A 57,671-nucleotide genomic window follows, 5' to 3' on the forward strand; every position below is an offset into this window, starting at 1 on the left:
CCGGCTGCATATTGTTGGAATGTTTTATAGACGTCGGCTTCATGGGCACGGAGGACTTCTTCCGCTGCTGCCTTCGGCAGTTTACCTTCTGTTGCTGTATCAAGGAAGCTCGAGAGATCCTGGACGAACTCTTCTGTTTCCACTTTTGACGCGTTGATGCCGTCCTGGTCGTCCGCTTTCACGGCTTTGACGAGATCCGTTGTGTATTTGTTGTGATCAACGAAGATTTTTTCGAATTGTTTTGCGCCTTCGTCGCCGTAGACAGAAGCAATCGCCGGTGTCATGTCGAGTGCGTTCTGTTTAAGTGCTGCTTCATAATACTTCGCATCTTTTGATCCGTCATATTGTTTTTTCATGTCCATGACGGCAAGCACAAAGTGCTCAGAGAGTAACTGATCGAGTGTCGCACGGAGGTCAGCGGCTTTTGTTTTGACCGTGACGTTCTTCGCGCTCTCCTCATGTTTCATGTCGTCTCCGCCACCGGAAGCGAATGCTGCCGTTCCGGGTAATACGAGTGCTGCTGCCATTGCTGTTGCTGCGAATTTTTTCGTGTTTTTCATCTTGTCTCATCCTCTCAAATTTGGGTGTTGTTTTTGTATATTTGGTAGTTGTTGTCTGCATCGTTCTGAACAGCATACGCGCCCGGATTGGAATTGGATTTAAAAAAGATTAAAAAATATGAAAAAAATTCAAAATCATTTAACTAACTTGCAAAGAAACTAAGTGTTTTCCTATTATATGTACGAAATCATTGTGTGGAATTTAACGAATCAACTACTTAATTAACACGCAGAGATATCACCGGATTGGCAAAAAATCGCCATAGTGTCAGCGGTCTGGGAATTGTGTAACCGCTTATACTTAATGAGCGTTCACAAGCTGGACATATTTTTCGCGGATGTACGGCAAACTGAAATCACTGAAGGAGTGGGGAGAGAAAAGAAAACGTAGAATAAGACAGCAGACTCATGACAACACGTGTGCCATCATAACTCATCCTACATACTGTCATGAGAACATCTACTTAACGGAGAAGCGGGGATTAAACATGAATCAACTCGAGACGAGGGGAACAGAACAAAAAACGGAAAACCGTTCCGCGTCATCATTTTACCGGACGGTTTGGCGCTGGCATTTTTATGCCGGACTGATTTTTGCACCATTTCTCGTCATGCTTGCCGTGACGGGATCGATTTACTTATTCAAACCACAAATCGAGAATGTTTTATATCAGAAGTATTATGAAGTGACACCGCAAGAAAACCGGATTTCAGCGACGGCACAAATCAATGCTGTCAAAGCAAACTATCCGGACGCAAGTATTACGAAGTACCGTCCCGGAGAAACCGATGCGCGGTCGAGTGAAGTGAAGATTGCGACGGCAGAGGCCTCGTCGACGGTCTTCATCAATCCGTATACAGGGAAAATCATCGGTGAACTGGCGGATGATGACCGGATCATGAATAAAATCGAAGAAATCCACGGCGAACTGATGGCCGGGACGATTGGGGATCGGATTGTCGAACTTGTTGCCTGTTGGGCGATTGTCTTAATCGTAACGGGGCTATTTTTGTGGTTCCCGCGTAAAAAATCAACAGGGTGGTCCGGTGTCTTGATTCCACGACTGCGCCAAGGGAAAAAAATCTTCCGGCGTGATTTGCATGCTGTACCGGCATTTTGGATTACAGCCGGGATGTTATTCCTGATTTTGACGGGATTGCCGTGGTCCGGTTTTTGGGGGACGAGTTTTCAATCTGTCGCTACAAACCAAGGGCTTGGTTATCCGCCATCCATTTGGGGAGGCGAGGCACCGGTGTCAGCTGTTCAAACAAAAGATGTCGCAGAAGTCCCATGGGCAGCCGAAACACTCGACGTGCCGAAATCAAACGTCGAAGGGCTTTTACCGGCGTCGATTGACGATATCGTGTCGATTGCGAAACAAAAAGGTATGGATCCAAGTTATGCCATCAGTATTCCAAGTGATCCGACAGGCGTCTATACGCTGTCGGCGTATCCTGCGAAAGCAGAAAAGGAAGCCACAATCCACCTTGATCAATATTCCGGAGCCGTCTTGGCAGATTATCGTTTTGATAACTATGGTCTTGTCGGTAAAGCGGTTGCGCTCGGGATTACTTTGCACAAAGGAACGGAATTTGGTCTGATCAATCAATTGATCAGTTTAGCGATTTGTCTCGGAATCATCCTCGTCGCGGTCAGCGGATTCTATTTATGGTTGAAACGGAAACCGGGCAAAGGGATGGGCGCACCAAAAGGACCGCCGGCGAAATCAATCAAGTGGTTTATTCTCGTTTTGATTGCGCTTGGCATACTGTTCCCGCTGGTCGGTCTGTCGTTAATCGTTGTCTGGCTGGCCGATTTCTTCATCATCCGACGGATTCCGGCTGTAAGGAGGTTTTTGAATGCGTAAGTCAATCAAAGGCATTTTACTAAGTGGACTGATTGTGACAAGTAGCGGTCTTGCAGGGTGTGCGGTCACATCGGACGCGGCCCAGCAATACGCTGTTGCCATCCCTTTATCGGTAAAATTTGAAATGCCGAAAGTACTGAAAGCCGATCAGGAGAAACAGTACCGATTCGGAGCGACACTTTGGCAGAATCAAAAAGCAGTTAAAGAAGCGGAGTATGTCCATTTTGAAATCTGGAAAGCAGATGGAACACTTCAGTACAGTATGGAACCGGCAGATGAAACGAAACCGGGAGTTTATTCGATTGAGAAGAAATTGCCAAAGGAAGGTCTGTATTACATCAAGGTTCATGCCAGCAGTAACGGTGCGATGATTATGCCGACACAACAATTCATTGTCGGTCAACTGTCCGCCAACGATTTAAAAATCTTACAGGGCGGTGCCAAACCTGCCGGTGGAAGCAGTGGGCATCATCATTAAAAAATAAGACAGCAAAACAGGACGATGGATAAAAATCCGTCGTCCTGTTTTCATGTGCAATGGATTAAATTAATCATCATCTCCATGAGGTCCGTGGTCATCCCCTTGATCGTCTGAATCATCCGACTCGTCGTCATCTCCAGAATCATCTGATTGTCCATCATCATCCGAGGATTCATCTTCTGATTCCATTTCGTGTCCATTCATGAATTTGACTTCGACTTGAAGACTTTTGATGGGCGTCTGAAGCTGTAAGGCTTGAGTGACCTGTACTAAAAGTTCTTCTTTTGTCATCGAGGCAGTAAGCGTTAACCGTTCGCGTAAAGTGGCACTATCTTTGATGCCGATTTCATCCTTGACGCGTAATTCGTTCCGGCGATGTTCACTGCTGTAGCGCCATTCGAATTTTTGTTTGTTCGTATCAGTCAACTTGATCATTATTCGTTTGATTTCCTGACTGTTTTGGATGCCGTCCTGATCTGCATCTTCCTGACCATCGCGAACACCGTCATGATCACTGTCGGCATGCGTCGGATCTGATCCCAGTTCGAATTCGTCCTCGTTATTCAGTTGATCTTTGTCTCGATCTTCTTCCCCGTCCTTTAGACCATCCCGATCAGAATCAGCTTGGATCGGTTGTGTGCCGACAATAAATTCTTCTTTCGTCGTCAGGCTGTCAGCATCTTGATCTTCTGCCGCATCGGAAATCCCGTCTTGATCCGTATCTTTTTTCAAGGGATTAAGCTTGGCAAGATACTCCTGTTGATTCGTCACGCGATCACGGTCCGCATCTTCTTGCCCGTCAGCCAGCCGGTCATCGTCTGTGTCTTTTTTGGTCGGATTCAACTGCAATTGATACTCTTGGAGATTGGTCAGCCGATCACGGTCACGATCAGCCGTCGCTACGGTTTTTCCATACCCTAAATGATGCTTACGCTGCCAGGAATCCGGAATCTTGTTTTGATCCCGATCGACTTGAGTCACTGCCTTTTTCTTTGGTTTTGTCTTGGCGTCGACCGATACGACCGACTGGGAGAGACAGACGGAGGCGAGTAACGCTCCAATGATGATTCGTTTCATACGTTCACTCCTGTTCCTGATGAAAAATAGTTTAAAAAGCGATCTTAAGAAGAGTTTAATCAAATTGTTCTAACATAAGGACGCACTTTCGAAAAACGAGTCAGTAAAAAACAAAATAGTTAAAGAGAGGAGCTGTCAAAACGCCTTACATTTTTCCGGGAAAAATATTTTAAATAAAAAATGTAAAAAAATAAAACTATTTGTGAACTGCTTACGTTATCTATGTGTAGTTCAAAAAAACAAAGGGGTGTTCATAAGATGAAGATGAAAAAGTCGTATCTCGCCGTCCCACTCAGTGCCGCATTATTGATTCCAGCAGCAGGCGTCAGTGCCCATGGTCATGAAGATCATAGCAAGATGTCCCACAGCTCGGGCAAAGTATCGCTAGATGTCTCGTCTCCCGCATCGGATTTGCGAGCGACGCTCGATCAACTTTTATCTGAACATGCGTATTTAGCAGTCGTCACCATGCAAAAAGGCATTGACGGCAAAAAAGATTTTGATCAAGCAGCCGCTGCGTTAAATCAAAATACAGATGATTTATCGGCAGCAGTCGGATCCGTCTACGGAGATGAAGCCGGCGAAGCGTTCAAAAAGATTTGGTCAAGTCATATCGGCTATTTCGTGGATTACGTGAAAGCAACAGGCGCCAAAGATGAGGATGCTAAACAAAAAGCATTAAAAGAACTGGATGAGTACCGCGTTGAACAGGCCGCTTTCCTTGATAAAGCAACAGAAGGACGCTTAAAAGCAGCAGATTTGGAAGCCGGATTAAAAGTCCACATTACGCAATTGTTGACCTCATTCGACAGTTACGTCGCCGGTGATTATGACGCCGCCTACAGCAACATGCGAAAAGCGATCGAGCATATGTACATGGTCGGAGAAGGATTATCGGGCGCCATCGTTACGCAGTATCCGGATAAATTCAAAAATACAAAAGTCGATACACCGGCTGCTGACCTCCGTGCCGGACTGAACCGGAACTTCTCGGAACATGCGGCACTCGCCGTCCTCGCGATGCAAAAAGGAATCGACGGTGCGAAGGACTTTGATGCGGCAGCAGGTGCATTAAATGAAAATACAGAAGATTTATCAGCTTCAATCGGCTCGGTCTATGGCAGTGAAGCCGCCCAACAATTCAAGAAAATCTGGTCGAGTCACATCGGCTACTTTGTAGATTACGTGAAAGCGACAGGTGCGAAAGATGATCAGGCACGTGACATGGCCGTAAAAGAACTGGATGAATACCGTGTCGAACAAGCTGCTTTCCTTGATGCCGCTACAGAAGGGCGTTTGAAATCAAAAGACTTGGAAGAAGGACTGAAGGTCCACATCGATCAATTGTTACTGGCCTTTAACAGCTACAATGAAAAAGACTACGACAAAACGTACCCGGCGATCCGTGAAGCCTACGGTCACATGTACGGTGTCGGTGAAGGAACAGCGACGGCAATCGTCGATCAGTTCCCGGATAAATTTAAAGGCGCACCGGCCGGTATGCCGAACACCGGTCTTGGTGGAACGGCTGAATCACAATCATCCACATCAAACGGCATCCTTTGGTCATTACTTGGAATCGCAGCCGCTTCGATCCTCGGATTCTTCGGACTTCGTGGACGTCGCTCACAACAATAATCGGACAACCGAACCCGCTGGAAACAGCGGGTCTTTTTCTACACATTTTACGCTTGAAGGAGGAGTTTACGATGAAGGTCAAATGGCTTGTACTGTTTATTCTGGTCTTATCCGTCGTTCAGCCGTTTTCGGTCTCGGCTCACACGAGTCTAAAGAATTCAAATCCTGCAGAAGGCGAAGTCATCAAAGGGGACTTAACGAAAATTCGTTTGAATTTCGATACGGCGATCGAGAAAACCAGTACGGTCGAACTGAAAACAGTTCAAGGTGACGTAGTTTTACTTGAGAAGCCCCTGATCATCGGCAATGAATGGAGTGCGGTCGTTCAACAAAAACTTGAGAACGGAACATATCTCATCCGCTGGAAATTGATTTCGGAAGACGGACATCCGGTCGAAGGCACGATTCGTTTCAACGTAAAAGCAGCCGTTGCGTCAAGCGATGCTACTGAAGGTCAAGATGCGGAAGCGGCAAAAGTGGAACCGCAACAAGCAAGCATCGTTCCGACCGAATCGGCCGAAACCGTCGAACCGGGATTGTTCCCGACCTTCTTACCCTGGATTGTGGCAGTCCTTGTACTCGCAATCGTCATCACGTTCTTCCTGCTCCGTCGTCAAAAACGATCATGAGTGGCATCATCAGTGAACTGCTCATTTATATCGGCGGGGCACTTTGGGCAGGGCGGCTGCTGCTTCTGTTTGTGGCGGAAGATAAGAAACCGACAATCGGTCAATTAGACGGTCTTGCGTGTGCCGCTCTCGTCAGCATCGTAGTCGGTTCGGTCCTTCCGTTGTGGCGTGTAGTTTCTTATTTTCAGCAGGAAATGGACTTATCATTCCGTGAAGCATTACGGGCGAGTCTGTTTGATGTCCGGATCGGTACGTATTTTTTACTCGTCTACTTTACGGCATTGTGTGCCGCAATTCTGATTCTGACGGCACGGATTCGTCCGGCGATCCGCTGGTTCCTGCTTCTGCTGACGATTCCGCTATTCCTCGGAATCGCAGGGACGAGTCATGCAGCTGCCAAACAGGGTCTATACGGATTGTTGCTACAGGGCGGTCATTTTAGTTTAATGGCATTTTGGACGGGTATCGTGGTCGTCATCGGTTGGTGTGCCCGGGATTCCAAACACTGGTTATCGTTTTTGCGCTGGTTCAGTCCGTTCGCCCAACTGACATTTTTTGGTGTCATCGTGACCGGATTTTTCCTGATGCGTCAAAGCGTTCCGTTAAGCGAGTACCGCAATGCCTGGAACGTCCCGTATGGCCAGGCCTTGCTGTGGAAACACCTGTTGTTAATTCCTTTGCTTGGTTATGCATTCATTAACGGGACACTCGTCAAACGGTGGTTACAGAAGGAACCGGCCTTTGATCCGCGGCGTGGTCTGCGTTTTGAGAGTCTGATTCTCGGTTGTATCTTTTTTGCGACAGCGACCCTGAGTAATCTGGAACCGCCGGATCTGAACACTCTTGGAGCAGTCAAGCCGATTCTTTGGTCGAACATCGTTCTTCTCTTAACAGGTGATGGAAGTATCGGACTGTTGCTGTTGGCCTATCAGAAACGCCTGCCGTTCCTGCTCGGCAGTCTGTTCAGTCTTCTTGGCGTCAGTCTCATCTATATCGGATTGTTATATACGCTTTAGCACAGTCACCTTCGGAATCCGGAAATGGTGGCTTTGTTGCGTCCGGAGAAGTGACAGAGCGATCATTTTAAAAATTAAAAGATAGTTTTTCTGAAGAAAATATCCATGCCTGATTTTCGGCGACATGCAGGAGTGGAAACTCGGTATACTGAGGAAAAGAAGGGGAGGGACACGTGATGAATACCTTACCGGAAACGGATTATTATGAAGCGCTCGTCCGTCGTGATGCCTCGTACGAGGGGACATTTTTTGTCGGGGTCAAGACGACGGGAATTTTTTGCCGGCCGACTTGTCCGGCACGGAAACCGAAGCAACAGAACTGCGAATTTTTTGAGACGGCGAAAGAGGCATTACTCGCCTCGTACCGGCCGTGTTTACGCTGTAAACCGCTCGCTTACCCGGGGGACAGTGACGTCATCACCCGGCTGATTGCAGCCGTCGAAGCCAATCCTGAGAAACGGTTCAAAGATGCCGACTTCCGGGAACTGGGACTTGATGCCTCGACCGCCCGGCGGCAGTTTAAGAAACGGTTCGGGATGACGTTCGTTGAATATGCCCGTTCCCGCCGGATGGGACTGGCGATGAAGGAAATCCGCAAAGGACAACCGGTCATCGAAGCCCAGTTGGCGAGTGGTTATGAATCAAGCAGCGGCTTCCGCGATGCCTTTGCCCGTATTCTAGGGGCAACTCCTAAACGGTGGAGCGGAGCATATCTGCAGGCAAAATGGCTCGACACGCCGCTCGGACCGATGCTGGCGATTGCCGACGAACAAGGACTGCACTTACTCGAGTTTGTCGATCGTCGCGGACTCGAACGTGAAGTGGAACGATTGCGACTGGCAGCCCGTGCTGTAATCGTTCCCGGTGAAGCGCCAATCTTCGAGCAGGTAACAGTTCAACTGGAAGCATATTTTGCCGGCGAACGTGACCGGTTCGACCTTCCGCTTGTTTTGTACGGGACGCCGTTTCAGAGACAGGTCTGGGAACAGTTGCAACAGATTCCTACGGGTGAGACGATTTCCTATCAGGAACTTGCCGTCCGCGTCGGAAATCCGGCTGCTGTCCGTGCTGTCGCCCGGGCAAACGGCGCCAATCAACTGGCGATTTTGATTCCCTGTCACCGGGTGATTCGTCTGACCGGAGATCTCGGTGGATATGCCGGCGGCTTGGCACGAAAAGCGGCCTTATTAAAATTAGAACGGACGAAGAGAGGATTGAATCACGTATGAGTTTGATTAAAGATGTGTTTACGGATGACTGGCTGAATCGATTGGGGAAAGCGGTGCAGGCACCGGACTTTAAAGACGTCGTTCAACAAGGGGACTGGGAGGAGCTGGCGTTTAAACAACGGGTCCGCCGGATTGCGACTGAGCTTAACCGTTATTTACCGGCTGACTTTGAGCAGGCGGCGACGCACCTCGAAACGATTGCCCTGGAGTTTCCGGGGTTGCCGGGCATCGTTTTTCCGGACTATATCGAAGTCTATGCGCCGGGTGACGCCTGGGACCGGGCAATGTTAGCACTGGAACGGTTGACCCGGCACTCGACATCGGAATTCGCTGTCCGCCGTTTTCTGCTGGCGGATCAAAAACGATTTTTAGAGGTCGCGACGCAATGGAGTCAATCGAATGACGAGCACATCCGGCGCTTGGCGTCAGAAGGAACCCGTCCGCGTTTACCGTGGGGGCAGATGATTCCATCGCTGATTGCGGATCCTCGACCGGTCTTGCCGATTCTCGATGCACTGCTCGAAGACGATGCGTTATATGTCCGGAAAAGTGTTGCCAATCACTTGAATGATATCGCGAAGACTCATCCGGAACTCGTCATTGAACGATTGGAGCGGCTTGGAACGCATCCGCATACGGACTGGATTTTACGCCACGCGTCACGAACTCTGTTGAAACAAGGCCACCGGGATGTCTTAAAAGCCTTTGGACTCGTTACGCGGGGAACTGTGACGGTCGACGAACTGACGGTCACACCGACACTGGCAATTGGCGGAGAACTGGCTTTTTCCTTTCACGTGACGACGACCGAACCGCAAGTGCTGCGGATTGAATATGTGATCGACTACGTCAAAAAACGGGGGACGAGTCAAAAAGTCTTCCGGATCAGCGAACGGCAGGTGACGGGACGGGAGACGTTTGCGAAACGGCAGTCGTTCCGGAACTTGACGACGCGCGTTCATTATCCGGGAACACATCAATTAACGATTTTAATTAACGGAGAAGCCTATGCGACGACGGAGTTTGATGTCACGAAGGAGGAAACAACATGAACGGTCGCCATCCGGACTTTACGACATCCCGGTTATCGATTACAGCTACGGATACTGCCGACGGATGTATCTGGGTACTGAAGAAAAGAGAGAACGAACAGGTTGCTCTGATTCAATTAACCGGTCAGCAACTCAGTTACGACGCAATTGATCCGACCGATCGAGCCGGATACATCGAAGAAGCATTGACGGTCATCCTTTCGTATCTGGCGCGGACGCTGTTGTTGCCGTTCGTGACCGGACGGGATGGAGAAGCGGAGGTATGGCTCCAAAATGAATTTTATGCGGACGGACCGGTTTTTCGGCGTGACTTGACGCATTAAACGATAAAAAAGAATCGTCTCATCAAAAAACGCGCTTCTGATGAGACGATTTTTTGTATTCAGATTAAGGTTCTGAAATCCCGTTTGCGAGTAACAGCAAAAAGGTGATGACGGATAACGACAGTAAAAAGGCAATGTTCGCTAAGATGCTAAACCATTTGACGTAGCTGTTCTCCGATCGAAGCCCAAGCACCAGTGAAACGATGTATCCGATTCCGACCAGGAGGTTGAGTCCGATCGGTACCCACAGGCTGAGATTCGGGAAAAACCGTCCACTCAGCAGGTAGGAAGTCAGAATATTGAACAGAAGCAAACCAAGCGTCAAGAAAACCGGCAAATACGTCTGCTTGGACTGGGTCATTGTTCGACCAAACGTGTCGACCAGTTGAAGTGTCGGCAAATGGCGTCGGCACTATCGGCGGCTGATCGTCCCTCGGTATCGAGCCTTAAGTAATTCGGATACGGCAACTCTCCCGGGAGTGAGTGCGTCCGGTATTGTTCAGCTGTTTCGAGCAAGTTCGCTTCCGACGCGGCAATATCCCGTTTCGTAAACTTATGTAGTAAGCGGTTTTCCGTCTGATTCCGGGCAAGACGGGTCGACAGGGCAGCTTCAAGTTCAATGATGAAGACCTCGGCACCGGCTTCTTCAAACAGTTGAACGGTCTTTTCGATGAATTCGATACCTCCGCCTTCGACGCCGAACAGGCACAAAAATGTAAAGATCACCCCTTCGAGATCACTGACGGCCATCTCTTTAAACATCTCCCGCCGGATCAAGTCCTTCAGCTTATGGTGCGCCGGCTTCGTAAAGTCAAAGTACGGATGCAACAGGTCAATCGTCTGATGGTTATGGAATAATTTCATGCTCGTTTTTTGTTCGAGTTCCTGACCAATCGTCATCTTGCCGACGGCTTGCGGACCAAGTAACATCACAAACTTCATCCCTGACACCTCTTCCTTTTTTTGTTAATACTAGCACAGAAATCCGGAGTGTTCCTATTAGAACGTTTGTTCGTAAAATGATATAATGGCAATAGGAAATGTTGCTGTTTTTTCGACCGAATGGAGGTCATTGATTATATGGAACACTGGAAGATGGTAGACGGTTATGAAGGGATGTATCAAGTTTCAACAGCGGGGAATGTCCGCTCGCTCGACCGGATCATCGAGACGAGTCGTGGTGTTAAACAACGGCGACATGGCGTTGTCTTGCGACCGCGGATCAATCAGGAAGGCTACCGGAAAGTGACGTTGTACAAACAAGGACGGGGAGAACGGTTTTATGTTGCCGAGCTTGTCGCCAAGGCGTTTCTCGATTCCGAGGCCGTGCACGACCGGATTATCCGGGCGGACGGTGATCGTCTAAACGATCAGATCGATAATCTGACCGTCAAACCGTCTGTGAGTCAAGCGTATGCGTCGCTCCTCGACGAGTTCGACTTGTTATTGACGCAACATATCGAATTGTCGCCGCGGCAGATTCGGGACATTCGCTACCGCTATCAAGCAGGACAGTCGATTCGCCGGTTAGCGATGGCGTATCAGATGACGGAAAACCGGATCCGTAACATCATCGATAAGAAGGAAGCCCAGTATATTAGTTAAACAAAAAACAGACCCTGTGCTTTTGGCACGGGGTCTGTTCGTCTTTACTGGGACGGACCGACAATCGTCCTGTTAAGAGACTCAATTTGTTCACCGATGATGTGACCGTGCTGTTTCAGTTCCTGTTGCCGGGTAATGTTGGCCTGAATATTTGCTTCGAGTGATTGGCTGTAGTGGGTCAGCTCAAGCAGAATCGTTTCAATCAGTTGGAAGTGTTGCCGAATCTGCGGCTGTACCGAATAGACGAGCGTACGGTCCGTCTCGACCTGGACGAGCGCGGCTTCAATCTGTTGGGCATGATCAAGGACGGAAGCAATCCGTCGGGTGCTCTGTTCAAGCTGTTCGTGTGTCGTCTCGATTTGGGTCGTCATCTGGACAACATCTTGTTCGATCTGCCCGATGCTGGCCGTCAAATCCCGGTTCGCCTGGTTGATGTGATCGATACTTCGTTTGATGTCGAGCGCAAGTGACTCGACTTCCTTGGCGACGATGACGAAACCGCGCCCTTCTTCGCCTGCTCGTGTTGCTTCAATCAAGGCATTCAGCGATAAGCGGCGTGTCGCTTCCGCCACCTGTTGGATGTAGCGGATCGAGGCATGCATTTGTTGATTGCGTTCGGTCGCTTCTTCCAGTGACTGTGACGTGTTGACAGACAGGGTCCGTAATAACGTTGTATCCTGTTGCAATGAGTCGAGGATTCGATGACTCGTCGTCGCTTCGTCATTAAAGGAGCTGACCCGTTGATGGCTCGTTTGGATCGACTCGTCCATCGTCGCGAGTGCTTCAATCGAGGTCGTCAACAGTTGCCCGGATTCCGTGATGATTTGTTCCATCTGCGTCGACTGGTCCGTCAACGACGTCGCCACTTGATGGACGTCAACGATAGATTCATCAATCGATGCGAGTTGGGACGAAAAACCGGGTTGAGTTGCCTCCAGTCGTTCGCTCGCAATTGCGATTTCTTGCGTCAAGTTCCCGACTTGCTGCATCAGTTGGTTGTATTGAAACGTCAATTGCTGTAATTCAAACGTCGTCGTTTTGATGCTGATCGGCTGATAGGTCCGCCGTGCATATGCCTCTTCAATCTTTAAGGACAAGACCGACAGCGGAGCCAGTTGTTTTTTGATTCGGGCACGAATCAACAGACTGACAAAAGAGAGGACGACAATTCCGAGAAGTCCGAGCTTCAAGGCCAGTGCCTTGGCAGGTGCGACCAACCGTTCCTGATCGACCGATAAGAATAGGACATCATTTACTTCCGGAATCGACATGGCGAGAACGAACCGGTCGTTGCTCGTAAACGTCGTCACCCGTGTTTGCTTCAATTGTTGCGTCACGTCTTTTTTTTGTTGTGCCGTCAACGCCAACGGTTGGATAGCTACGTTTTTAGTTGCGAGCGACTGAATGGCCGCATCGTACTCGTCCCGTGCCATATCGGCGAGCTGTTGATTTTTTAATCGTTTGATGGCGCGTGTCCGTTCCTGTTCATCTTCCGGATACGCCAAGTAGATGGAGCGGATATTGGCATCAAGCATTGTCATTTCGCGTTCAAGCCGTTCGCTGACGGACTTCGTCGATGCGCGGTAGAGTTCTTCAACGCTTAAAGCACTGATCAGTAACAGTCCCGCCGCGACGATCGGGATCAGCCAGTTGTTTAATTGTTGGGCCAAGAGTCTTTTTTTCTGTGTAGGTTGCTTCATTTGTTTTATCGCCTCCATGCTTCCTATCGGAAAGGAATGAGGCATAATTTATGAAGGCAACGTAGCATTCTTGTAAAGGTTCAGCGCACAAAAAAGGACATCCGAGGATGTCCACTGTCAGCTGGCATGCGGCAGGTAAGTCGAGACGAAACTGGTCGTCATCTGCAGGAGCTGTTGTGTTTCTTCTTTTGGTTCTGACGTGACATAAATAATCAGGGCAGCGGCGACGGCGACAAAAATGATAATGACAAGAATGACGAAGAACGGCATCTTGCTTTTCTTTTTTTCCTCTTTCATATCCATGATGCGATTACCCCCTTATGAAGTAGAAACGGTCTCTTTGAAGTGATTCCCTGATGAAAAAAATGGAAACCTGTTAAGCTACTTGAAACAGGTAAGAAACAGTCCGATAAAGAACTATAACGTATAAGGAATTTGTTTTACGTAAGGAGCGTACAGCATGTTGAGTCAGTTTAATCAGTTTCTGTTAAATTTTTCGTTATTGATCACCTCACTGTTATTTGCCTTTTTACCATTACGCCATGTCAAACGAATTTCACCGGCTTCACCGGTCAAGCTTCGTATTTTGGTCGGATTCATTGCCGGATTTATCAGTGTATTGCTTGTCCTCAACAGCATTACGTATGATGGCGCCAAAATTGATTTACGGCTTGTCGCGCTTGTCACGGCGTTTTATTACGGGGGGTGGGTCAGTGGCGGCATTACGACGCTCGCGATTATTGGCGCCCGGTTTGCCGTTACGCCGCCGGGGGCTTACGAAGGGTTGCTCCTGACCGGTTTAATTTGTATCGCTTTACTTATCACGGCAAGCATTTACCGTCGATTTGCGTCGCATACACTCAAAGATTATTTAGTCTTGATCGGTATTGGGATTGGCTACAGTTTACCTGCTCTTTATCTATTAACGGAGACGTTTAACCGGTTTCTTGAAATCGCCTTGGTCTACATCATTTTCATGTTATTGGGCGGCTACGTGACGTATCGTTTCCTGCAGGAACTACGGAAACATTTCCAGTTCGTTCAGATGCAACAGGAACTTGCTTTGACGGATGGCCTGACAAATCTTTCCAACCGGCGGAAACTGGATGAGACACTGTCTCACTATGACAAACATGGATTTGCGTTTTCCGTTCTGATTGTCGACATCGACTTTTTTAAATCGGTGAACGATACGTACGGACATGACGGGGGTGACGTCGTCTTGCGTCAACTGAGTCATCTGTTGCAACACTGTAGTCCCGACGAAGCCGTTGTGGGACGTTACGGCGGCGAAGAGTTTGTTGTCCTGTTACCGGACACACCGCTTAAAGAAGCCGTTCGGCTTGGCGAAACAATCCGTTTGGCCTGTGCCGATCAGCATTTTGTCTTCAGTACGTATCCGGCGTTTCATGTCACGTTATCGATTGGTGCAGCATCGTCGGATCAGGCGGACACATCGTTTGAAGTCGTTCAAAAAGCCGATCAGGCATTGTATCAAGCGAAACAGACGGGACGGAATAAGGTCGTCGCGCATAGCGAAGAAAACTAAACAAACAGGCGGGCTCCTCGGAGTCCGCCTGTTTGTGCTGAGCTAAGAATTATTCACCGACCATGCCGTCATGGTCATTGTCCCGCATGTACGGATAGAGCCAATGGTCATCTGTAATCGGCATAGCGAAACCGGCGTCCTTCGCCTCTTGGATTGTAACTTGTCCGTTGCCGTCGGTGTCGACGGTTGAGACGTCACCCGTTGTGTCGGAAGCTGGTTCCGGATCGGCAGGGGCTTGTGTCGGTTCTTCTTTGTCTTCAGTCAGACCGAGTTCGGCATTGACTTCATCTGGATTGACGTTGTCGAAGTCGTCGACGATTTTATTTCCTCGTAGCGTATACGTATAGTGATAATGCGACGGGATTTGTGTCGTCGTATCGGGATACGTAATGGTCGCTTCGAAGTCCGTTACGTCACCGGCTTTGCGGATATTGTTTTCCATATAGGCCTGATCCCCGTGCCGGTTGAGGGTACTGTCCTGCGGCGTGATGTTATAGGCGTTCGAGACTCCGCCAAGCGAATCGGCAATGACATGACCTTCATCAAGCTGCGGGCTCTCGACACCCGGAACCTTCGCTTCGTCCGAATAATAGCGACCGGATGACGTCGTTTCCTCGGTATCATTTTGTAAAATGATTTTTTTCGCAATCACTTTAACGAGTTGGGCATGTTCGTTCGTAAAGGCCCAATATTTCCGGTCCCCGAATCCGATATTGACGACAGCATTCGGTTCCCGGTCACCGGACAGGTCGCCCCCGTCGACGTTCAGTTTTGTATAGCCGGAAAAAACGGAGTTCTTCGAAGACTTGGCTGTTGCCTCAGCAGTGACTGTTTCAGTTTTCGCCGGTTTTTTCGTAACGGGTTTCTCAGACGTTTGGTCTGATTTGACCGATTTGGTTTCTGTTTCTGCCTGCTTCGGTGAATCCTTCTGAATGGTTGATTGTTCGGTCTTCGGTTCTTGCGAAGCTGTTTCTTCACCGGCACATCCCGTTAAGAGAAGGGTAGCCAGTGGTAACGCAAAGTAAGTAAAGGATAGTTTCATAGGTAGACTCCTTAAATGACATGACATACTTGTTCATTTTAGGAATCTTTTATCCTGAATACAAGCTGATTTTAAATATCTAACTAGATGATATAGATAGTGTCAGGTAATTTATCAAAAATAGTCTTTCAAGAGACGGTTATTTTACAACAAAAAAACACGCCACTCAAAAGTGACGTGTCCGAGCCGGTGACTCGAATTAAAATCGCGCAGTTCTATAGGAATAACTGTTTTTAAGAGGAAATCAATTGCGGGAAAATCTGATACCGTTCAAAATCAGCGAGGATATTGGGTGCAATCTGTTGGCGCAGTGTCGATTCATCTGCCCAGATGTAGGCGTCGTGCTCGTCGGACAATTCGACGGTCCGGGTCGTAGCGGTGCAGAAGTAGACCAGCAAAATGACTTGGCGGTCCGGATGTGTCATGAGACTCGAAGCATACGCAATTCGATCGACGGTGATCATTAACCCTGTCTCTTCCTGGATTTCCCGAATCAGGCTGTCTTCCGGCAGCTCACCGAAATCGATTTTTCCCCCCGGACATTCCCACGTTCCGCCACCGGAGTCGGCAGCGGCGCGTTGAACAATTAAACTGTGAGTGCCGTATTGAACGATTCCTTTGACGGCAGTTACGATGGTCGGCATGACATCTCTTCCTTTCTTTGCAGGAGGACGGGTGAAGGTCCTTCCTGTTGGACCAGTTGATTGTTCTTCAGATGAATCCCGGCTCGTTCCGGTAAGCCGTAACCGAAGGCGCTGTTTGTTGAACGGAACGCTTGCCGTAAGTTTGCCTCTTCCTGCCACGCGTCGTAATGGACGGAAACTACAGCATACGTAAGCAGTCCGAGCCCGTTCAAGACAAGTGCGTTGCCGTCCCGTTGATCAATCGCAGGAATCCGGCATTCGTCCGGTGTCAGTAAGGCACCAGCGGAAAATCCGGCAACCGGAATACCCTGTTGATAGCGTTCCTGAATGAGGGTGCCGATTGGCGTGTCGACGATGAACTGTTGGTAACGCTCCGTTTCACCGCCCGAGATGACGATACCGGCACTTGCTGCAAGCTGGGCAAGTTGTTCGTCTGTCGGACTATTCGATAACGGCAGGTGGAAAAAATCTGCCGCACCACATGCTGTTAACGCATCCGTATAAATCCGGGCATAATCTGCCCAGGACGAGCCGGCACGCGGGACATAGAGTAATACAATCGGTCCTGTCCCGTTCAAACATGAGACGAACGTTTTACAGAGTCCGGATGTAAACGGGGGACCGCCGCCAAATAAAAAAAGCTGTTGATTGATCATGAATGCTACCTCCTTGCTAAAATCATTCTTTTATCCTAAAAGAAAATTCAAAACAAAGGTACCTTAATCTTTTTTGGGATAGGTAGAAAACGGAAAATGAATTATACTGGGAATACTAGGGAGAGTTCGAAAAGGAGTGACATGAGATGGAGACCATACAACTGGAGCGAATGATGTACCGGGAATCCGGCATGGGTGAGGAACAAACATTTTTATGGACAAAAGCGACACGAGAACTACGGTTGGAAGACATGAGGAACAAAGAAAAAAGTGAACAGAGTCGTATCCTGTCGCAGTCGGAGCAAACGGAGCTGGAACAACGTTTTCGTCAGGCGGACGTCATCCACTGGGAACAGGTCTATACGACGGAATGGTTGATTCTCGACGGGACACACTGGGAAATCCGTTGGAGCGAATCAGACAGGAACAGAACGTCTCAAGGTAGTAATGCGTACCCGGACGGCTGGGAACTGCTTCGAGATTGGTTGTACCGTCAGTTTGAGATACGCGAGGAGGAAATCAGGTGAAGAAGTGGTGGATTGGACTCGTTGTCTTAGCGGGATACAGTATTCCGTTCGCCTATTTGGCATTGCTCGAAGACTTTAAAACAGGAACGTTACTTGGTTATGTCGCGTTACTCATTGGATTTACCATGCTTGCTTTCATCGGTCAGCGGTGGGGTCATCTGCTGTTTGTGATTGCCGGTAATATCGTGTCCTATTTCGTATCGATATACTTTGCAGGTCAGATGGACACTTTTGGCTGGGACGGTTACTTCAAACCGTTAACTGCCGATCAACTCATCCTGCTAGTCAGCCTCTTAATGCTCATTCCGCAGTTGATTGCTATTTTGGTCGCAATATCTAAAGAAAAACAACGGATGAAGAAGCAGATGACATAATGAAAAACACGCCACTAAAAGTGACGTGTTCCAAATCATTAAACTAACCCTAAAATCTCAACCTCAACCAAAGCACCTTTCGGCAACTCTTTGACGGCGATACAAGATCGTGCCGGGAAATGGTTGTGCGGAGCAAAGTAATCGGAGTAGATATCATTAAACGCAGCAAAATGATCCATGCTCGTTAAGTAACACGTCGTCTTGACGACACGATCCGGTGTCAGACCAGCTTCTTTTAAGATGGCATCAACGTTTTTCATGACCTGCTCCGTCTGTTCCGTAATGCCACCGACGACCATTTCACCTGTTGCGGGATTGATCGGGATTTGACCGGAAGCGTATAACGTACCGTTGGCGATGAAACCTTGCGAATAAGGACCGATTGCAGCAGGTGCGTTAGTTGTTTCGATTTTCTGGAATGAACTCATGAAAACTCCTCCTCTAATTTAAAATAAATCGTATGTAGAACGTGCTATCTGCCTTGAACTATAGGATAATTTTTAAAACACCATCACCATACTTACAAGGAGTGAATCCAATGCCTCTTTATCATAAATTAGTCCGGGATCAGATTCCAACTATCATTGCTCGGAACGGAAAAAAAGCAACGTTCCGGACACTTAACGAAGAAGAATTCCTCGTCGAAGCGAAACGGAAGTTGCACGAAGAAATAGCCGAATACGAAGAAGCAACTACAACCGAAGAAGCGGTCGAAGAATTGGCCGACTTATTGGAGCTGGTTCACGCGCTGGCCCGGACGCACGGGACGACACCGGAACAACTGGAAGCAATCCGGCTGACGAAACACGATAAGCGGGGCGGCTTTGATGACAAGCTGTATCTGATTGAGGTCGAAGATTGATTCCGGCAGCAAAACTGACGACGCACGACCTGTATGCGTCGTTGGTCGATGCCATTGACCAAGCTGATGAAGTCTATATCGTCGCCGCCTTCGCACACCGCTCGGGTGTCGAACTGTTGTTACCGGCGTTACGTCGCTCCGTCGAACGGGGCGCTGATGTTCATTTTTTGATTGGCGACTACTTACATATTACGGACCCGGAGGCGTTGGCAGAATTATTGGAACTGGACGGTCTGTCGATCCGGTTTTATCGCTCCGGCGGACGGGCGTTTCATCCGAAAGCTTATCTGTTCCGCAATGCGGAGACCGGTCTGTCGATTGTCGGCTCATCGAATATCTCCAAAAGTGCGTTCCGAACCGGTGTCGAGTGGAATCTCCATTTGCCGCAAGCCGTCGCACCGCATATCTTGGATGATGCGATTGAGGCATTCATGGATCTTTATTTAAGTGATGCAGCTCAAGACCTGAATCCGATTGTCCTCGAAGCGTACCGGCAGGAACATGACGCACGGCAATATGTCGCAGAAGCGGAAGTTGACTATGCGGAGCAACAGCTCGTCACGTCCGATGAGATTCTGCCACACCGGGTGCAGGAGGAAGCATTACGTGCACTTCAGGAAACGATGGAAGAAGGACGGAACCGTGCTTTGACCGTACTTGCAACCGGTCTTGGGAAAACGTATCTCAGTGCGTTTTTTGCGCGTGGTTTTAAGCGGATTCTGTTCCTCGCACATCAACGCGAGTTGCTGGAACAAGCGGAACGTTCGTTTCAAAAGGTCGAGCCCAATTGGCAGACGGCTTTTTATATCGGATCAGACCGCACGAACGATGAACGGACGGACGTGCTGTTTGGCTCAGTCCAGACGTTATCCCAAAACCGTCATCTTGAACGGTTCGCACAAGATTATTTTGATTTGATCATCATCGATGAGTTTCATCACGCAGCAGCTAAAAGTTATCAAAAGGTCCTGGCGCATTTCGAACCCCAATTTTTGCTGGGACTGACAGCGACGCCGGACCGGATGGACGGAGCGGACGTCTATGCACTGTGCGACAATCACGTTGCCTTTCAAATGCACTTCACGTCAGCGATCAACGAAGGATTTCTGACTCCATTCCATTATTACGGGATTCATGACCTCATCGACTATTCGCAACTACGGCGGATGGGGCGGAAATATGATGCGATGGAACTGGAACAGGCGCAGATTGATCGGGCAGTCTCAGAAAACATCTATGCCGCCTGGGCGAAGCACCGGCAGACGAAGACGATCGGCTTTTGTTCGTCGATCCGCCAAGCCGAATACTTAGCACAGACATTCCGGGAAATGGGCCACCAGGCGATTGCCTTGACCGGACAGACCTTCAATCGATGGGAGCGGATCCAAGAGTTTGAACAGGGAGCGTTAGAGATCGTCTTTACGGTCGATTTGTTTAATGAAGGAGTCGATATTCCGAAAGTCGATACGTTACTGTTTTGCCGGCCGACGGAATCGATTGCAATCTACACGCAGCAAATCGGACGAGGCTTACGTTTAGCGAATGAGAAATCACATTGTGTCATCATCGATTTGATCGGCAACTATAAAAATGTCGAAACGAAGCTGATGTTACTTGGAACAGTAAAAGACAAGCTTAAGCGGGGAGATAAGGAGCCGATTACCCCACCAAAGGGATGCATCATCGAGTTCGATACACAAGCACTGAATATCATTCATCGGATGCGTCAGCCGAATCAGCGTAAATTACGTTTGATTGAGAGTTACGAACAATTAAAGCTTGATCTTGGACGTCGTCCGACTTACGTTGAGATCGGACAACTGACAGTCGTGCCAACGGGTTACAAACAAGAGTGGGGCTCGTACGTCGGCTTTTTAAAGGAACAAGGTGAATTGACGGATGAAGAAGTAGAGACTTACGATGCTAACCGTGAACTGATTGAACAGGTTGAAAAAACGATGATGAACCGGAGCTATAAGATGGTTGTGTTGTTGGCGATGCTCGAGCGCGGAGAAGAACGTTGGATGGAGCCGATTACGGCTGAAGAAGTGGCGCCGTTTTTTTATGAGTATTTGCATGCGGAAAAGTACCGGGAAGTGAAGGATGCGCAAGGAAAGGTTTTTGAGAATGGATACAATGAATCCAAAATAGTGGCATTGCTGAAGCAACAGCCGTTTCCGAAGATGGGATATCCGTTTGAAACGACGGAAGATCAGAAAACGTTATATATCCAAAAGGACCTTAAAACCACCAATAGGATATTAATGAAATGGATAACGGACATCGTTCATTTTCGAATTGAAAGTTATTTTTCAAGCTAGGCTAATAAAGTTAGTAAAAATGATAACATAGTAATATATATTTGATTTTTAATAAAATAATTCACTAAACGTGACGGGGAGTTTTATAGATGTCGATACCAGAAAAAGAAACTGTTGTTAAAATGATTAGCGAAAGATACGATTGTGCACTTACAATCATGAAACAAAAGAAAATCATGTACGAAGGAACAACGCGTAATGACAAATTAGTAGTCTTATGTACACCAGAAACGAAACTGCACAATCAAGAGCACGGTTGGTTTGACTTGTCGACGAAGCAAGTTGAAATTTTGGATGGTGCAGATATGGCGATCATGGCCGTTCGAATTGAAGGTAACAAAGTGTATTTTGTAGAATTCAAAAATTTGAGACGTTTAATGACAGCGGATATGATTTTGGATTATTCAAAAGATGAAAAATGGAGATTTTATATTTGGGAAGATCATATTAAGGTTCGAGGAAATGATGAGAAGTTTTATGTGAGTGGGGAAGTCGTTAAAACTGTAGAACATGTATAAATCTAAATGTGATTAAGATTAATATCACTTCTGTGGAAATAGTCTTTTTGTAGTTATGAGAACGATAAATTAACAGTAGTATAAATATACAAGGAAATAACGATACATCTGAACGGGTAAGAAGACCGTACAGATGTATCGTTATTTCTGTTAGAACGAACTTTTAAATGTTAGTCGATTCATCGATTGTCGTTTTTTTATTGAATCGTACCTTCATGAGTAAATCGGTTAAAGCCTGGCTCTCTGTCTTTAAAGAACTTGGAAGGAAATGCTTCATAGTAGTTTCTGTTAATTGATGTGCTAACTTCATTTTGAATGATTGATTTTTAAAATCTTCTTCTAAGATTAAGTGATCATGAAGCATTTTGACCAGTGACGGTACTTGTTTAACGAAAAACTCTGTAGTTTTTCCTGCAAGCTCATTTTTTTTATTTAACATAATAAATCGCTCCTTTATAGTTAGTATATTTGAGTTTCATTTTAATTATTTTGTATGACGATCAATCAGCTGATTAATTTTTGAAACGACTAGTGGGACTGCTGCCAATAAGGCCTGCTTGATTAAATTATTTTGCATGATTTTACCTCCATCATTTTTTTAATTTGTCGGACCGTCGAATTTTTTATTGATAATGTAGATAAGGCTTGTTGAAGCGATACTAACCATTGATTTTAAAAGCTTAGCAAAATTAGGATTCATAAAACTTTACCTCCTTTCGTAAGATATGTGATGACTTCTTGTTAACAATATATAACCAAATTTACTTAATGTCAATATTTTTACAAAATGTTTTTTATTATTTTTTTTGTGCTTATTTTTACTTGGAGTTATAATAATTATTAGAGGTGATGAAATTGAACAACTATTTATTATCAATTGGAAATCAGATGGCGGAAATTCGTCAGATACTAGGGATTACACAAGAAGAGTTAGCAAAGATGATGGGAGTAAGTAGGCCTACTATTGTAAAAATCGAGCAAGATCCAACCAAAATGACAAAGGCTTTAGGATATGCATTTTTTAGTTCTGTTTCGTATGAGATCTTAAAACGTCTAAAGGAAACAGAATGTATTAATCCGGATGAGTATGAAAGAGAAAAAGATATGGGTATTTTTTTAAAAAATATAGCTTCCAGCTCCGGAACGACCATCAGTGGATTGAAGCGTGTGACGACAATGGCTTTAAGCAAGTTGATACCAAACATCGGAACAATTTGGACATCTCTTCCGAAGGGGAATATTGCCGAAGGAGCTACTGCTATTTTGAAAAAGTATGGTGGGGAAATTAAGTGGGATCTTGATAAGGCTAAACTAATTAAGGAGACCGCGGAAAAAAAACTACAAGATGATCACAAACGTATGTTAGCGATATTCAATCTAAATGAATTAAGTGTTCTTGAGTTTGGGGAGGAAATCGAAAAGGGAGAAGATCCAGACTACGATATGTGGTAATGATTGATGTGAAATCCATCTAACGTGAGAATAAAAAATTAAGAGGTGATAGGAATGTTTAATTCAAAAAAAATCACAAATCGACTTCAACAAATGACAAAGTTAGTAACTAATGCAACAAGTGCTGGAGTAAACACGTTAAAAGATGCAGTAGCGAATAAAGAAAACCAATCAAATTCATCTGAACAATTAAGAAATCACTTGCTGCACCTCATTGAAAAATCAAAACAGACTTCAAAGTGGAGTGTAGAAATAGAAAGTCGCATAGATACATTAGAAAATCTAGTCCGAAAATCTTTGGTTAAACCAAAGTTAGCGATTGTAGGTATGTCGGATGTAGGAAAAAGCCACCTGATCAATACATTATTAGAGACAGAAAAAATTCCTTCGGACTGGTCACCTACTACATCAGTCAATATCTATATTAAACATATTGAAGATCGGCCACATTTCCTCGAAGAAGAAATTCTGATCTTCGGTGGAGATGAAAATGGATTCGATGTCAGCCGCCTGGATGAGGAAGAGTATGTTCAGAGACATATGATTGCTAAGGGTGGAGAGAATCTATTGAAAGAATATGCAATCCGTCAACCACATGAAATTTTGACACGGAATATTCAAGCAGCGATTGTCTATTTAGAAAGTCCGATTTTAAAGAGTTGCAATATTATAGATGTTCCGGGATTCGGTACGGGTGACCGTCAATCAGATGATCAGTTTGCGCATCACTCACAGAGACTTGCAGATGTCATTGTCTACATGTCTGTATCTAATGCGTTCATGCGTGGAACTGATATTAATTTCTTGAAGAACACACTTGACTCTCTGTCATCAGCAGATGTTGAAAATGATGAAGCAAAAGCATTCACTAATTTATTCGTTCTTGCTTCTCAAGCACATATCATTGGAGAGCAAGAAAAGCTTGAAAGAATTTTAGATGCTGGAACAGATCGATTCTATCACTCTGTACCGGAAAGTGATTGGAAAAATAGAAGTGAGTTATCGGGTAGAGTACACTCGAAAGCAGCATTACGTCAGCGTTTTTATGCTTACACAACAAATGATGAGAAGTTACAACAGAAGTTTGAAAATGAGTTACAGGCATTGTTAGACGACTTACCAGAAAGAATGAAGTATCAATCGATTCAGATGGTTTCAAAATTACTAGAAGATCAATATGATTTGACTGAACAAGAACTAATCAATCAAGAACTTCTGTTATCAAAGCGTGAGATACTTCAAGATGAATTACACAGAATTGAAGGGGAAGAACCGTTGCGAAATGAGCGTCAATTGAAGAAACGTGTAGACGTCAATCAAATGATTAAAACGTTAAGTAGAGAAAGTAAACTTCAATTTGAGGACGTTTATCAGAATGTAATGAACAAAGAGGTAATCGCAAAGGTAATTAAAGAGAACGCGTTCAAAAAAGACAATCAGGGAAAAGAACAGCTTGTTACTTATTTGTCGAATGAATTACAACGTCAGTTGAATATACTTTTATTAGACCGGACAGAAAGTTTCGTAGAAGGTGTACAAGATTATCTAGAAGACTTCGAAACGGATATCAAAAAATCATTCCCTCAGACGAATGAAATGAAATTAGCCTTTGATGTAAAAAATGTTTTTCTTGGTGGGGCGGCTGGAGCGGCTGCGTTAGGTGGAATGGCAGCTTACGCAGCAGGAGTGGGAAATCTAGGTGGCTACATCCTTGTAGCGAAAGGTGCAGGATTATTAGCAGGTACAGGCTTTAATATTGGTGTTTTGGGTGGAATGAGCGGAATTATGTCAGGTGTTGCAGCAATTGGTGGTCCAGTGACACTTGGTATCGGAATGGCAGTTCTTGTTGGTGTATCGACTATTGCTGTCCTTTCAGCAACAGGTTGGGAAGAAAAACTAGCGAAAAGCATCATACAGGCATTTGAAAAAGAAAGTGTTGAAGAACAATATGCTCAGGAAATTGATCGTTATTGGAACGAAACAAAAGTAGGATTCGATACGGCAGCGAATGAACTAGAGCATAAGTGGGAAGAACACGTGGCACAGTTACACTCCGACATTAAAAATAAAAATGTAGACTCGATTGAACGTTTAATTAAAGAGTTAAAGACTTATCAAAAACTTTTAAAGCAAGTTGAACTTGCTCTTTGATTAAGAATAAAAAGGTGTATCATGAATTGATAATTCATAAAATAAGATAAGATAGTTTTATGTATTGTTCGTTCTTATAGTGTGTAATGCAAAACAAAAACAATGTTTCTGTACGAATATTGCATTCGAATAAAGGTACTTATGCGTTCTTATAAGCTACTCGATACAAATAATTGAGTCACCAAATGTGATAACTATACCATTTCTAAAAGAAAAAGAGCTCCAAATTGAGAGCTCTTTTTTCGTGTCAGAAAAGTTGTTTTTTCTATTTTAATGAACATATTACTGATTTCAATTACTTAAAATATATAATGTGTCTAAAGCACTAACTTCACTTTCATTGTCTATTAAGTACAGTAAGACTAAAATAAGAAGTAAATAAATATATAAATACTCAAAATAAGTTGGTAAAAAAATAAAAAAATTTTTAAAAGAACTTTCAGTAACGAAGTATAAAAAAGCAATTGGTAATTATTGAACGTATTCTGGAAAATAATAATGCTTATTGTCTTGTGTGAAAGGATTGGTTAGATGACAATAGAATTAGAATATTCTTCAAGTATGAACGGAGCGTCGTACTTACTGTTTGAACTGAAACAAGTAGTTAAATTGAAACAAGAAGGTTTTTCTATTGAAGAAATTCGACGCAAAGTAGTCGATGAAAATTTATTTCAATTTGAAAATAGAGGAAGAATCAAACGCACATTACCATCAGTACTAAAAAGAGCTTATGTAATTGACTCGAATCTAGCAAGTCTTATGACAAACGGTTCCATTGAGATAAGCAAGGTAATTAATTTGTATGCAATTATGAAGACCGATCTTCTTTTTTTTGAATTTATGGATGAAGTGATTAGTGAAAAGTTACACAATGACGATTATTTAATTGAGAAGAAGGATATCAATCTCTTTTTTGAAGCAAAGCTAGAGCAGAGTGAAAAAATATCGAGTTGGAGCGATATTAATATCGAAAAGTTAAAGCGAGCGTTTATGCAGGTCCTTTTTGAAAGTGGATTTCTCAAAAGTCGACAAAGCAAAGAACTAGGACACATCATCATTGACGAACAAATCAAAGAATATCTTAACCGTATAGGTGATATTCGATATGTACGAGCGATGGGTGAATGAGGAGAAAGTATGGCTAATTTAAATGCAAGACTAGATAGTATCATTCCAAAAATCAAAGAAGAAAAATTTATTGATGGGCGCGGCTTAGGGAATGAAATTAGTTTTTATGTTTTTGATTATGAACCAAAGGATGAACTAATTGTTAGAGATTATGTAAAACACATAAAAAAAGAGTTCAATTATGAGGGAACTGATAGAAGAATCATTGAATTCGATTTGTACAAAATGCTTATCGAGATTACAAAAGAAAAGCGTATCTTTGATCGCGTCTTTGATATGGAAGAACATCAAGGAAAAGATGCCTTATTTAGAGCTATGACCGCGTTTGCCAAACCGGAAGTATTTGTACAGAAGATCAAGGAACAGCTGGACGGTTACAATGTTGTATTTCTCACTGGCATAGGGAAAGTGTATCCATTTGTACGTTCTCACAATATTTTAAATAACCTTCAAGAAGTATTGGATAAGACACCCGTGGTAATGTTTTTCCCTGGAACATACGATGGTCAATCATTGCAATTATTCAGTAAGTTTAAAGACGATAATTATTATAGAGCATTTCGCTTAGTTGATTAAGGAAATACAGCAACCAATTGATTTTTATATAAGACGAGGAGGATTTTACATGCTACTAAAAGAGATGTTCTTAAAGGACATTGAACGTGATATACGCGGCGTTATTAAAGTCGCGCAAACGAATGAAAAGGATATTTATCAAGAACTTGATGAATATGTGGTCACTCAAGAGTTGCACAAACACTTCTCAAAGTTCTATGACAATTATCAAAAAGGAATCAACGGCAATACAGATAAAATGGGTGTGTGGATTAGTGGCTTCTTCGGATCCGGTAAATCTCATTTTCTTAAAATTCTCGCATACCTATTAGAGAATCAGTCTGTTAAAGGAAAACATCCAATCGATTTCTTTGAAAACAAGGTACAAGACACATTAGTTTATTCCAATATGAAACGCACTGCTGATGTGGATACAGAAGTAATTTTATTTAACATTGATTCTAAAAGTTCTTTAGGTAGCAAATCGAAAGAAGATGCTATTTTGCGCGTTTTCATGAAAGTGTTTTACGAACATAGAGGCTATTATGGGGATATTCCAGGGGTAGCTGAAATGGAGAAATATCTGGATAAACGAGGTTTTTATGAAACGTTTAAACAAGAATTTTATACGTTAGCAGGTGAGATGTGGGAGGAACGTCGTAACAGCTTCTACTTCGATGCAGATTATATCATCGGGGCATTAACCAAAGCGACAGATATGTCGGAAGAAACTGCACGTGACTGGTTTAATGAAGGTGTAAACAATTTTGAAATTAGTATTGAAAAATTCTCAAGAGACGTAAAAGAGTACATCGACGAAAAAGGACCAAAATTTCACTTGGTATTTTTAGTTGATGAGATTGGTCAATACATAGGAGATAGTCGTGATTTAATGCTTAACTTGCAAACACTAACAGAGGATTTAGGGACACATGCGCAAGGAAAAGTGTGGATTATGGTGACATCACAAGAAAGTATTGACTCCATCGTAAAAGTTAAAGGTGATGATTTTTCTCGTATTCAAGGACGCTTTGATACAAGACTATCGTTATCTTCGATATCAGTCGATGAAGTTATTAAAAAGCGGATTTTGGAGAAGCATAAGCACGTTAATGACAAACTAAAAGTATTATACCCTGAAAAAAGTGCAATCTTAAAAAATCTTATCAGTTTTACTGGTAGTACAGCGGACCTTAGAGGATACAATAATGAACAAGAATTTGCTGAAGTCTACCCGTTCATCCCGTACCAATTTAAGTTATTGCAAAATGTATTTGAGCAAGTACGTAAACATGGTTCATCGGGCAAGCACTTATCTGAAGGCGAACGCTCGATGCTTTCTGCTTTTAAAGAAGCAGGACTTAGGTACAAAGATGAAGAAGAGGGCTCGCTAATTCCTTTCTATGCGTTCTATGATACGATTAAAGAATTTTTAAATCCATCGATATCGAGAGTTATTGAAGGCACGACGGAGAATTCTGTGTTGAAAGATGATCAATTTAACCAGAACCTGTTAAAAGTATTATTCATGATTAAATACATTAAAGAATTGCCAGCAAACATCGATAATATCGCTACGCTTATGGTTAAACAAATTGATGAAGATAAATTGCAACTTAAAGAAAAAATTAAAGTTTCTTTAAGAAAGCTAATTGGACAAACCTTGATTCAAAAAAATGGCGAGCACTATCTCTTCTTAACAGATGATGAACAAGATATTAACCGTGAAATTAAACAAATGAATATTGATGAAGACATTATTAAACGTGAATTAGCGAACTATATCTTCCAAGATTTATACGAAGATAAACGATTCACCTATAATAAATTTTACTCCTTTAGTTTTAATCAAAAAATGGACGAAAAGAATTATGGGGCTCAGACATCTAGTATCGGGTTGCATATCTTATCTCCACTATCAGATAACTATCAAAAGTCAGATCAGGGAATAATGATGATGACTTCAGACAGCGATGAAATGGTGATTAAATTAGGTGGTAGTGAAGCATACATTGAAGAAATAGAAGAAGCACTTAAAATAGAAGAATTTCGTAAGAAAAAGAATATTACGCAGCTTCCAGAAAATATTCAAAACATCTTAAACAATAAGCAAGCTGAAGCACGCGAAAGAAGACGAAGAGTGCGCGAACTGTTAGATGATGCTATTAAAAACGGATCTTTCTTTGTTAATGGGGACAAAACTAACAATAAAGGTTCTTCTGTAAAAGAAAAAATCAACTTTGCCTTTAAACAATTAATTGATAATGTATATTTCAAATTAGGATATATAAAAGAGCATTTAGAGAATGAGCGACAATTGATTGCTATTTTAGCATCAACCAATGATCAGCTATCTTTAGACAATAGTATTGTGACAAAACCAAACGAATTAGCTAAAGGAGCTGTCTATGAATTTATCGATATGCAAGATCAAGCACAAAAACAAAATCATGTGAAAGCTATATACGAGCGCTTTCAAGATAAACCTTTTGGATGGAAGCAGCTAGATATTGCTGGGATACTTGCAGAGTTATTAAAAGAACAGCGTATTCGTGTTCGATATAATTCAGAGTACTTAGAACCTGAAGTAGATATAAATAAATTAATAGCAGTTTTTGGGAAATCAAGCGAATTAGGAAAAGGACTAATCTTTAAACGGGTGCAAGTTGATGGTGCACTCATTCAGACAGCTAAACGGGTATGTAGAGAAGTTTTTAACACAACGGATTTAGCAGATGATGAAGATGGTCTTGTCAAAGATATTCGTGTACTCATTAGCAAACAAATAGACGAAATTAATTTATATAAAGTACGTTACGAAGGACGGAAATACCCAGGAATGAGTTTGCTTGATAAAGGGTTGGAGTATTTTACTCAATTTGAGCAAAAGATTGATAACGCTACATTTTTCACTAAATTAACAGAGATTGAAGAAGAATTGATTGATTGGGAAGAAGATATTGTTTATGTGAAAAGTTTCTTTGACACAAATCAGAAAGAGATTTTTGACCAAGGTTTAACCGGATTGAATAAGTATGAAGAAAATAAAGCATATTTGTCAGAGCAAACCGTAACAGAAGCTATGATGAGTCTGGAGTCTATTATCAAAAATCCAATTCCTTATCGTAAAATTAAAGAAATTCCAGAATTGATTTATGCATTAGAAAAGCAAATTACGTTCCTCCTATCCGAGAAAAAGAATAACGTTCAAGAAAAGATAAAAGCCGATTACGATGAATTATTCCTACATGCGAGACAATATGGAGTATCAAGCGAAACAAAGCAGCAAATCGAAGAACGTTATGAAATCTTGCAAACTAATTTAGATGCATTTACCGATATTTATAAAGTTGATGCAACGATTGCTCAAAGTACGAGTTTTAAAGAACAAAGTATTCTCAGCATCAAACGAGAAATTGCTGAATGGCAACGTAAGAAAGAAGAAGAGCGACATGGCGATGAAATTGTTGATCCACCAAATAGCCCACTAGAAATTCGTACAGAAAATGTAAAAGTAAAAAACTTAGTTGAGATAAAAATATTAAAGACAGAACAAGATGTAGACAAGTATATTAATGCCTTGTCTCATAAATTAAAACAAATCATTAAATCAAATAAAGAAATTAAATTTATTGATTAACGCATGGATTTCTAACAGACATCAGCACCGACAAAATTTAGTTTGTCGGTGTCTGTAATTTTCATAAGGAGTGAATGCATTGAATAGATCAGCATTAAAAAAATTTGCAATTGAAGCAAGAAGAGAATTAATTGAAAAAGTAGAACTCCAAGCTAGAAAACTGGGCATTACTGCGGAGGCAATTCAGGAAGTAAGTGTAGAAAGCTCAGACGCTGTCTTTATTGAAGGTAGACAGCTTTCAGGTACAGAAAGAAAGCAACGAAACAAACTCATTACTCGAATCAATGATATAGGCTTTGACCGTGTAATAGAGGAAACGGCATATACATGGTTTAATCGTTTTGTCGCATTGCGTTTTATGGAAGTAAATGAGTACCTTCCAACAAAAGTCCGTGTGCTTTCTTCCAATTCGGATAGTACGGAACCAGATATGATAAAAGAAGCATTATCTTTAAATTTAAATTTGGACAAAGACTATCTATACGACTTAAAACTGAATAATAAAACGGATGAGTTATTTAAATACTTAATTAAAATGCATTGCAATGACTTGAATCGTTATATGCCATTTATGTTCGAGACGATTGAAGATTATTCTGAAATTCTTTTCCCTGAAGGATTACTTGGAACAGATTCATTTCTGAGACAAATGATAAATATACAAGTGATCCCTGAAAAAGATTGGAAAAAAGTTGAGATTATTGGATGGCTTTATCAGTACTATATTTCTGAAGAAAATGAGCGTGTTATTCAGGCAAAGAAACGATATAAAGCTGAAGAAATACCATTTGCGACACAGCTGTTTACTCCAGAATGGATAGTTCGATACATGGTTCAAAATGCTTTAGGTCGTTACTGGATTGAATCGCATCCGGAGCATCGTGGCTTGATTGAGAACTGGGAGTTCTATATAGAAAATTCAAATCTAGAAGAGAGTTTCCAAGAAAAATTGGCACCATATATTAATAAAGAATTGAACGTGGAGGACATTAAGTGCTTTGATCCAGCAATGGGAAGTGGGCACATCTTAGTGTATATGTTCGATATTTTGTACGAAATTTATAGTAAATGTGGCTATATGCAAAGAGAAATCCCGCGACTTATTATTGAAAATAATCTATATGGTTTAGATATTGACGATCGCGCACATCAATTAGCAAGTTTTTCAGTTGTCATGAAAGCATTGCAATATAATAAACGATTCTTACGAAGTATTGAACGTGATAGTTTAACTATAAATTTAGCATCTATTCAAGAAACAAATACATGGTCAGATGAAGAAGTAGTATTTTTGGCTGGCGAATCATCTGGGAAACAATTCAATGAAATGAAAATATTTATTGATCAATTCAAGTATGCAAAAGCAATTGGTTCACTTATTAAATTGAAATCTTATGACATAATATTTTTAAAATTACGCTTAGAAGAAATTAAAAATAAAACAGGCGATTTGTTTGAAATGGAAATGAAAGATCGAATATTAAAACATTTTGAAAGATTAATCAAACAAGTAGAAATCATGAATATGAAATATGATGTTTTAATTACTAATCCGCCTTATGCGGGAAATAAGTACCTGACATCAGAAGTATCTACTTATCTTACAAATCATTATCCAGATTCCAAATCAGACTTATTTTCTTCCTTTATGGAATATAGTTTTAAAATTACGAAGAATAATGGACAAATTGGGATGATTACACCATTTGTTTGGATGTTTATATCTTCATTCGAAAAAATTAGAAAAAAAGTAGTCATAGAAAAAAACATAAGCTCTTTGGTTCAGCTTGAATACAACTCTTTTGAAGCGGCAGTTGTACCAATTAGCATATTCACATTAAGAAATTATAAAATAGATTTTTCGGGAGAATATATAAAATTATCTGATTTCAAAGGAATAGATATACAGCCTATTAAAACTTTAGAAGCAATTAAATATCCAAATGTTAACTATCGTTTTACAGCTAACCATAATAAATTTTTGGGGATTCCAGGGTTCCGAATTGGTTACTGGGCAAGTGAAAATGTACTCAGTAATTTTGAAAACGGTAATTCATTACATGAGAAAGGAGAGGCAAAACAAGGGCTAGCAACTGGAGATAATAATCAATTTTTAAGAAATTGGTTTGAAGTTGATTTCCAAAAAATCGGATTTAATTATGTTGATATAGAACAAACTATTTCAGGAAGTCATAAATGGTTTCCATGTAATAAAGGAGGTAGTTTTCAAAAATGGTATGGCAACAATCAGTATATAGTTAATTGGGAAAAAAATGGACGAGAAATAAGGAGTTTTTATGATTCAAACGGAAAATTAAGATCAAGACCACAAAATTTAAAGTACTATTTTATGGAAGGATTGACTTGGTCGAGTTTATCTTCTTCTTCATTATCAGTAAGATATAGTCCACCTGGCTTTATATTTGAAACGAAAGGTTCTATGTATTTTCCGAAAGAAGAAAACGAAAAATACTACATTTTAGGATTTTTAAATAGTAAGGTAACAGATCAACTCATTAGTATGATTTCGCCTACATTAGATTACCATGAAGGACCAATTAGTAGTTTGCCGATTATTGTTAAAGATTCAAAAATAGTCGAAGAAAAAGTGAAATCTAATATAAATATTACAAAAAAGAATGTTGACTCATTTGAAATTTCATGGGATTTTTTGGAACATCCTTTTATGGGATTAATAGATAATAAGAAAAAAATAAAAATTACAGACTTGTTTCTAGATTGGGAAGTGGCGATAGTTGAGGACTTTGAGCAACTGAAAAGAACTGAAGAAGAAATTAATCAGATATTCATTAATATATATGGATTAGAAGATGAGCTTTCTACCACAGTGATGAACAAAGATATTTCTATACGAAAAAATGATTTTGAGACAGAAATAAAAAACTTTATTTCTTATGCTGTGGGCTGCTCTTTAGGTCGTTATTCACTAGATAAAAATGGCCTAATACATGCTGGTGGAGAGTTTAATATGTCTCAATATAAAATATTTCCAGCAGATGAAGACAACATTATTCCTATTCTATCCGGTGCTTATTTCGAAGACGATATTGTCACAAAAATTGTAGACTTTGTTCGAATAACGCTTAGTGAAGAGACACTTGAAGAAAATCTAGACTTTATTGCAGCGGCGATTGGTCGAAGGAAAAATGAAACATCAAGAGAAACTTTGCGTCGCTACTTCTTAAATAACTTTTACAAAGATCATGTACAAACGTATAAAAAACGACCAATTTACTGGTTATTTACATCAGGTAAGGAAAAGGCGTTTAACTGCTTAATCTATATGCATCGCTATGATAAAACGACACTTTCTCGTATTCGGACGGATTATTTACACGAAGTTCAAATTCGCTTAGATGCGGAAAAGAAAGACTTGCTTGATGTTATTGAAGGAGATTCGACTACGAAGGAAATGAGTAATGCTAAGAAAGAACTCAAGTCGCTCGACAAAAAAATCGATGAATTGAAAGCTTACGACGAGTTGCTTCATCACATGGCAGATATGCAAATTGAAATTGACCTAGATGATGGTGTGAAAGTGAACTATGAAAAATTTAAGGGTTTAGTGGCAAAGATATAGTCTGAAGTAATTAAAAGGCAGGTAAATGCTATGAATATGGCACAAATTGAGTCCACACTACAAGACATTTTTAATGAACCGTTAAAAGAAGGCGAACAACGAAAGCTTGTGTTTTGGGTGGATAAAGACGAAGAATTTACGGAGGAGATTGGTCAATTAGCATTACCGAATGTTAAAGTCCAGAGATTATCCAATCGTAATTCATTTTATATAAAGCATTTGTTGGAAGAAGAAGACCCTACCTCTTTTTATCTAATCTATACCCATCTAGAGCTAGGTGTAGAAGATAATTGGTTAGCGGATACAGTGCTTTATTCCAAGACTTTTTTCGCGGATCGAATCTCACTTATATTAAATGAACTTCAGATGGATCTCTCTCTGAGAAAAATTATTAAGAAACATGAACGATTTTTTAACAATAAAGAACGCTTCCGTAAATTTCAGTCATTCGCTATCGAGTCTTACTCGGAAGAAACAATTGAGTTGGCGATTATGAGTGTATTGTGTAATGTGAAAACACCGGATTTTGAAGCGGTGTTAAAAGAAGTGTTGATGGATACGCTTGATGAGAATGAAAACCAACCCTTATCTCAACTAAAACGATTTTTTGATATAGATATATTTTGGCAATATGTCGCAAAATACTATGGCTATGTACGCGAAACCAAGACTTTGAAGACTTTATTTATCCATTTAACCGTCACGGCGTTCACACATTCTATAAGCGATGAATATTTAACGAGTGTAAAGGATTTTATAGCTGTACGAAACAAAGCAAATGCATTGGTGTTTATCGATCACTGGATGCATCATAAAACAGATGGTGTAGTATTTGATCAGTATGCTGAAATGGTAGAGCCGGAAATTAAACTGTCAAGTATTCTACGAGATATTCCGATAGATGAGTTTAAACAAGCTGATACGTTCCCTTATATCGATAAAGTCATTATTATCTACATTGCGAATAACTTAATGGAAAAGCTGGAGGATTACGAGGAGTATACAAAGCTTATTAAATTAAGACGTGTAAAACATTATTACGAAAAATACGCATCGATTTATGAAGCTCTTTATTACACAGTAAAAATGCATGAGTTTTATAAAGCTCATCAACAAGGGATTTCACAAGGGCCAGCTATTGATTTATACAAAGCTTATCGTGATGAATATTACGTTATGGACACGTATTACCGAAAATTCTATGTGGCCTATGATGAAGAAAGTAATCATGAGTTAGTAAAAAAGTTAAAAGAACTTGTTGAATATCTATATACCAATTGGTTTATCGGCGAATTGAGCTCTCATTGGTCACAATCAGTTAAGTCAGAAATGGTTGAGGAATGGTCGCTTCCAGGAGTTCCAAGTCAGCAAAATTTTTATTCGTCAGCGGTTGCTCCGCATGTTCGAAAAGGTGACCGTGTTTTCGTTATTGTTTCAGACGCTATGCGTTATGAAGTAGGATTGGAACTGATGGATCTATTGAACTTTGAAACGACAGGTATTTGTGAGATGCAGCCAATGCTTGGCGTAGTTCCTTCTGTAACGAAGTTAGGTATGGCAGCACTGCTACCACATCGTAATTTAGATTTTGATGAAAATGGCCGTGTGCTGGTAGACGGGAAGGATTCGGCAGGACTCGAAAATCGCAAAAAGATTATCGAGTCTTATGTAGAAGATAGTCTCGCCATTCATTTCCAAGAGATGCTTGCCATGAATAAAGCTGGTCGTCGAGAAACCTTTAAAGGGAAACACGTTGTATATATTTACCACGACACAATTGATGCGATGGGCGATAAAGCTTCTACTGAAATTTATACGTTCAATGCGGTTGAAACAGCCCTAAATCAGTTAAAGTCATTAGTTAAAATGATTCGCGATGACTTAAGTGGAACTAATATCTACGTCACTTCTGACCATGGCTTTTTATATCAACGTGATGCCTTAGAAGACAGCGATAAAATAAATAATGAAGTATTAAGTGCGGTCGAAGTAAAACGTCGTTATGTATTGTCGAAAGAAAAGCGAGAAATTTCCGGACAACTTGGCATTAATTTGTCTTCAATTGTAGATAATGGAGATCGACTGACAGCCTATGTACCAAATGGGACGATCCGGAATCGCATGCAAGGGACTGGCGTCAACTTTGTTCATGGTGGTGCAAGTTTACAAGAAGTTGTGGTTCCGTTAGTTGTCTACAAAAACAAAAGAGCTGGTCAAAAGGGATCTTATGCTCTCCAAAAAGTAGACATTAAACTCACAAGTTCGACACGCAAAATTACGAATAGTATTTTCAATTTGAATTTTTTCCAAACAGAAAAAGTCGAAGATAAGATGATTCCGCGTACAGTGGTTATTTGTATCGAAGATATTGATGGAACGGTGTTATCCAATGAAGAAACAATTATTGGAGATCGTACATTTGATAACCCTGGAGATCGTATATTTAAGCTTCAATTTGTCTTAAAAAGTATTTCGTATGATCGTAACAAAACTTATTATTTACTTGTAAAAGATTTAGAAACAGGAGTTGTAACAGAGAAAATACCATTCTCCATTAATCTGGGAATTGTCAGTGATTTTGACTTTTAATTGAGGAGGTGTACTTGTGGCAGAAGAAACAGATGGGACTTCGACACTAGATCTTGATAAGAAATTAAATGATATATTTGCTGGGCGAGTTGTTCGTAAAGACTTAACTAAACTCATTAAAGAAGGTGCAAATGTTCCTGTATATGTACTTGAGTATTTGTTAGGAATGTATGCAGCGACTGATGATGAGCAGAGCATTCAAGAAGGTGTAGATCGCGTAAAAAAAATCTTGACTGATAACTTTGTTCGTCCAGACGAATCAGAAAAGATCAAATCAAGAATTCGTGAACTGGGACAATATTCAATTATTGATAAAGTGACAGTAGCTTTAAATCCGAAGATTGATACGTATGAAGCAGAGTTTTCGAATCTTGGATTAAAAGGTGTTCCGATTCCTTCTAATTTTGTAAAAGAGTTTGATAAAATTCTTGTCGGTGGCATTTGGTGTATGGTCAAGATTGATTATTATTACGATGAAGAAGGGCGAGCTTCAAATCCATTTAGTGTTAGTAGTTTGCAGCCAATTCAAATGCCGAATATGGACATGAATGAAGTATTTGAAGGGCGCAAGCAATTTACAAAAAATGAATGGATCGATGCATTGATTCGATCGACTGGGATGGAACCGACACAATTAGAAGAACGTGTAAAGTGGCATTTGCTTTTACGACTCGTTCCTCTCGTAGAAAACAACTACAACATGTGTGAACTTGGACCTCGTGGAACAGGAAAATCACATATATACAAAGAAATTTCACCTAACTCTATCTTAGTGTCAGGTGGACAGTCAACTGTAGCCAATTTGTTCTACAATATGTCCACTCGAAAAGTTGGATTGGTTGGAATGTGGGATTGCGTTGCATTTGATGAAGTCGCAGGTATTCGATTTAAAGACAAAGATGGCATTCAAATTATGAAGGATTATATGGCTTCAGGATCGTTTGCCAGAGGTAAAGAAGAAAAGAATGCTTCGGCCTCTATGGTTTTTGTTGGTAATATCAATCAAAGTTTAGATGTCTTATTAAAAACCTCTCATTTATTTGCACCATTCCCTGAAGAAATGGCAAATGATACGGCATTTTTTGATCGAATGCATTATTATATGCCGGGCTGGGAAATTCCCAAAATGCGACCAGACTTCTTTACTGATAAATACGGATTCATTGTAGACTATATCGCTGAATTCTTTAGAGAAATGAGAAAACGCTCGTTTGCGGATTCAACAGACGGTTATTTTAAATTAGGTAATAACTTAAACCAACGAGATACTATAGCCGTGCGCAAAACAGTATCAGGGATGGTAAAGCTCATCTACCCAAATGGAATTTATACAAAGGAAGATATTGAAGAAATTTTGCGTTATGCATTAGAAGGACGTCGCCGAGTTAAGGAACAACTAAAGAAAATTGGTGGCATGGAATTTTATGATGTGATGTTCTCTTATATCGATAAAGAGACACTAGAAGAAGAACATGTTTCCGTACCGGAACAAGGTGGTGGAAAGCTCATTCCTGAAGGCATGGGTAAGCCGGGACATATCTATGTTGTAGGGCATGGTAACTCAGGTATGATAGGCGTTTACAAACTCGAAAATCAAGTTGTCAGTGGAACGGGTAAGTTCGATAAATCGGGTGTTGGTTCTTCTCGAGAGACAAAAGAAAGCTTAGACACAGCTTTTCGTTTCTTCACAGCTAACAGTAAAAGTATTAGTAATACGATTAGTACCAAAACAAAAGATTATTTGATGCATATTAGTGATCTTCAAGGAATTGGACTAACGAATGAACTTGCGATTGCGGAACTAATTGGCTTATGCTCAGCAGCATTGGACAAACCGGTTCAAGAAAGTACAGTCGTTATTGGTAATATGACTGTTGGGGGAACAATCGCAAAGGTTGAAGAATTTGCAAGTGTCTTACAAGTCTGTGTCGATGCGGGAGCGAAAAAAGTATTAATCCCTGCATCATCTGTTATGGATTTACAAACTGTTCCACCTGATTTATTAGTCAAAGTACAACCAGTGTTTTATGCAGATCCGACAGATGCTGTGTTTAAAGCACTTGGTGTGAATTGAAGTATATTGTTTGTATCATTTCCACGTTCTAACTTGTGGAATATCAATATTATTTATAGCTAAAAATACGTAGTTATTAAAGTTATTTTTAAAAATAGTGTAGAAAAACTGAATAACCTACTATTTTAAAAAATCTTAGTTTTTATTGAATTGGTTTTTGGGGAATTTCCTTAATAAATGTTTTTTTAATTTTGGAATGTTTTAAATTGATTAGAAAAATCATAAAAAAATGAAAATAAGTAATCTTAAAAAGAAGGTTACTAGAGGAGTGATTTACATGATTATCAAAGAAATCACAATGAAAAATTTTCATGGATTTAAAGAAAGGCATATTACTTTTTCAGATCAATTTACTGTCTTAGTAGGGAATAATGGTACGGGAAAAACAGCAGTACTGGATGGATTAGCAGTAGCACTAGGATCCTATTTAAGTGGGTTAAACGGTGTCCACTCTAGACACATTAAGCGTGATGAAATATACCGTGAAATATATATACATGGTGGTTTGTCTGATATACAAATGCAATTTCCAGTCACAGTTTCCTGTAGAGGATATGTTGAAGGAGAATATTTAGAGTGGTCTAGATCTGTGAATTCGGAAAAGGGATCGAATACTAGTAAAGAAGCAAAACCAATAATGGAGTACGCATCAAAAATTCAGTCGATGGTCAGCAAAGGACAATCTGCTATTTTACCAGTGATTTCTTATTATGGGACTGGACGTCTATGGGTACAAAAAAAAGACCAAAATGAAAAGCAAAAAAAGAGTAACAGATTAGAAGGTTATTCGTATTGTTTAGACCCTGCTTCCCATGAAAAACATTTCTTGAAGTGGATTGAGAAAATGACTTATATAGAATTGCAAAGAAAGGAAGCACCTACCGTACTTAGTGCGGTTAAGAAGGCAATTTCTACTTGTATGAAAGATTGGGAAACGCTTGAATTTGATGTTGACTCTGAAGAACTGAGAGTAATCGGAAAAGATAATAATGCAATCCCTTTTAGATTACTTAGTGACGGTATACGTAATACGATAGGTTTGGTTGCAGATCTTGCACACCGAATGGCACAATTGAACCCTGCTTTAAAAGAATCAGTTGTGGAGTTAACACCAGGTGTTGTTTTAATAGATGAATTAGATTTACATCTACATCCAAGTTGGCAGCGTAGAATTATTAGTGATTTAAAGCGTACATTTCCTAAAGTTCAATTTATAACTACTACTCATTCTCCATTTATCATTCAGTCACTTGAAGAGGGTGAACTAAGAAGATTACATGAGGAAGATGATGATGAGGTTGTTAGTAGAGAAGAGTTTGTGAACAGAAGTATTGAAGATATAACTGAAAATGTTATGGAAATTCCGTATGTTCAAAGAAGTCAAAAACAAATTGAAATGTATAATGTAGCTCAGCAATACTATAAACTTTTAAAAGAAGGGAAAAATATTTCTAGCGATGAAGTAGAGAATATAAAAAACAAACTGGATGATCTAGAATCATTATATAGTGAAGATATAGCGTACTACGCATTTTTACAAATGGAAAGAAAGGCAGCTGGATTGGAGAGAGAAGAAGATGAGACCAATTGAAAGAGGATCTATTCCTTTAGATAGAGACCAGAATGAGATCGAGTTCAATTTTTATCAACAATCCAGAGGGCATTTACTAACTAGATTAGGAAGCTACTGTTCCTACTGTGAGAGATATCTTGGTGGAAATATCGCAGTAGAACATGTACGCCCTAAATCAAAGGAATCCAACTTAGAATTAGAATGGGACAATTTTCTAATTGCATGTAATAACTGTAATTCAATTAAAGGCGATAGATCCATTGAATTGGATAAATATTTATGGCCCGATAAAGATAATACAACTTTAGCGTTTATTTATATTACAGGTGGATTAATTAATGTTTCTCCGAATCTGAATCCAGAGGTTATTGAAATAGCTGAAAATACAATTAAATTAACAGGCTTAGATCGTGTTCCGAGTGATGACCCATTTCTAAATCCAGAAATGAAAGATAGGCGTTGGAGCGAGAGAAGAACAGCCTTTGAAAAAGCTGAACGCGCTAAGAGAAATTTATTTGTGAATAACACCGAATCAATGAGAGAACAAATCGTTGATACAGCACTTTCTACGAGTTTTTTTTCAACTTGGATGACTGTCTTTCTACATGATATAGACATGCTTAAAAGGTTTATTGATGCTTTTCCAGGTACAAGTAAAGCTTGCTATAATTCTTCATACACTCCAATAACAAGAGTGGGAGGAACTTTGTAAAATACATTTTAAAAAGGGAAAAACAACTATTGAGTGTTATGATATAAAATTTAAAAAATACAACATATTTATATAAATTCTGATAATTTAATTGTATAGTTTTCATAAAAAGTAAGCTCTGAAGAAACCTGTCAGAACTTACTTTTTGCAATAAAGTTGTTACTATAAATCGCCTTTAAAAAATTTATAATAATGAAAGCAGCTTATTCCGCTATTTCACTCACCTCATGGTTGAGCTGCCATTGCACACCAAACGGATCTTCGACAATACCGTAGGCTTCACTCCAAAACGTTTTTTGAATCGGCATGATGACGTTGCCGTCTTGCGCCAACTTATCGAATGTCTCATGAATGATTTGGACGTCCGGCAGATGAAGGGCCAGCGTGACATTTTGTCCGGTCGTGACCGGATCGTGCGGCATCGCGTCCGAAAACATGACGCGTGTGCCGTGAATAATCAACTGCGAATGCAGCACAAGCGACTGGACGTCTGTTGTGAACGGTTGACCGTCCGGACCATTGCCGGGACCAAACTCCATGATCTCAGGAATGTCTTGACCAAAAACTTTGGCATAATAATGAATCGCCTCACGTGTATTGCCATTGAAGACTAGATAGGGGGTAATCGGCATGATGATGCTCCTTTCCATTGTAGACACGGCGTACTGATACTTATAGTATACCAAACATTTGTTCTTATTTGAAGGTTTTTGAGATAAATAATGAAAGCGGTATCATTTATTTTACGAATTCTAATTAAATTCTAAAAAAATGGTTGTATCTTTCCAAATCGCAGTCTATACTAAATTTATCGAAAGCGCTTTCGGTGAAATGGAGTGGTTACATGGGTACAATTTATGATTTAGCGAAAATAACCGGTTTTTCGATCACCACGGTCTCAAAAGCCTTAAATAACTATTCCGACGTCAGTGAGAAGACAAAAGCAAAAATCGTTCAGGCAGCAGCCGATATGGGCTACTTGCCGAACGCCCACGCCCAGTCGCTCTCAACGAAACGGTCCTGGACAATCGGCGTCATGTTCTCGGAAGCACACGGCGTCGGGATGATGCATCCGTTCTTTAACGCAATCATCGAAAGTTTCCGAAAAGCAACAGAGCAACAAGGTTATGACTTAATCTTCGCTTCAAGGAATTTACGCAATCGGGACATGAGTTACCTCGAGCACTTCCGGCATCGGGCGGTCGACGGCATCGTCGTCATCTGTTCTGATCAAATGGACCAACACGTTCAGGAATTGATTCAAAGTACGATTCCAATCGTTGTCGTTGATATGGACAGCACGGATTGCAGTGTCGTTTTCTCGGATAATCTGACCGGCGGCGCACTTGCCGTCAATCACTTACACCAGCTCGGTCATCGACTTATCGCCCATATCGCAGGGGATAGTACGACTGACGCAGGATCGGCTCGGATTGAAGGGTACAAACAAGCAATGGGACGCTTAGGATTACCGATTCCTGATGAATATATCGTCAGCGGAGGATTCTTTTCGGTCGAAGAAGGAAAACAGGCAATGCAAGAGTTACTCGCACTGCCGGAACAACCAACGGCTGTCTTTGTTGCAGGTGACCAAATGGCCATCGGTGCCATTGACGCAATTCATGAAGCTGGCTTACGGATTCCGGAAGATATTTCGATTGTTGGCTATGACGACATCGAACTGGCTAAGTTCATTACACCAAAGCTGACAACGGTCCGGCAAGATACGGATACGATCGGGCAGCATGCAGCAAACCTTTTGATTGAACAAATCGTCAACAAAAAGCGGGTCATGACGACGGATATCATTCCGGTCGACTTGATCGTCCGCCAGTCGACGGGACCTGTCAAAGCATAATCACTTTTTCGAAATCGCTCTCGCAGGTTGTCTTCGAGAAAACGCGAGAGCGGTTTCGAAATCCATACTATATTTTTTTGTACGTTTCCGAAAGGGCTTTCGGAACTTTTTTCAGACCATTTACGAAAGCGCTTTCGATATTTTTGAATAATAAATGAGACCGCTTACTTAGGGGACTACTAAAACCAGACAAGGATGGGATGACATGAAGAAGAAGTTTGTCAGCGTATTAACAATCGGCGCATTAACAGCAAGCGTTTTAGCAGGATGTTCAGGCGGCGAAGAGGAAAAAACGAGCGGCGGCAATCGCCACAATGTCGATCTTTAAATTCATCGGTTCGTGGAAGAACTACATCATGCCGCTCGTCCTGTTTTTCTCACCGAAAAAAATACACATTACCGGTCTTGATAGGCTTCCTTAAAGAATCACAAGTCGCAGAAAATCTCGGCTCGTTTTATCTTGGGATCGCGATTTTTGCCGTACCGATTATGATGGCTTTCTTGTTTCTATCGAAATACATCGTCAGCAGCATCTCAGCTGGTGCCGTCAAAGATTGAACTACCTCCACCTACGCTGTGCTTAGATGTGGAAGATTCCTGATTTATCCGACCTATCGATCGAAAATTGATCAGGCTAACCCCGTCGTCCCGACGGTTGAAGAAGCCAAGATACGCTCGGCCTCTTGTTTGAGATTCAGTCCTGCGTTCACATCACGGTCGTGATGGACCCCGCAACTCGGGCATGTCCACTCACGCAAACCAAGATGTTTCACGTCTTTGTTTTGATGACCGCAACTGGAGCAGAGTTGGCTCGAGGCGAACGTCTTCCCGACCTTCACGACGGTCTTCCCGTACCAATCTGCCTTGTACTCGATCATACGGAAGAACTCCGACCAACTGACCTCAGAGATGGACTTGCTTAACTTGCGGTTCTGCTGCATGTTCTTCACCTGCAAGGTCTCGATGCCGATGATGTCGTGGTTTTTGACGATTTCGGTCGAAACCTTGTGCAGGAAATCGGTCCGCTTGTTGGCAATCTTCTCGTGGATACGGGCGACCTTCCGCTTTTGTTTTTGATAGTTCTTCGCCTCGGACAGCGTGACTTTCTTGTTCAGGGCGATGAGCTGACGACGGGACAACTTACGTTGTTCACGCACTAGTCTCTTCTCGAGCGTGCGGAAGCAACGGTCGTTCTTGTACACCGTGCCGTCCGACAGGATGGCAAAGTTCTTGAGTCCGACGTCGACGCCGACGGATGAGCCCGTCTTCGGCAGTTCGTGGATCTCCTGCTCGACGAGCAGGGAGACGAAGTATTTTCCTGAAGCATTACGGCGTATGGTGGCGTTCAAAATGCGTCCTTCGACCTGCTTGGAGTGGGCGAAACGAACCCATTTGAGCTTAGGGAGTTTGAGTCTGCTTGCATGAATCGAGATTTCAGGAAGTTGAGACTTTCCTTGGATATTCGTCTTGTAGGATTGAACAGGTTTTCGCTTCGACTTGAATCGAGGTCGTTCGTTCTGTTTCTTGAAGAAGCGATCATACGCATCAGCCAGATGCTTGACGCTAGTTTGCACGGAAGTGCTGTCTACTTCCTTCAACCAGTCGAACGCTTCCTTTAACATCGGAATTTCTTTGGAACAAGAACCATAAGATAGTCCTTTCCCTGTCGCTTTGTAGGTTTCTTCCCACTTCGCTAAGAAGTGGTTGAAGACGAAGCGTGAACAACCAATCGTTTTGGCAATCAGAATTTTTTGCTCTTTTGTCGGGTATATTCTGAATTTGTAAGCCTTGTATTTCAACATGATTTTCACCTCCTTAAAGAGAATATACCCGAAATGAAAGCTGGTGATTCATCTCCCGCTTTCATTTGGGCTTCGCCCTTAACGCTTAGAAGTGAGAGTATCCTCACCTGATTTTAATAAATACACCGGTAAAGACTACCACTTCCCGGACAGCGGACAGCTTGAACAATGGCATACGTATGCTGTCGATTATGTCCGGGTCTATGATTTGACGAACCGCGACTACCATGAACCGGTCGACCCGGTGACAAGTGACTTTACGTTCAAGACCAATCCGGCAAAAGGACAGACCGCGACTTTGACACAACAAGGTGTCCAGCCAAAAGAAAACCATCAGTATGTCCTGCGTTTTAAAACGAAAGCGGAACGAATCAAAGAACCGCAAGTCAAGCTGACGAAGTCGACCGGTCACCGCTCAAAAACGGTTCGTTTGCGGACGGACTGAACTTTTGGAGTTCGTATGTCCATTATGACGCGCAAGCCGTCGTTTCGAACGTCAATGACGCAACGAAACTCGCCATCGTATCAGAAGGACAGGAGCCATGGAGCGTTCTGCTTGAGCAAGGCAACTTACAGCTTGTCAAAGGGCAGACGTACCAACTGACGTTTAAGGCATCTTCAACGGTCGCACGGCCACTTGAAGTGACCGTGGAAAACGCAGCGTATACGCGTTACTTCAGTGAAATCTTCGAACTAGGCACGGAAGAAAAAACATATCAGTTTGACTTTACGCTTGGTCAGGATGATACAGCTGGACTGAAATTCCTGCTCGGGAAAGCAGCCGGTTCACCGTTCGCGGCACCTGACGTGACGATTGATGATGTGAAGTTAGAACTGAAGTAAGAGAACACGGAATCAAGAATAAAAGCATCCAGGACTACCCTCGTTTTGATGTACAGGGAGAACCTGGATGCTTTATTTTTTTGTATTAAAAGGGATTTAAAACCAATTAAGAGAATATGACACTAATACAATTTCATACTTAGGAGGAACACAACCATGGTTCGTTCGACAAAACAGTATATCGTTTTATTTGTCGTGCTTTTGCTTGCGACGATCGGTATCAATGCCTGGCCGGCGAGTATTCATCCCGACGGTACGATTGGTCTGTTTCAAAGCGTGTCTTCGCTTGTCTGGCTGGTCTTTTTGATTGGTTCGGTAATGCTCGTACGCGAAGAAAAGACGCTTTTGTTTGTGTTCTATTATCTAAGCTTCGGGTTTGTTGCTGGCACCGTGGTCTATTTAGTCACGTTCTTTGAGCGGTACTGGTTAGGGGAACTTTGGTTTGATCTCGTCTCCGGCATTCAATATCCGTTTTATTATTTATTTGCGGTCCCATTGTTTGGGTTCAATGCCTGGTTTGATGTTCCGTACGGACACTTTGCGATGTTTGCCGGGTTTTCCTATATCGTGCTGGCGATTGGCGTAAGTGTCCGATCCAAAAAATTAGAGGCGAAGCGGTTGTGGTACTGATCGTTATTTATTTTGCATAAACGAGATCATTCAACCGAATCTTTACTTTAAGGGAGGTCTGTCGCGAAGCGATGGATCTTTTTTTGGTTCACAGAAACTGTCTGACAAATCATCCCTGTAAAAATCAAAAATTCAAAACATATTCTAACAAAATCCTCTATAATCAAATTATCACTAAAATTTGGAATTTTAAAATTGAGGAGGAATAGACATGAACAAAGCAGTAAAACTCATCATGACAGGTGTACTCAGCCTTTCTTTGATCAGCGTGACTTCAGCTGAAAGCCATGCGGCAACAAAAGCGAAGGCATTCAAGAACTGTACAGAGATGCAGAAGAAGTACAAAGGCGGCGTTTCGAAGAAAGCTGGACTTAAAAACCGGACAGGATACGACAAAAAAGGGAAAGCTATCTATAAAGAAACGAAATACAAAGCCTATGTCAGCTTAGCAACGTACAAACTTAATACGAAAAGCGACCGTGACAAAGACGGTATCGCCTGCGAACGTTAAAAAAAGACCCGCTTCCGATTTTTTCGGAAAGCGGGTCTTCGTCTGTTTAGTTGAAGTTTTTCTTGAGGAAGTCTGTGACTTCTTCCGGTGTTTTTGCGTTGGCACTGTGCAAGTGACCCAGTTTCTCGTTATTTTGGAAGACGAGTAAGCTTGGAATACCCATGACGACGTTGTCTGATGCGATTTCCGGGAATTCATCTTTGTCGATTGTATAGATCGGCAGTTCGCTGAATTGTGATTCGACATCCGGCATGAAGTAGTCCATCCGTTTACAGTCTGGGCACCAGTCGGCTTCGAACTTGATGATGACCGGTGTTTCGCTTGCGATTAACTCTTTGAATGTATCTTCACTCTTAATGTAGTTACTCATGTATTAGTTCCCCCTGTTGTTGGTGTGTATCTTTAGTCTACTGATTCCAGACGCAAGATGCACGGATTATGATTGAAGAAGGTCCGGGTTCTGCAAAAATGTTGTAGAAGAAAATACCTAAAGTATGCGAAAATTGCACAAGAAGCACCAATCCACAATAAAATATCATTTGCCTTCAGGAAACACTATTGGTCTTTTGTTAATTAACTAGTTTTAAGCAAAATGATTTCTATAGACCCACTTGATTTTGACCTGTTACGATGAGGTTTGCTAATTGACAGAGCGAGTGGGGGCGACAGAAATGGATCAGCAAAAATATGATAATTTAAAGCTTGGTGAGCGTGGTGCGATCATTAGCATCATTGCCTATATTGTTTTATCAATCGTTAAATTGATTGTCGGCTACACGGCGGATTCAGCGGCCTTACGGGCGGATGGTTTAAACAATACGACCGATATCATCGCGTCGATTGCCGTCTTGATCGGGTTACGAATTTCAAGACGTCCGGCAGATGACAACCATAAATACGGACACTGGAAAAGTGAGACGATTGCCTCGATGGTCGCTTCCTTCATTATGATGGCCGTCGGATTACAGGTCTTGATCGATACCGTTTCGACGTTATTCGAAGGAAAACAGGAGTCACCGGACATCGTCGCGGCTTACGTCGGAATCGGTTCCGCCGTTGTGATGTATTTCGTCTATCGTTACAATCGAAGCCTGTCACGGAAAATTAACAGTAAAGCGGTCATGGCGGCTGCAAAAGATAACTTATCCGATGCCTGGGTCAGTATCGGGACGACGATCGGGATTATCGGTTCCCAGTTCGGGATGCCGTGGCTGGATACGGTGACGGCAATCGTCGTCGGATTCCTGATCTGTAAAACGGCTTGGGATATCTTCTCGGAAGCGTCCCACGAATTGTCGGATGGATTTGATGAACAGAAGCTGAAGATGTATGAAGATGTGATTTTTGATTTAGAGGGTGTCAAAGGAATCAAGTCGATCAAGGGACGGAATTATGGGAATAATGAAGTCGTGGATGTCGTGATTCTCGTCAACTCGCAATTGAACGTCCATCAAGCCCATGATATCGCGACGAAAGTCGAAGATACGCTGACGGATGAATATGGTGTCTATGATATTCATGTCCACGTTGAGCCGGAATGAGTTTCTGCCGAACTGATCAGGCTGAACAACCATTTAACAGTCCAATTTCGATTGGACTTTTTTTATGGAATTCCTAAAAAAACTATGTGCATTTTCACATTGTTTCTGCGTTGACATTCAGTCTAAATGGGCGTATTTTAGTTTACATAGGTAATCGTTCGATATGGAACGATTCAATATGGAACATGGAGGTGGAAGGATGGAAACAGAGCAAAAAGAGCCGGTTCGTTCAACGGCCATGATGCAGTCGTTTTGGAATGTGCAGCGTCATCTTGTCCGCGCGGCGCATCAGACAGCGCAGGAAAATGGACTCAGTTTACCGCAATTTCACAGCTTGATGACGATTGCCCCAAGAAGTCCAATCACACAAAAGGAACTTGCCACGCATACGCATTTACCGAAAAGCACCCTCAGTCAATCGATAGAAGGGTTAGTGCAAGCAGAGTGGGTCATCCGGGAAACGAATCCGGACAACCGTCGGGAAGTCGTCTTACGTTTAAGTGATCACGGACGGCAATTCGTCGAGACGATCAAACGGCAGGAATCCGGTATGCAACAACGGCTCGAGCAAGTCCTCGATCAAATCGATCCTGCCGTCTTTGAGCAGATGTTGCAGACGCATGCGCAGATTGCAGAAGGACTAAAAGAAATTTTGGCACCAGGAAACGGAGGCTGTACAGATGATTAAGTTACTCAAAAATCTGACGACCTATAAATGGGCAGTCTTGGCCGTCTTGATCCTTGTCTTCGCCCAGTCGATGTCGGATTTATACTTACCGACTTTGATGGCCGATATCATTGACAAAGGGGTCGTGACAGGGGATACGGCGTACATTTGGAAAATCGGGGCTGTCATGCTCGGGATTACCGGACTTGGCGCACTCGCGGCGATTGCTGCCAGTTATTATTCCTCGAAAGCCGCGATGGGACTTGGCCGCGATATCCGCCGAAAAGTCTTTAACCACGTCGAACGCTTTACGTTACAGGAGTTTGATCAAGTCGGAACGGCTTCATTGATCACACGGACGACAAACGATATCACCCAAGTTCAGCAGGTCGTCATCATGATGCTCCGGATGGTCGTCAGTGCGCCGATCATGTTCGTCGGTGGACTGATCATGGCAGTTTCGAAAGATGCTAAATTATCACTTGTCATCGTTGCGGCGATGCCGGTATTGGTCGTCTCGATTCTGTTGATTCTCTGGAAAGGGGTCCCGTTGTTCGGCCAAGTCCAAAAACGGCTTGACCGCTTGAATCTCGTTTTACGGGAAAACCTGACCGGGATTCGTGTCATCCGGGCCTTTAACCGGGAATCCCAGGAGAAAGTCCGGTTAACAAAAGCGAATGCGGATTTAACGGATATCTCGATCAAGGTCAATAAAATCATGGCCTTTTTGATGCCGGTCATGATGCTCGTGATGAACTTGACGGTTGTTGGTGTCATCTGGTTCGGTGGTATCCGGATTAACAACGGCGGAATGCAGATCGGAGATTTGATGGCGTTCATTCAATACGTCATGCAAATCATGTTTGCCCTCGTCATGGCGTCTGTCATGTTCGTCATGATCCCCCGGGCGGCGGTCTCGGCGAAGCGGATTAATGAAGTCCTCGAGATGGAGCCGACAATGGTCGACGCCGGAACCGCTTCTGCGGATAAAGAACGCGGCACGCTTGTGTTTGACGGGGTGACGTTCAGCTATCCGGGAGCTGAGGCACCGGTCTTATCGGATATCAGTTTTACCGCCCGACCGGGTGAAATCACGGCGGTCATCGGCGGAACCGGTTCCGGGAAATCCACGCTCGTCAATCTGATTCCGCGGTTTTATGACGTGACGGCTGGCAGTATCCAAGTCAACGGTGTTGACAGTCAAGCCGTCCCGCAAGAAGAATTACGTTCGAAAATCGGCTTTGTCCCGCAAAAAGCGTTGCTGTTTACAGGGACGATTGCAGATAACATCCGGTTCGGGAAAGAGGACGCAACGGACGAAGAAATCCAACATGCGGCACAAGTCGCTCAAGCGACAGATTTTATTGAACGGATGCCAGACCGGTATGACTCAATGATTGAACAAGGGGGATCAAACGTCTCCGGTGGTCAAAAACAACGTTTGTCGATTGCCCGGGCGCTTGTCCGCAAACCCGACATCTATGTCTTTGACGACAGCTTCTCGGCGCTTGACTTTAAAACGGATGCAACGTTACGGAAAGCCCTAAAGCAGGAAACCGAGGACGCAACCGTCCTGATCGTTGCCCAGCGTGTCAGCACCGTCATGGACGCCGATCAAATCATTGTCCTCGAAGAAGGTCGGATTGCCGGCATCGGAACGCATGATGAACTCTATGAAACAAACGAAGTCTATCAGGAAATCGTCAAATCCCAACTGTCAGAGGAGGAAATCGCATGAGTACCAGTAGTACAAAACGACCTGCCGGTGGTCCTCCAGGTGGCCCGGGTGGTGGTCCCGGCGGCGGGAACATGATGATGATGGGCGAAAAACCAAAAAACTTTAAAGCGACGTTTCGACGGTTACTCGGTTACCTGAAACCACGCCGGAACGCTCTCATAGCGGTTTTTGTCGCAGCCATTCTCAGTACGATCTTTATGATTGCCGGACCGAAAATCATGGGAACGGCAATTACGGAACTGTTTGAAGGAGCATACGCCAAGTTCCAGGGGGTACCGGGAGCAGCAATCGACTTTACGAAAATCGGACAGATTTTGCTGTTACTCGCCGGACTGTATGTCATCAGCAGTCTTTTCAGTTACCTGCAACAGTATCTGATGTCCGGGATTGCGCAAAAAACCGTCTATGATTTACGGGAAGATGTCAATCAGAAGCTTGAACGCTTACCACTCAAGTATTATGACGGCCGTCCGAACGGAGAGACACTCAGCCGGGTCACAAATGACATCGATACGATCGGGAGTACGTTACAACAAAGTGTGACGTCGTTCATCACGTCGATCGTGACGATTGTCGGAATCTTAATCATGATGCTGACGATCAGTCCGCTGTTGACGTTGATCTCGCTCGTCTCGTTACCGATCTCGATTTTCGCGATTCGTCCGATTTTGAAACGGTCGCAAAAATACTTTGCCGATCAACAACGGACACTCGGACAACTGAATGGTCATGTCGAAGAGATGTATACGGGGCATCCGGTCGTCAAAGCGTTTGGTCATGAACGCAGAGCGGTCGAACAGTTTGATACGGTTAATGAAGAATTATATGAAGCGGGACGAAAAGCGCAGTTCATTTCCGGAATCATCATGCCGATGATGATGTTCATCGGGAACATCAGCTATGTCCTGATCAGTGTCGTCGGCGGGATTTTAGTCACCCAGCGCAGCATCTCGATCGGAGATATTCAAGCGTTCATCACCTATACACGCCAGTTCACACAACCGATCACACAAACGGCCAATATCGCGAACATCGTTCAGTCGACGGTCGCCGCTGCCGAGCGGGTCTTTGAGTTGTTGGATGAAGAAGAGGAAGTCAAGGAAGTAACGACGCATCACTTGACGAAAGCCGACGGAGCCGTTGCGTTCGAGCATGTCGACTTCGGTTACAGCGAACAGCTGTTGATTGAAGACATGAACATCGACGTCAAACCGGGTCAGACGGTTGCGATCGTCGGTCCGACCGGTGCCGGTAAAACGACACTGATCAATCTGTTGATGCGCTTTTACGAGTTGAATCGTGGTGTCATCCGGATTGACGGGATCGATACACGGAAGATGTCACGCGAAGATTTACGGACGACGTTCGGCATGGTCCTGCAGGATACGTGGCTCTTTAACGGTACGATCCGTGACAATCTCGCGTACGGAAAAACCGGGGCAACAGAAGACGACATCGTCGAAGCCGCGAAAACAGCCCATGCGGATCACTTCATCCGGACATTGCCGGACGGCTACGATACCGTCCTGAACGAAGAAGCGTCGAACATCTCGCAAGGGCAAAAGCAACTGTTGACGATTGCCCGGGCGGTCCTCGCCGATCCACCGATCATGATTCTCGATGAAGCCACGTCAAGTGTCGATACGCGGACGGAAATCTTTATTCAACAGGCGATGAAACGTTTGATGGAAGGGCGGACAAGTTTCGTCATCGCCCACCGTCTGTCGACGATTAAAGATGCCGATTTGATTTTGGTCATGGATCAAGGGCGGGTCATTGAACAGGGCACACATGAAGCCTTGCTCGAAGCGAACGGCTTTTATGCCGATCTTTACAACAGTCAGTTCTCGGAAAAAGAAGTCGTTTAAGATGGACGCGGTCAAATTATTTCGGTACGTCGGCGAAACCATGACGGCGGAATACTAAAAAATAAATAGCTTTTCCAAAATGGATGGTTCTGATCAGAATCATCCATTTTTTTAAATACTATTCACAAACTGCCACTTTCAGGTTAAAAGTGGTTTAGTAATTCCTTTAGCCGGGGAAATTAAAGAAGTGTCGGAAATATATTATTTAGAGATGAAGGAGTGTGGCAGGATGAACAACTTTTGGAACACGACGTCATTTGACGTCAACGGGATTCTAGGAACTCTCGGAAACATTTTAGGAGCACTTATCGTCTTCTTGATTGGATGGCTGATTGCGAAACTGATCGCAAACGGTATTCAAAAGGCATTGGAAAAATCGGGTGTCGTCAACAAATTGTCACCACAAAAAGAAGGTACACCACCACAAAAGAAAAAGTGGACGCCTGAAAAAATTATCGGGACAGTCATTTTCTGGGTCTTGATGGTTTTCGTTCTCATCCTCGTCTTTAACATCTTGAACTTGAACATCATCGCAGGACCGCTTGCGGATACGATGAGCACATTGCTCGCAGCGATCCCGAACATCCTGAAAGCAGCATTGATTCTTCTTCTTGCTTACGTCATCGCGGTCGTACTGCGCATGGTCATAGTCAAAGGCGGAACGAAATTGATGTCGAACGAAAAAGTCCGTTCGAACAAAATGCTTCAAGGTCAAACGGATCTTTCGAACTATCCGAAGATTGCAGGCGAAATCGTCTTCTATCTTGTCTTGTTATTGTTCCTACCGGGTGTACTGGGTGCGCTCAACATTGAAAGTGTTTCTGAGCCGTTCAGCCAATTACTCTCGTCGTTCCTTGGATTCATCCCACGTCTGATTGCTGCAGCAGCGATCTTCTTCGTCGGATTCCTCGTTGCGAAAATCGTTCGCGATATCGTCACGAACTTCCTGCATGCAGTCGGTACAGACAAATTTGCTTCACGCTTCAACATCGGTACAAACGAACAAAAAGATACAAAATCACTTTCTTCCATCTTAGGTACAGTCGTCTTCATCCTGATCTTAATCCCGATCACGATTTCGGCACTTGACCAGCTCAACATCAAAGGGATTACAGGACCAGCCATCAACATGTTAAATGATGTTCTTGGTATGATTCCGAACATCATTATCGGTGTCGTCTTGATCCTTGTCGGTCTTTATGTCGGTCGTTTCGTTAAGAAATTCGTCGCAGACCTCTTGTCACGCCTCGGTTTCAATAACTTAACACGCCACTTGAAAATCGGTAACTGGGATGCAAACAATGCCTCGACATCACCATCATCAATCGTTGGATCACTCGTTGAAATCGTCATCGTCGTCTTGTTCGTCGTTGAAGCATTCAATCTGATCGGTCTCAACTTCATGGTTGATCTCGGTCGCGCGGTTCTTGCTTTCCTTCCAAGCGTCTTGACAGCGATCATCATCTTGGCCATCGGTATCATCATCAGCAACTTGGTGAAACGCACGATGGACAGCCTGTTTGCTAACTCGGATTTAAAAGTTCTTTCAAGCGTCGCGAAATATGCCATCCTTGCTCTTGCTGTCTTCATGGCACTTGATCAACTTGGTGTTGCCGCTACAATCGTTAACTCAGCGTTCATCTTGATCCTCGGTGCTGTTGCTCTTGCTTTCGGACTCGCGTTTGGCTTAGGTGGCCGTGATAATGCATCACGTTACCTCGATCGTCTCCAGAAAAAAGCAGAGAATGCAGATATCGACACATCGAACCTGCCGTCAAACAACACATCGTCTGCTTCGACGAAGCCAAGCTTAAAAGAAGCAGCAAAAGGTGCCGCGTCAAAAGCAGCAGATGACGTCACACCAGATCAAGCACCAAAAGCTTCTAAACCATCATCTTCTACGAACGTGAACCCGACACACGGTACACCAAAAGGGGCACTTCCTGAAAATGATTTAGCACAACAAGACGATTACCCGATCGATCCGGACACACATCGTGGCCCGAACTTAGATCACCCGAATGATCGTCCGTAACATTAATAAAACTCCTTCACCAGCCAGTGAAGGAGTTTTTTAGTGCGTTAATACATGGCTGCATATTTGTATTGTAGTAAAATAACAAAACTGGTTTGACCAATTTGTGAAAAAAAACAGAAACTTTTGCTTATAAAAGCTGACATCCTTTGTTATGATGAAAAGGTCAATTAGAAAAATGATTTGAATATTCAGAAAAAAGAGAAAGTTCGGAGGGTGTTTTATGAGTTTGCTTCGTAAGAAAGATGTCAGTGTGATGATGGATCAAAAGAGCCATTCCAAACTGGCGCGGCATTTATCAGGCTTTGATTTAGTTTTACTTGGGATTGGTGCAATCATCGGGACAGGGATCTTCGTCCTGACCGGAACAGGAGCGTTGTATGCAGGACCCGCATTACCGGTTGCCTTTATTATTTCTGCTATCGTCTGTGCATTAGCAGCTCTCTGTTACGCCGAGTTCTCATCGATGATTCCAGTCTCGGGTAGTGTTTACACGTACACCTATGCCACGATTGGTGAACTGGTTGCCTGGATCATCGGTTGGTGTTTGATCCTGGAATATGGTTTAGCATCGAGTGCCGTTGCAACAGGCTGGTCCGGTTATTTCCAGTCGTTGTTATCCGGATTCGGTGTCAGTCTGCCGACAGCATTAACAGCAGCACCAGGTGCTGTACCAGGCAGCGAAACATTCTTTAACTTACCGGCGTTCCTGATCTTGATGGTCATCACGCTGTTGCTCTCAATGGGAATCAAGGAAACAAAACGCGTCAACAATATCATGGTTCTTGTTAAAGTAGCCGTCGTTGTCTTGTTCATCGTCGTCGGCATCTGGTATGTCGAGCCGGGCAACTACACGCCGTTCGCACCGTTCGGTATCAGTGGTGTCCTGCAGGCTTCAGCCATCGCCTTCTTCGCATACCTCGGTTTTGATGCCGTTACGTCAGCGGCAGAAGAAGTCAAAGATCCGGGCCGTAACTTGCCGATCGGGATCTTGGGATCACTTGCCATCGTTACCGTACTATACGTCGTCGTATCCGCCATCATGGTCGGAATCGTACCATTCAAACAATTTGAAGGGGTCGACAGCCCGGTTTCGTTAGCCTTAAAAGTAGCAGGTCAGGACTGGGTCGCAGGTTTCGTCGACTTAGGTGCCATCGTTGGTATGACAACTGTTATCCTCGTCATGACATTTGGTCTGGTTCGTCTCCTGTTCGCGATGAGCCGTGATGGATTATTGCCGAAAATCTTCTCGGACGTGAATGAAAAATCACATACGCCTGTCAAAGCAACATGGATTCTTGGTACGACTGCCGGTTTGATTGCTGGGTTCGTTCCGCTCGGTACACTGGCAGAATTGATCAATATCGGAACACTCGCAGCATTCGCTCTGATTTCAATTGCCGTCGTCATCTTACGGAAAACGCGTCCTGATCTGAAGCGGGCGTTCAAAGTGCCATGGGTTCCATTCTTACCGATTCTTTCCGTCCTTTCCTGTATCATGTTGATGTTGAACCTTCAAACATTCACATGGATTGCTTTCTTCATCTGGACCGCAATTGGCCTACTTGTCTACTTCGGATATGGAAGAACACGCTCAAAACTGCATTAATAGCACTTATGCCATCCAGGACCGCTTCTGGATGGTTTTTTATTTACTTCTGGCAGGAATGAACATCGGAAAAGGCGAACGGTTGTAGGGAAAGGGGCGATCCGAAATGATTCATATTAAACAGGCACCTGATACAGAAACAGCATATTTAGTCATGAAGGAAGGTTTCAGCGATTACATGATTCCACTAGGTCTTTCACCTGAAGTGTTTCAGGAACGAATCTTAGAACGTGACGGCAACCAACTGGAACATTCGTTCATTGCCTATCACGGGGAACGACCGGTCGCGATTTGGTTGAACGGGCTGAAGACCATCAAGAAAAAAACGGTCATGCGTTGTGGGGGACTGGCGGTCGATCCGCAGTACCGGCGTCTTGGAATTGCCAAAGCCTTGTATGAAGCACAGCTGAGTTATGCCAAATCTTTGAATATCGATTGCTTGATGCTTGAAGTCATTCAAGGAAATGAGCCGGCGATTACCTTATACGAGAGTTTCGGTTATCAAACTGTCAGTGAACTCGGTTATTTTCATAAAGAAGAACAGGGACAGGTTGAACCGCTTGTTGAAATTGATCAAGTGGCTTTTGAACGGCGGTACATACAGCAGGACGAATACATTTGGCAACAGGATCCGGGCGTTATGAAACTGGCGAAAGCCCGTTACTACGAACTCGATGGTGCCTTTATTGCCGCAGTCAATGAATCAATTTTTGCTATTTTGACAGATGAGGAAGAAGTTGCCCGGGTCGCGACCGAAGCAACACGCCGATTGGCAGGTGAACACTATCATCTGCAATCAACGAATCAGCAGGTGTGGGAAGAATTACTCAAAGCCGGTTGGAAACAACGGGACCTCAAACAATTCATCATGCAAAAACCAATCAGTGTCTAAACAAACGGGATCTACAGAACGGCCATTGAGGCGACTCTGTAGATCCCGTCTTTTGTTACATCCATAAGCTGATCATGACGATGACGGCAAAGATCACGAATAAGATACCTGTGCCACCAAGCATGACCAACATGATTTTGTTCATCATAAAACATCCTCAAATCTGTAGAAAACTACGTTTTTGTATGACTGAGCCTTAAAAATAGAAAACCAAAATCAACCTACGTTCGTATACTCCAATAGATTGATCTTCAAGAGACTAGTGAGTACCTGGTTACGATTGGTTCAGATAATCCTCAATCATCACGCGATGCGAGCCGACGATCTGCTCCGGTAAATCGGTCAGAGGGAAATACGTTAACGCAACACTTTCTTCGCTGATGCGCAAGGTTCCGGTCGTTTTGGAAGCGACATAAGCCAGCGTGACGCTTTGAAACACATCACCGTTCGCAAGCGTCGTGACATAGTTTTTTCCGGAATAGACACCGAGTAACGTCAAGTCTTCAGCGACAAGACCTGTTTCTTCCAACA

General features: G+C 43.0%; 52 protein-coding genes and 1 pseudogene (1 of these 53 running past the window's edge). 38 read left to right on the forward strand and 15 right to left on the reverse strand.

Going from position 1 to position 57,671, the window contains the following annotated elements:
* A pseudogene (locus tag KNP93_RS12325) lies at nucleotides 1–560 on the reverse strand (copper amine oxidase); the annotation flags it as partial.
* Between the two features lie 488 nt (nucleotides 561–1,048).
* On the opposite strand from KNP93_RS12325, the gene KNP93_RS12330 reads away from it, so the two are divergent.
* Nucleotides 1,049–2,428 (forward strand): PepSY-associated TM helix domain-containing protein, encoded by a 1,380-nt coding sequence (locus tag KNP93_RS12330; protein ID WP_214855493.1) that lies wholly within the window; start codon nucleotides 1,049–1,051, stop codon nucleotides 2,426–2,428.
* Nucleotides 2,421–2,906, forward strand: a complete 486-nt coding sequence (locus KNP93_RS12335) for a FixH family protein (protein ID WP_131503303.1) — start codon at nucleotides 2,421–2,423, stop codon at nucleotides 2,904–2,906. Before KNP93_RS12330 ends, KNP93_RS12335 begins: the two co-directional genes overlap by 8 nt.
* Before the next feature lie 69 nt (nucleotides 2,907–2,975).
* Here the strand turns inward: KNP93_RS12335 and KNP93_RS12340 are convergent, their stop codons facing one another.
* On the reverse strand, nucleotides 2,976–3,986 hold the full coding sequence (locus KNP93_RS12340) for an MSCRAMM family adhesin SdrC (RefSeq protein WP_214855494.1): 1,011 nt from the start codon (nucleotides 3,984–3,986) through the stop codon (nucleotides 2,976–2,978).
* A gap of 258 nt (nucleotides 3,987–4,244) precedes the next feature.
* Between KNP93_RS12340 and KNP93_RS12345 the strand changes: the two genes are divergently transcribed.
* The 6 genes from KNP93_RS12345 (at nucleotide 4,245) to KNP93_RS12370 (ending at nucleotide 9,873) form a co-directional block, all read left to right on the forward strand.
* Nucleotides 4,245–5,624: a copper amine oxidase gene (locus tag KNP93_RS12345; protein WP_214855496.1), complete on the forward strand. Its 1,380-nt coding sequence runs from the start codon at nucleotides 4,245–4,247 to the stop codon at nucleotides 5,622–5,624.
* Between the two features lie 71 nt (nucleotides 5,625–5,695).
* Nucleotides 5,696–6,253: a copper resistance CopC family protein gene (locus KNP93_RS12350; RefSeq protein ID WP_214855499.1), complete on the forward strand. Its 558-nt coding sequence runs from the start codon at nucleotides 5,696–5,698 to the stop codon at nucleotides 6,251–6,253.
* Nucleotides 6,250–7,269, forward strand: coding sequence for a copper resistance D family protein (locus KNP93_RS12355; protein WP_214855502.1), 1,020 nt, complete (start codon nucleotides 6,250–6,252; stop codon nucleotides 7,267–7,269). Before KNP93_RS12350 ends, KNP93_RS12355 begins: the two co-directional genes overlap by 4 nt.
* Nucleotides 7,270–7,442: 173 nt before the next feature.
* Complete coding sequence (locus tag KNP93_RS12360; protein WP_370528981.1) at nucleotides 7,443–8,498, forward strand: bifunctional transcriptional activator/DNA repair enzyme AdaA; 1,056 nt, start codon at nucleotides 7,443–7,445, stop codon at nucleotides 8,496–8,498.
* Nucleotides 8,495–9,550 carry a DNA alkylation repair protein gene (locus KNP93_RS12365; RefSeq protein WP_131973375.1) on the forward strand — a complete coding sequence of 352 codons (1,056 nt, stop codon included), beginning with the start codon at nucleotides 8,495–8,497 and terminating at the stop codon, nucleotides 9,548–9,550. The genes KNP93_RS12360 and KNP93_RS12365 overlap by 4 nt, the downstream gene beginning before the upstream one ends.
* The gene (locus tag KNP93_RS12370; protein ID WP_188005043.1) at nucleotides 9,547–9,873 is read left to right on the forward strand and encodes a hypothetical protein; all 327 of its coding nucleotides are present in this window, start codon (nucleotides 9,547–9,549) and stop codon (nucleotides 9,871–9,873) included. Before KNP93_RS12365 ends, KNP93_RS12370 begins: the two co-directional genes overlap by 4 nt.
* A gap of 64 nt (nucleotides 9,874–9,937) precedes the next feature.
* On the opposite strand, the gene KNP93_RS12375 is transcribed toward KNP93_RS12370, so the two are convergent.
* On the reverse strand, nucleotides 9,938–10,273 hold the full coding sequence (locus KNP93_RS12375) for a hypothetical protein (protein WP_251138812.1): 336 nt from the start codon (nucleotides 10,271–10,273) through the stop codon (nucleotides 9,938–9,940).
* Nucleotides 10,231–10,815 carry a DEAD/DEAH box helicase family protein gene (locus KNP93_RS12380; RefSeq protein WP_214767194.1) on the reverse strand — a complete coding sequence of 195 codons (585 nt, stop codon included), beginning with the start codon at nucleotides 10,813–10,815 and terminating at the stop codon, nucleotides 10,231–10,233. Before KNP93_RS12380 ends, KNP93_RS12375 begins: the two co-directional genes overlap by 43 nt.
* Nucleotides 10,816–10,953: 138 nt before the next feature.
* Here KNP93_RS12380 and KNP93_RS12385 point away from each other — a divergent pair, with 138 nt between their 5' ends.
* A complete protein-coding gene (locus tag KNP93_RS12385; protein ID WP_214855505.1) occupies nucleotides 10,954–11,478 on the forward strand; it encodes an NUMOD4 domain-containing protein in 525 nt (174 codons plus the stop codon).
* A gap of 44 nt (nucleotides 11,479–11,522) precedes the next feature.
* On the opposite strand, the gene KNP93_RS12390 is transcribed toward KNP93_RS12385, so the two are convergent.
* Nucleotides 11,523–13,178, reverse strand: coding sequence for a methyl-accepting chemotaxis protein (locus KNP93_RS12390; protein WP_214855507.1), 1,656 nt, complete (start codon nucleotides 13,176–13,178; stop codon nucleotides 11,523–11,525).
* Nucleotides 13,179–13,295: 117 nt separating this feature from the next.
* The gene (locus KNP93_RS12395; RefSeq protein ID WP_114596980.1) at nucleotides 13,296–13,481 is read right to left on the reverse strand and encodes a hypothetical protein; all 186 of its coding nucleotides are present in this window, start codon (nucleotides 13,479–13,481) and stop codon (nucleotides 13,296–13,298) included.
* Between the two features lie 157 nt (nucleotides 13,482–13,638).
* Between KNP93_RS12395 and KNP93_RS12400 the strand changes: the two genes are divergently transcribed.
* On the forward strand, nucleotides 13,639–14,727 hold the full coding sequence (locus KNP93_RS12400) for a GGDEF domain-containing protein (RefSeq protein ID WP_214855509.1): 1,089 nt from the start codon (nucleotides 13,639–13,641) through the stop codon (nucleotides 14,725–14,727).
* A 49-nt stretch (nucleotides 14,728–14,776) separates the two neighbouring features.
* Here the strand turns inward: KNP93_RS12400 and KNP93_RS12405 are convergent, their stop codons facing one another.
* The 3 genes from KNP93_RS12405 to KNP93_RS12415 all read right to left on the reverse strand — a co-directional run bounded on the left by KNP93_RS12405 (nucleotide 14,777) and on the right by KNP93_RS12415 (nucleotide 17,069).
* The gene (locus KNP93_RS12405) at nucleotides 14,777–15,769 is read right to left on the reverse strand and encodes a DNA/RNA non-specific endonuclease (protein ID WP_214855511.1); all 993 of its coding nucleotides are present in this window, start codon (nucleotides 15,767–15,769) and stop codon (nucleotides 14,777–14,779) included.
* 233 nt (nucleotides 15,770–16,002) lie between these two features.
* Nucleotides 16,003–16,413: an NUDIX hydrolase gene (locus KNP93_RS12410; protein WP_214855513.1), complete on the reverse strand. Its 411-nt coding sequence runs from the start codon at nucleotides 16,411–16,413 to the stop codon at nucleotides 16,003–16,005.
* On the reverse strand, nucleotides 16,398–17,069 hold the full coding sequence (locus KNP93_RS12415) for a Type 1 glutamine amidotransferase-like domain-containing protein (protein ID WP_214855515.1): 672 nt from the start codon (nucleotides 17,067–17,069) through the stop codon (nucleotides 16,398–16,400). Before KNP93_RS12415 ends, KNP93_RS12410 begins: the two co-directional genes overlap by 16 nt.
* 146 nt (nucleotides 17,070–17,215) lie before the next feature.
* On the opposite strand from KNP93_RS12415, the gene KNP93_RS12420 reads away from it, so the two are divergent.
* Both KNP93_RS12420 and KNP93_RS12425 read left to right on the forward strand, forming a co-directional pair.
* Entirely contained in the window at nucleotides 17,216–17,596 is a 381-nt protein-coding gene (locus KNP93_RS12420; protein WP_214855517.1) for a hypothetical protein, read from the forward strand.
* Nucleotides 17,593–17,970 (forward strand): hypothetical protein, encoded by a 378-nt coding sequence (locus KNP93_RS12425; RefSeq protein ID WP_214855520.1) that lies wholly within the window; start codon nucleotides 17,593–17,595, stop codon nucleotides 17,968–17,970. The genes KNP93_RS12420 and KNP93_RS12425 overlap by 4 nt, the downstream gene beginning before the upstream one ends.
* Before the next feature lie 38 nt (nucleotides 17,971–18,008).
* Here KNP93_RS12425 and KNP93_RS12430 read toward each other — a convergent pair whose 3' ends face one another.
* Nucleotides 18,009–18,398 (reverse strand): RidA family protein, encoded by a 390-nt coding sequence (locus KNP93_RS12430; protein WP_088836150.1) that lies wholly within the window; start codon nucleotides 18,396–18,398, stop codon nucleotides 18,009–18,011.
* A 110-nt stretch (nucleotides 18,399–18,508) separates the two neighbouring features.
* On the opposite strand from KNP93_RS12430, the gene KNP93_RS12435 reads away from it, so the two are divergent.
* The 3 genes from KNP93_RS12435 (at nucleotide 18,509) to KNP93_RS12445 (ending at nucleotide 21,671) form a co-directional block, all read left to right on the forward strand.
* Entirely contained in the window at nucleotides 18,509–18,832 is a 324-nt protein-coding gene (locus KNP93_RS12435) for a nucleoside triphosphate pyrophosphohydrolase (RefSeq protein ID WP_214855522.1), read from the forward strand.
* Nucleotides 18,829–21,153 (forward strand): DEAD/DEAH box helicase family protein, encoded by a 2,325-nt coding sequence (locus KNP93_RS12440; protein WP_214855524.1) that lies wholly within the window; start codon nucleotides 18,829–18,831, stop codon nucleotides 21,151–21,153. The genes KNP93_RS12435 and KNP93_RS12440 overlap by 4 nt, the downstream gene beginning before the upstream one ends.
* Nucleotides 21,154–21,242: 89 nt before the next feature.
* A complete protein-coding gene (locus tag KNP93_RS12445) occupies nucleotides 21,243–21,671 on the forward strand; it encodes a hypothetical protein (protein WP_214855526.1) in 429 nt (142 codons plus the stop codon).
* 163 nt (nucleotides 21,672–21,834) lie between these two features.
* Here the strand turns inward: KNP93_RS12445 and KNP93_RS12450 are convergent, their stop codons facing one another.
* Nucleotides 21,835–22,110 carry a hypothetical protein gene (locus tag KNP93_RS12450; RefSeq protein ID WP_214855527.1) on the reverse strand — a complete coding sequence of 92 codons (276 nt, stop codon included), beginning with the start codon at nucleotides 22,108–22,110 and terminating at the stop codon, nucleotides 21,835–21,837.
* Nucleotides 22,111–22,526: 416 nt separating this feature from the next.
* Between KNP93_RS12450 and KNP93_RS12455 the strand changes: the two genes are divergently transcribed.
* The 10 genes from KNP93_RS12455 to KNP93_RS12500 all read left to right on the forward strand — a co-directional run bounded on the left by KNP93_RS12455 (nucleotide 22,527) and on the right by KNP93_RS12500 (nucleotide 41,146).
* Complete coding sequence (locus tag KNP93_RS12455; protein WP_214855529.1) at nucleotides 22,527–23,123, forward strand: helix-turn-helix domain-containing protein; 597 nt, start codon at nucleotides 22,527–22,529, stop codon at nucleotides 23,121–23,123.
* A gap of 54 nt (nucleotides 23,124–23,177) precedes the next feature.
* Nucleotides 23,178–25,274, forward strand: coding sequence for a dynamin family protein (locus KNP93_RS12460; protein ID WP_214855531.1), 2,097 nt, complete (start codon nucleotides 23,178–23,180; stop codon nucleotides 25,272–25,274).
* A 531-nt stretch (nucleotides 25,275–25,805) separates the two neighbouring features.
* Nucleotides 25,806–26,402, forward strand: coding sequence for a DUF1819 family protein (locus KNP93_RS12465; protein ID WP_214855534.1), 597 nt, complete (start codon nucleotides 25,806–25,808; stop codon nucleotides 26,400–26,402).
* A 9-nt stretch (nucleotides 26,403–26,411) separates the two neighbouring features.
* Entirely contained in the window at nucleotides 26,412–26,978 is a 567-nt protein-coding gene (locus tag KNP93_RS12470; protein WP_214855536.1) for a DUF1788 domain-containing protein, read from the forward strand.
* A 49-nt stretch (nucleotides 26,979–27,027) separates the two neighbouring features.
* The gene (gene brxC, locus KNP93_RS12475; RefSeq protein ID WP_214855538.1) at nucleotides 27,028–30,597 is read left to right on the forward strand and encodes a BREX system P-loop protein BrxC; all 3,570 of its coding nucleotides are present in this window, start codon (nucleotides 27,028–27,030) and stop codon (nucleotides 30,595–30,597) included.
* A gap of 70 nt (nucleotides 30,598–30,667) precedes the next feature.
* Nucleotides 30,668–34,198, forward strand: a complete 3,531-nt coding sequence (gene pglX, locus KNP93_RS12480) for a BREX-1 system adenine-specific DNA-methyltransferase PglX (protein ID WP_371819929.1) — start codon at nucleotides 30,668–30,670, stop codon at nucleotides 34,196–34,198.
* 30 nt (nucleotides 34,199–34,228) lie between these two features.
* Nucleotides 34,229–36,787 (forward strand): BREX-1 system phosphatase PglZ type A, encoded by a 2,559-nt coding sequence (gene pglZ / locus KNP93_RS12485; RefSeq protein ID WP_214855542.1) that lies wholly within the window; start codon nucleotides 34,229–34,231, stop codon nucleotides 36,785–36,787.
* Nucleotides 36,788–36,803: 16 nt separating this feature from the next.
* Nucleotides 36,804–38,861: a protease Lon-related BREX system protein BrxL gene (brxL, locus tag KNP93_RS12490; RefSeq protein ID WP_214855544.1), complete on the forward strand. Its 2,058-nt coding sequence runs from the start codon at nucleotides 36,804–36,806 to the stop codon at nucleotides 38,859–38,861.
* A gap of 277 nt (nucleotides 38,862–39,138) precedes the next feature.
* Nucleotides 39,139–40,452, forward strand: a complete 1,314-nt coding sequence (locus KNP93_RS12495) for an AAA family ATPase (protein WP_012369229.1) — start codon at nucleotides 39,139–39,141, stop codon at nucleotides 40,450–40,452.
* Complete coding sequence (locus KNP93_RS12500) at nucleotides 40,439–41,146, forward strand: HNH endonuclease (RefSeq protein ID WP_214855546.1); 708 nt, start codon at nucleotides 40,439–40,441, stop codon at nucleotides 41,144–41,146. Before KNP93_RS12495 ends, KNP93_RS12500 begins: the two co-directional genes overlap by 14 nt.
* Nucleotides 41,147–41,349: 203 nt before the next feature.
* Here the strand turns inward: KNP93_RS12500 and KNP93_RS12505 are convergent, their stop codons facing one another.
* Nucleotides 41,350–41,778, reverse strand: a complete 429-nt coding sequence (locus KNP93_RS12505) for a VOC family protein (RefSeq protein ID WP_214855549.1) — start codon at nucleotides 41,776–41,778, stop codon at nucleotides 41,350–41,352.
* A gap of 212 nt (nucleotides 41,779–41,990) precedes the next feature.
* Here KNP93_RS12505 and KNP93_RS12510 point away from each other — a divergent pair, with 212 nt between their 5' ends.
* Together KNP93_RS12510 and KNP93_RS15800 are read left to right on the forward strand one after the other, a co-directional pair.
* A complete protein-coding gene (locus KNP93_RS12510; protein ID WP_214855552.1) occupies nucleotides 41,991–43,004 on the forward strand; it encodes a LacI family DNA-binding transcriptional regulator in 1,014 nt (337 codons plus the stop codon).
* A 205-nt stretch (nucleotides 43,005–43,209) separates the two neighbouring features.
* The gene (locus KNP93_RS15800) at nucleotides 43,210–43,332 is read left to right on the forward strand and encodes a hypothetical protein (RefSeq protein ID WP_256442214.1); all 123 of its coding nucleotides are present in this window, start codon (nucleotides 43,210–43,212) and stop codon (nucleotides 43,330–43,332) included.
* A 301-nt stretch (nucleotides 43,333–43,633) separates the two neighbouring features.
* Here KNP93_RS15800 and tnpB read toward each other — a convergent pair whose 3' ends face one another.
* Nucleotides 43,634–44,806, reverse strand: coding sequence for an IS200/IS605 family element RNA-guided endonuclease TnpB (gene tnpB / locus KNP93_RS12515; protein ID WP_214855554.1), 1,173 nt, complete (start codon nucleotides 44,804–44,806; stop codon nucleotides 43,634–43,636).
* A gap of 91 nt (nucleotides 44,807–44,897) precedes the next feature.
* Here tnpB and KNP93_RS15700 point away from each other — a divergent pair, with 91 nt between their 5' ends.
* The 4 genes from KNP93_RS15700 (at nucleotide 44,898) to KNP93_RS12530 (ending at nucleotide 46,790) form a co-directional block, all read left to right on the forward strand.
* Entirely contained in the window at nucleotides 44,898–45,251 is a 354-nt protein-coding gene (locus KNP93_RS15700) for a hypothetical protein (RefSeq protein WP_251138813.1), read from the forward strand.
* Nucleotides 45,248–45,649 (forward strand): carbohydrate binding domain-containing protein, encoded by a 402-nt coding sequence (locus KNP93_RS15705; protein ID WP_251138818.1) that lies wholly within the window; start codon nucleotides 45,248–45,250, stop codon nucleotides 45,647–45,649. The genes KNP93_RS15700 and KNP93_RS15705 overlap by 4 nt, the downstream gene beginning before the upstream one ends.
* Nucleotides 45,650–45,805: 156 nt before the next feature.
* Complete coding sequence (locus KNP93_RS12525; protein ID WP_131503341.1) at nucleotides 45,806–46,279, forward strand: hypothetical protein; 474 nt, start codon at nucleotides 45,806–45,808, stop codon at nucleotides 46,277–46,279.
* Nucleotides 46,280–46,490: 211 nt separating this feature from the next.
* Nucleotides 46,491–46,790: an excalibur calcium-binding domain-containing protein gene (locus tag KNP93_RS12530; RefSeq protein ID WP_114597016.1), complete on the forward strand. Its 300-nt coding sequence runs from the start codon at nucleotides 46,491–46,493 to the stop codon at nucleotides 46,788–46,790.
* 46 nt (nucleotides 46,791–46,836) lie between these two features.
* On the opposite strand, the gene KNP93_RS12535 is transcribed toward KNP93_RS12530, so the two are convergent.
* Nucleotides 46,837–47,160 carry a thioredoxin family protein gene (locus KNP93_RS12535; protein ID WP_012369239.1) on the reverse strand — a complete coding sequence of 108 codons (324 nt, stop codon included), beginning with the start codon at nucleotides 47,158–47,160 and terminating at the stop codon, nucleotides 46,837–46,839.
* Nucleotides 47,161–47,461: 301 nt separating this feature from the next.
* On the opposite strand from KNP93_RS12535, the gene KNP93_RS12540 reads away from it, so the two are divergent.
* The 7 genes from KNP93_RS12540 to KNP93_RS12570 all read left to right on the forward strand — a co-directional run bounded on the left by KNP93_RS12540 (nucleotide 47,462) and on the right by KNP93_RS12570 (nucleotide 57,140).
* Nucleotides 47,462–48,331 (forward strand): cation diffusion facilitator family transporter, encoded by an 870-nt coding sequence (locus KNP93_RS12540; RefSeq protein WP_214855556.1) that lies wholly within the window; start codon nucleotides 47,462–47,464, stop codon nucleotides 48,329–48,331.
* Nucleotides 48,332–48,530: 199 nt separating this feature from the next.
* Nucleotides 48,531–49,019 (forward strand): MarR family winged helix-turn-helix transcriptional regulator, encoded by a 489-nt coding sequence (locus tag KNP93_RS12545; protein ID WP_131503344.1) that lies wholly within the window; start codon nucleotides 48,531–48,533, stop codon nucleotides 49,017–49,019.
* Complete coding sequence (locus tag KNP93_RS12550) at nucleotides 49,012–50,736, forward strand: ABC transporter ATP-binding protein (protein WP_214855558.1); 1,725 nt, start codon at nucleotides 49,012–49,014, stop codon at nucleotides 50,734–50,736. The genes KNP93_RS12545 and KNP93_RS12550 overlap by 8 nt, the downstream gene beginning before the upstream one ends.
* Nucleotides 50,733–52,604: an ABC transporter ATP-binding protein gene (locus tag KNP93_RS12555; protein ID WP_305798039.1), complete on the forward strand. Its 1,872-nt coding sequence runs from the start codon at nucleotides 50,733–50,735 to the stop codon at nucleotides 52,602–52,604. The genes KNP93_RS12550 and KNP93_RS12555 overlap by 4 nt, the downstream gene beginning before the upstream one ends.
* Before the next feature lie 229 nt (nucleotides 52,605–52,833).
* Entirely contained in the window at nucleotides 52,834–54,639 is a 1,806-nt protein-coding gene (locus KNP93_RS12560; RefSeq protein ID WP_214855560.1) for a mechanosensitive ion channel, read from the forward strand.
* 223 nt (nucleotides 54,640–54,862) lie between these two features.
* Nucleotides 54,863–56,248, forward strand: a complete 1,386-nt coding sequence (gene bcaP, locus KNP93_RS12565; protein WP_214855562.1) for a branched-chain amino acid transporter BcaP — start codon at nucleotides 54,863–54,865, stop codon at nucleotides 56,246–56,248.
* 106 nt (nucleotides 56,249–56,354) lie between these two features.
* On the forward strand, nucleotides 56,355–57,140 hold the full coding sequence (locus tag KNP93_RS12570) for a GNAT family N-acetyltransferase (protein ID WP_214855564.1): 786 nt from the start codon (nucleotides 56,355–56,357) through the stop codon (nucleotides 57,138–57,140).
* 274 nt (nucleotides 57,141–57,414) lie between these two features.
* On the opposite strand, the gene KNP93_RS12575 is transcribed toward KNP93_RS12570, so the two are convergent.
* Nucleotides 57,415–57,671, reverse strand: the 3' portion of a protein-coding gene (locus KNP93_RS12575; protein ID WP_214855567.1) for an NUDIX hydrolase. It continues 190 nt past the right edge of the window; the window shows 257 of its 447 coding nt (coding positions 191–447); the start codon falls outside the window, past its right edge — the gene reads right to left on this strand; the stop codon is at nucleotides 57,415–57,417.

Source organism: Exiguobacterium sp. s166, from assembly GCF_018618855.1.
In the GTDB taxonomy this organism is placed as follows: domain Bacteria; phylum Bacillota; class Bacilli; order Exiguobacteriales; family Exiguobacteriaceae; genus Exiguobacterium_A.

What these genes read in the sequence shown, in the direction of transcription:
- KNP93_RS12330 (WP_214855493.1), top strand. Translation starts at nt 1,049, where the DNA reads ATGAATCAACTCGAGACGAGGGGAACAGAACAAAAAACGGAAAACCGT.
- KNP93_RS12335 (WP_131503303.1), top strand. Translation starts at nt 2,421, where the DNA reads ATGCGTAAGTCAATCAAAGGCATTTTACTAAGTGGACTGATTGTGACA.
- KNP93_RS12340 (WP_214855494.1), bottom strand. Translation starts at nt 3,986, where the DNA reads ATGAAACGAATCATCATTGGAGCGTTACTCGCCTCCGTCTGTCTCTCC.
- KNP93_RS12345 (WP_214855496.1), top strand. Translation starts at nt 4,245, where the DNA reads ATGAAGATGAAAAAGTCGTATCTCGCCGTCCCACTCAGTGCCGCATTA.
- KNP93_RS12350 (WP_214855499.1), top strand. Translation starts at nt 5,696, where the DNA reads ATGAAGGTCAAATGGCTTGTACTGTTTATTCTGGTCTTATCCGTCGTT.
- KNP93_RS12355 (WP_214855502.1), top strand. Translation starts at nt 6,250, where the DNA reads ATGAGTGGCATCATCAGTGAACTGCTCATTTATATCGGCGGGGCACTT.
- KNP93_RS12365 (WP_131973375.1), top strand. Translation starts at nt 8,495, where the DNA reads ATGAGTTTGATTAAAGATGTGTTTACGGATGACTGGCTGAATCGATTG.
- KNP93_RS12370 (WP_188005043.1), top strand. Translation starts at nt 9,547, where the DNA reads ATGAACGGTCGCCATCCGGACTTTACGACATCCCGGTTATCGATTACA.
- KNP93_RS12380 (WP_214767194.1), bottom strand. Translation starts at nt 10,815, where the DNA reads ATGAAGTTTGTGATGTTACTTGGTCCGCAAGCCGTCGGCAAGATGACG.
- KNP93_RS12385 (WP_214855505.1), top strand. Translation starts at nt 10,954, where the DNA reads ATGGAACACTGGAAGATGGTAGACGGTTATGAAGGGATGTATCAAGTT.
- KNP93_RS12390 (WP_214855507.1), bottom strand. Translation starts at nt 13,178, where the DNA reads ATGAAGCAACCTACACAGAAAAAAAGACTCTTGGCCCAACAATTAAAC.
- KNP93_RS12395 (WP_114596980.1), bottom strand. Translation starts at nt 13,481, where the DNA reads ATGGATATGAAAGAGGAAAAAAAGAAAAGCAAGATGCCGTTCTTCGTC.
- KNP93_RS12400 (WP_214855509.1), top strand. Translation starts at nt 13,639, where the DNA reads ATGTTGAGTCAGTTTAATCAGTTTCTGTTAAATTTTTCGTTATTGATC.
- KNP93_RS12405 (WP_214855511.1), bottom strand. Translation starts at nt 15,769, where the DNA reads ATGAAACTATCCTTTACTTACTTTGCGTTACCACTGGCTACCCTTCTC.
- KNP93_RS12410 (WP_214855513.1), bottom strand. Translation starts at nt 16,413, where the DNA reads ATGCCGACCATCGTAACTGCCGTCAAAGGAATCGTTCAATACGGCACT.
- KNP93_RS12415 (WP_214855515.1), bottom strand. Translation starts at nt 17,069, where the DNA reads ATGATCAATCAACAGCTTTTTTTATTTGGCGGCGGTCCCCCGTTTACA.
- KNP93_RS12420 (WP_214855517.1), top strand. Translation starts at nt 17,216, where the DNA reads ATGGAGACCATACAACTGGAGCGAATGATGTACCGGGAATCCGGCATG.
- KNP93_RS12430 (WP_088836150.1), bottom strand. Translation starts at nt 18,398, where the DNA reads ATGAGTTCATTCCAGAAAATCGAAACAACTAACGCACCTGCTGCAATC.
- KNP93_RS12435 (WP_214855522.1), top strand. Translation starts at nt 18,509, where the DNA reads ATGCCTCTTTATCATAAATTAGTCCGGGATCAGATTCCAACTATCATT.
- KNP93_RS12445 (WP_214855526.1), top strand. Translation starts at nt 21,243, where the DNA reads ATGTCGATACCAGAAAAAGAAACTGTTGTTAAAATGATTAGCGAAAGA.
- KNP93_RS12450 (WP_214855527.1), bottom strand. Translation starts at nt 22,110, where the DNA reads ATGTTAAATAAAAAAAATGAGCTTGCAGGAAAAACTACAGAGTTTTTC.
- KNP93_RS12460 (WP_214855531.1), top strand. Translation starts at nt 23,178, where the DNA reads ATGTTTAATTCAAAAAAAATCACAAATCGACTTCAACAAATGACAAAG.
- KNP93_RS12465 (WP_214855534.1), top strand. Translation starts at nt 25,806, where the DNA reads ATGACAATAGAATTAGAATATTCTTCAAGTATGAACGGAGCGTCGTAC.
- KNP93_RS12470 (WP_214855536.1), top strand. Translation starts at nt 26,412, where the DNA reads ATGGCTAATTTAAATGCAAGACTAGATAGTATCATTCCAAAAATCAAA.
- brxC (WP_214855538.1), top strand. Translation starts at nt 27,028, where the DNA reads ATGCTACTAAAAGAGATGTTCTTAAAGGACATTGAACGTGATATACGC.
- pglZ (WP_214855542.1), top strand. Translation starts at nt 34,229, where the DNA reads ATGAATATGGCACAAATTGAGTCCACACTACAAGACATTTTTAATGAA.
- KNP93_RS12495 (WP_012369229.1), top strand. Translation starts at nt 39,139, where the DNA reads ATGATTATCAAAGAAATCACAATGAAAAATTTTCATGGATTTAAAGAA.
- KNP93_RS12500 (WP_214855546.1), top strand. Translation starts at nt 40,439, where the DNA reads ATGAGACCAATTGAAAGAGGATCTATTCCTTTAGATAGAGACCAGAAT.
- KNP93_RS12505 (WP_214855549.1), bottom strand. Translation starts at nt 41,778, where the DNA reads ATGCCGATTACCCCCTATCTAGTCTTCAATGGCAATACACGTGAGGCG.
- KNP93_RS12510 (WP_214855552.1), top strand. Translation starts at nt 41,991, where the DNA reads ATGGGTACAATTTATGATTTAGCGAAAATAACCGGTTTTTCGATCACC.
- KNP93_RS15800 (WP_256442214.1), top strand. Translation starts at nt 43,210, where the DNA reads ATGAAGAAGAAGTTTGTCAGCGTATTAACAATCGGCGCATTAACAGCA.
- tnpB (WP_214855554.1), bottom strand. Translation starts at nt 44,806, where the DNA reads ATGTTGAAATACAAGGCTTACAAATTCAGAATATACCCGACAAAAGAG.
- KNP93_RS12525 (WP_131503341.1), top strand. Translation starts at nt 45,806, where the DNA reads ATGGTTCGTTCGACAAAACAGTATATCGTTTTATTTGTCGTGCTTTTG.
- KNP93_RS12530 (WP_114597016.1), top strand. Translation starts at nt 46,491, where the DNA reads ATGAACAAAGCAGTAAAACTCATCATGACAGGTGTACTCAGCCTTTCT.
- KNP93_RS12535 (WP_012369239.1), bottom strand. Translation starts at nt 47,160, where the DNA reads ATGAGTAACTACATTAAGAGTGAAGATACATTCAAAGAGTTAATCGCA.
- KNP93_RS12540 (WP_214855556.1), top strand. Translation starts at nt 47,462, where the DNA reads ATGGATCAGCAAAAATATGATAATTTAAAGCTTGGTGAGCGTGGTGCG.
- KNP93_RS12545 (WP_131503344.1), top strand. Translation starts at nt 48,531, where the DNA reads ATGGAAACAGAGCAAAAAGAGCCGGTTCGTTCAACGGCCATGATGCAG.
- KNP93_RS12550 (WP_214855558.1), top strand. Translation starts at nt 49,012, where the DNA reads ATGATTAAGTTACTCAAAAATCTGACGACCTATAAATGGGCAGTCTTG.
- KNP93_RS12555 (WP_305798039.1), top strand. Translation starts at nt 50,733, where the DNA reads ATGAGTACCAGTAGTACAAAACGACCTGCCGGTGGTCCTCCAGGTGGC.
- KNP93_RS12560 (WP_214855560.1), top strand. Translation starts at nt 52,834, where the DNA reads ATGAACAACTTTTGGAACACGACGTCATTTGACGTCAACGGGATTCTA.
- bcaP (WP_214855562.1), top strand. Translation starts at nt 54,863, where the DNA reads ATGAGTTTGCTTCGTAAGAAAGATGTCAGTGTGATGATGGATCAAAAG.
- KNP93_RS12570 (WP_214855564.1), top strand. Translation starts at nt 56,355, where the DNA reads ATGATTCATATTAAACAGGCACCTGATACAGAAACAGCATATTTAGTC.